This window comes from Caulobacter vibrioides (assembly GCF_002858865.1).
In the GTDB taxonomy this organism is placed as follows: Bacteria; Pseudomonadota; Alphaproteobacteria; order Caulobacterales; family Caulobacteraceae; genus Caulobacter; species Caulobacter vibrioides.
On sequence record NZ_PJRR01000013.1, the window covers coordinates 221,197 to 275,189 of the forward strand.

The window sequence follows — 53,993 nt, forward strand, 5'->3', positions numbered from 1 at the left end:
CATGGCGTCGGCGGTCTGGACCAGTCCCTTTTCCAGCAACGCTGCCCCGCCCGGAACGTGGGTCAGGCACCGCTGCGCGGCGCTGGCGCGGTAACGGGCGCGCACCGAGGCCAGATCGCCTTCGGCCCAGTCGCGCCCGATCGTGGTGGAATGGGCGCCGTCATAGGCCACCTCGTCCAGGGCCACGCGCAGACAATAGAGCTGGTCTTCCGGCGAGAGCTTGCCCGCGATGGCGGTGACCGCGCTCATCCGGTACTGCCCCACCGCCTTGACCTTCAGCTTGCGCGCCTTGGCCATGCGCTCGATCGTGCTGACGGGCTTGGCCTCGGACAGGCCGGCGGCCTGACGGAAATCCGACAGCAGCAGAAACCCGGCCACCGCCGGCTTCCAGTTCTTGTACTCGCCCGCGCCTTTTCGGGCCTGGGTGCGGGACTCGACAAAGCGCGCCTTCAGATCCGGCGGGAGCTGGTCCTCGAGCGCCTTGCCCAGCGGCTGGCGCAGGCCGCCGCCCAGCTTCAGGACGAAACCGGCCACCTGGGTGACCCCCACGGCCGCCTCGGGGGGCACGAGGACAAGGCTCGCCTTGTCCAGCGCCTTGTTGAGGCGCGGGCTTTGCCATTTCAGCTGATGCGGCAGCGGCGGGGCCGAGCCCAGGATGTAGAGCTTGGCCCCGTCCTTCTCGACCAGCCAAACCGCCGGCCCCTGCGGCTTGGCCATGATCGTCAGTTCAGCGACGACGGCGCTTTCGTCCTGCCCCGGCGCAGCGTCGAGCGCGACGGGCGGCGGGGCGGCTTGTCCGGAAAGCGCCAGGGAAAGAGCCAGAGCGGCGGACGCGATCATCAAAACTCCTTCAGCCCCCGAAGCCCCTAACCCTTCCTCCTGCGGGAGGAGGGTTAGGGGATCTGCCTCAGGCCCCCGGCGGAACCGGGAAGCCGCGCTTGCGCATCAGGGCGCCGATCTTGACGTCCCGGCCCCGAAAGGCGCGGAACTGCTCGACCGGATCGATCGTGTTGCCCGCCGACATGATGTCCTCGTAGAGCCGCTTGGCGACGGCCTTGTCATAGAAGCCGCCCGGCGCGTCGGCGAAGGCCTCGGCGGCGTCGGCGGTCAGGGTGTCGGACCACAGATAGCTGTAGTAGCCGGCCGAATAGCCATCGCCCGAGAACACGTGGCCGAACTGCGGCGTGCGGTGCCGCATCACGATCTCCTTGGGCATGTTCAGCTTGGCCAGTTCCTCGCGCTCGAACTTGTCCGGATCGATGTCCACGTCGCCGGCCAGGTGCAGCTTCATGTCGATCAGGGCGCTGGCCAGATACTCGGTCGTGCCGAAGCCCTGACCGAACTTGCCGGCGGCCTCGATCTTCTTGACCAGCTCGGCCGGGATAGGCTTGCCGGTCTGATAGTGCAGAGCGAACTGGTTCAGCACCTGCGGGGTCGACAGCCAGTGCTCGTTCAGCTGGCTGGGGAACTCGACATAGTCACGCGCCACGGCCGTGCCCGACACCGACGGATAGGTCGCATTGGCGTTCAGGCCGTGGATGGCGTGGCCGAACTCGTGGAACAGCGTGACCGCGTCATCCCACGAGATCAGCACCGGCTCGCCGGGCTTGCCCTTGATGAAGTTGGAGTTGTTCGAGACGATCGTGGTGGTCTCGCGCTTGAACCGCTCCTGGGTGCGGTAGGCGTTCATCCACGCGCCCGAACGCTTGCCGGGACGCGCATAGGGGTCGAAGTACCACAGGCCCACATGCTTGCCGCCGCGCGTCACCTCGTAAACCGTGACATCCTCGTGGAAGACAGGGATGCCTTCCAGCTTCTTGAACTCAAAGCCGTAGAGCTGGCCCGAGGCCCAGAACATGCCCTCGCGCAGCTTATCCAGCTGCAGGTACGGCTTCACCTCGTTCATATCGAGGTCGTACTTCGCCTTGCGCACCTTCTCGGCGTAGAAGCGATAGTCCCAGGGCTCCAGTTTGAAGCCGCCGCCCTCCTTGTCGATGATCGCCTGCATGTCGGCGACGTCGATGGCCACCTGGGCGATGGCCGGCTTCCAGACGGCCTCCATCAGCGCCATGGCGTTTTCAGGCGTCTTGGCCATGGCGTTCTCGAGGCGCCAGTGGGCGTGGGTCTTGTAGCCCAAGAGCTTGGCCCGCTCGACGCGCAGCTTCAGGATCTTGCTGATGATGGCGTTGTTGTCGGTCGCCCCGCCGTTGTCGCCGCGATTGACGAAGGCGCGCCAGACCTTCTCGCGCGCCGCGCGCACCGGCGACCCGGTCAGGAACGGATCGACGCTGGAGCGGGTGTTGACGATCACATGCTTGCCCGGAAGCTTGCGCGTCGCGGCGTTCGAGGCGGCGGCGGCCTTGAGGCCCTCGGGCAGGCCGGCCAGATCAGCCTCGGACAGTTCGATCCAGGTGTTCTCGTCGGCCAGCTGGTTCTGGCTGAACTTGGTGTAGAGGCCGGCCAGCTCGGTGTTGATCGCGCCGACCCGGGCCTTGGCCTCGGGCGACAGCTTCGCACCCGACCGCACGAAGTTGGTGTAGTAGATCCACAGCACCCGCTGCTGCTCGGGCGTCAGCTTGGCCTTGTCCGGTGCGTTGTAGACCGCCTCGATACGGGCGAAGAGCGCGGCGTTCTGGTTGATCTTGTCGTAGTGGGCCGAGAGCTTGGGATCCATCTCCTCCTCGACCTTCTGGAACTCCGGCGTGCTCATGTTCGAGCCCCAGATGTAGTAGTAGGTCTGGACGTCATTGAGCATGCGACCGGCGTCTTCCAGCGCCGCGATCGTGTTCTCGAAGGTCGGCGCGGCCTTGCCGGCGGTGATGGCGTCGATCTCGGCCAGGTTCTTGGCCATGGCCGCTTCCAGGGCCGACTTGAAGTCAGCGACCTTGACCTTGTCGAAGGCGGGCACGCCGCCGAAGCGCCCGGCCCACTTCTGGGTCATAGGATTTGGGGTCTCCGCAAGGGCGAGGCCGGGTTGAAGGGCGGCCATGGCGCCGGTGACGGCGGCCGTGGCGAGAAAGGTGCGACGTTGCACGGAGGATCTCCGGTGAAAGTGTTGGCCGTGACCCTAGGATATGGGCGGCCGACCTGTCACATGACAGGGCCGTAACCTTCCCCAGTGCGTGGACGCGCCCCGCTTTGGCGGCTACAGCTTGGCCCATGATCGGCGTCTTTGACTCTGGCGTGGGCGGCCTCTCGGTCCACCGCGCCCTCGTGCAACGTCTGCCCCAGGCGGACTTCACCTATCTGGCTGACCAGGCCAACGCGCCCTATGGCGTGCGGACCGGCGAGGACATCGTCGAGCTGACCAAGGCCGGCTGCATCCGTCTGTTCGAGCGCGGCGCCAGCCTGGTCGTTCTGGCCTGCAACACCGCCTCGGCCATCGCCCTGCGCCGCCTGCAGCAGACCTGGCTGCCGGGCTATCGCAAAGACATCGGCCGCCCGGTCAACATCCTCGGCATCATCGTGCCGACCATCGAAAAGGCCACGGGCCTGCCCTGGGAGCACGAGGCCGAGCGCCGCGGCGAGATGGTCCAGGCCCTGGACATCCTGGGGGTCTTCGCCACCCAGGCCACGGTGCGCTCGCGGGTCTATGAGATCGAGATCGACAAGCGCAAACAGGATCTGGCGGTGTTCTCCGAGGCCTGCCCAGAGCTGGTCCCGCTGATCGAGGGCGACGCCAGCGTCGTCGAGATCGCCAAGGCGGTGGAGGGCCACGTCCAGGCGCTGAAGACCCGCATCGGCCGCTATCCCGACCGGGTCGTGCTGGGCTGCACCCACTATGAGATCATCGCCGACATCTTCCGCGCCGCCCTACCGGCGGGCACCCCGCTGATCCAGCAGCCGGCGGCCACCGCCGAGGGCCTGGCGCTCTATCTGGAGCGTCACCCCGAATATGACGTGGGAACGGGCGGCGGGCGTGTGTTCCTGACCACCGGAACGCCGGGTCCGCAAAACGGCCTGGTCCAGAGCTTCTGGGGCGCCCCGCTGGCGTTCGAGGCGGCTTAGGGCGAAGGCGGCGGGTCGCTTTCGGCGGCTATGGCGGAGACGGGTTTCGACCCGTTGCGGACCTTGGCGCCAAACAGAATCCCTCTTCCAAAGGGAGAGGGAGGGGCCCGCCGCGAAGCGGTGGGAGGGAGAGGGGTTACGAGGTTAGACGGCGTGCCGGCGCTCCGTCGGGCGCCGTAACCCCTCTCCCCAACCCTCTCCCTTTGGGAGAGGGAGCATGGTCCGCCTTCCACCCTCCACCGACATCGCGAACGTCCGCTCATCAGATCGCCCGCTCCGAATATCTTCCCCAAGCGCCCCAGTCCCCGGTGTCGCACGGGCGTATCCGCTCCCCAGGACCAACGTAATCAACGCCTTAGCCCTCAACACAGTGGGCCTATCCAAAATCGACGCATCCCCCGCAAAACCGCCTGCACAATGATCCCACCTCGTCGCGAGGAAAGGGCGCATGGCCAGCGACCATTTGCGGCGGCGGGGGGCGGTCGAGCGGGGCTAGGTTCGAGGGGGATACTCGAACGGTCCGGGGATGAGCTTGCTGGGCTCACCCGCCCGCCGTCGGCGTGGTTGGAGGCAAAGGGATGTGTCTTAGCCTGTAGTGGCTCGTCCTCTTCGACCGTCGAGCGCCTGGGAAACCCGGGGCTCGGGTCCCGGTAAGGCCTGAACAGGGCCACCTGACGGGACGCTGGCGGATAACGGCCGCGCGGAGCGTCGGGCTTCGTCGAAACGGTATCTACAAACTCACATTCCGGACGAACGTCCGGCGCTCCGCAGCCCTTTCCAGACCTTCAGCGATCAGTCGCGTGAAGCCGATGAAACGCGCCCAAAATCCTCCCCCTAGCGGGGGAGGTGTCGGCTCGAAGAGACGACGGAGGGGGAAGGGGCAAGCTCAACAGGACTTCCCCCTCCGTCCGCTACGCGGACACCTCCCCCGCTGGGGGGAGGATTTTTCCCCGGCGGTTCCCCATCAAGCGGAAGGGAGATGCGTCATAACCAGCATCCTAACGGACGTCGTAAACAGCCCTTAACGCTCTTCAGGCACAACATCGCGGTTCGACCCGTCTTGCGCGGGTCCAAAGAGACGACGGTTGAGTTCGGAGACTTTCATGGCGCGAGCCGCGCGGCGATCCACGACGGAGCTCCTTTGGGATGCGATCCGTTATGGCTGGGCCCAGCCCTGGACGGCCCGGTTCCGGGGCGGGATCGTCACCGTCGTCGGGGCGGTGCTGCTGCTCGCTATCGCCACCTACAACGCCACCGATCCCAGCTTCAACGCCGTGACGGGCGAGCCGGCTAGCAATGCGCTGGGCGGCCTGGGCGCGGCGATTTCCGATATTCTGATGCAGTCGCTGGGCCTGTCGGCCTGGGGCATTGCGCTGCTGATGCTGGTGTTCGGCGTCACCCGCGTGGCCCAGGCCGACCCCGACGCCGAGCGCAAGGACCTGCGCCAGCGGGCGCTGGTCGGGGCCCTGGGCCTCTTGGCGCTGTCGGCCGTGCTGGCCGCGCCGCCGCCACCCGCCATCTGGCAGCTAGAAAAGGGTCTGGGCGGCTTCTGGGGCGACTCCCTGCTGCACATGGTCGCCGCTGTCCTCAGCTTCGCCCACATCCCCGGCGCGACCATCATCGCCGCCATCCTGTTCGGGATCGCCGCCATCGCGGCGCTCGGCTTCGCCATCGGCGTGCGTGAGGTCGACCCCGACGCCATCCACGCCGCCGTCAGCAACGCCCTGCAACCCCGCGCGCGCCCCGAGCCGGAACCTGAACCCGCGCCCGTGGCCAAGCCCGTCCGCGCCAGGCGCGAGAAGGCCGAGCCCGCGGCCCCGCGCGCCGGTCGCCTCCCCCCGCTGGAAGCCGACGACGACGAAACCCCGATCGCGGCCTCGCAGCCGGCCGCTGCGCAGCGCGCCTATACCCCGCCGCCGGTCCAGGACGACGAGGACGCGTTCGAGGACAGCCTGGACGCCCGGCCCATGGCCATCGCCAAGCCCAAGACGCCCGTGAAGGAGTCCGGCCGTGAGGCGCGCGAGCAGCAGAAGGCCTTCGACTTCGAGGAAGACGCCGGCTTCCAGCTGCCCGAACTGGCCATGCTGGCCAAGTCCAAGCCGCGTTCGTCCGAGGTGGACGCCGCGGCCCTGCGCCAGAACGCCCGCCTGCTGGAAAGCGTGCTGGCCGAGTTCGGCGTCAAGGGTCAGATCGACCAGATCCGCCCCGGCCCGGTGGTCACCATGTACGAGCTGGTGCCCGCCCCGGGCGTCAAGACCGCGCGCGTCGTTGCGCTCGCCGATGACATCGCCCGCTCGATGAGCGTGATCTCGTGCCGCGTGGCCGTGGCCCAGGGCCGCAACGCCATCGGCATCGAAATGCCGAACCAGCGGCGCGAGACCGTCTATCTGCGCGACCTGCTGTCCAGCGCCGACTATGAGAAGGCCAGCCAGATCCTGCCCATGGCGCTGGGCGAGACCATCGGCGGCGAGCCGTATATCGCCGACCTCGCCAAGATGCCCCACTTGCTGATCGCCGGCACCACCGGCTCGGGCAAGTCGGTCGGCGTCAACGCCATGATCCTGTCGATCCTGTACAAGCTGCCGCCCGAGAAGTGCCGCTTCATCATGGTCGATCCCAAGATGCTGGAACTGAGCGTCTATGACGGCATCCCGCACCTTCTGGCCCCCGTCGTGACCGATCCGAAGAAGGCCGTCGTGGCCCTGAAGTGGACCGTCCGCGAGATGGAGGACCGCTATCGGCGGATGTCCAAGATCGGCGTGCGCAACATCGGCGGCTACAACGAGAAGGCCAACGAGGCGGCCGCCAAGGGCGAGCACTTCGAGCGCACGGTCCAGACGGGCTTCGACGACGCCGGCCGTCCGATCTATGAGACCGAGCAGATCCGCCCCGAGCCCATGCCCTATCTCGTCGTGGTCATCGACGAGGTGGCCGACCTGATGATGGTGGCCGGCAAGGATATCGAAGGCGCCGTGCAGCGCCTGGCCCAGATGGCCCGCGCCGCCGGCATCCACCTGATCATGGCCACCCAGCGCCCGTCGGTCGACGTCATCACCGGCACCATCAAGGCCAACTTCCCGACGCGGATCAGCTTCCAGGTCACCAGCAAGATCGACGCCCGCACCATCCTGGGCGAGCAGGGCGCCGAGCAGCTGCTGGGCCAGGGCGACATGCTCTACATGGCCGGTGGCGGCCGCATCACCCGCCTGCACGGTCCGTTCGTGTCGGACGGTGAAGTCGAGGCCGTGGCCAGGTTCCTGCGCGACCAGGGCATTCCGCAGTACCTCGAGGAGGTCACCGCCGGCGGCGACGAGGAACAGGAAGAGGCGATCGAAGGCGCCTTCTCGGGCGAGGGCGGCGCCAACGACCTCTACGACCACGCCGTGGCCGTGGTCACCCGCGACCGCAAGGCCTCGACCAGCTACATCCAGCGCCGCCTGCAGATCGGCTACAACCGCGCCGCCTCGCTGATGGAACGGATGGAGAAGGAGGGCGTCGTCGGCGCCGCCAATCACGCCGGCAAGCGCGAGATATTGGCCCCGCCGCCGCCACCGCTCTAGGCGGCCTCGAGCGATGCTGCGGCGTTTCGGACGCTCCCAACCTGAACGCGGCTTCATCGCGCCGCCGGAAAATGGCCTTGCGACGGCCTTCGCGGCGGCCAAGGTTGAGGCTAAGGAGTCCAGATGACCACGCGCCGTATCCTTCTGGCGGCCGGCCTCGCCGCCGCCCTCGCCTCGCCCGCCCTGCTCACCCCCGCCTGGGCCCAGGGCTCGACCGCGCCGGTTCCGGCCCAGCTGTCCGCCGAGCAGAAGGCGCTGTTGGACAAGGCCACCACCTATATCCAGGGGCTGTCCTCGGCCAAGGGTCGCTTTGTGCAGACCGATCAGCGCGGAACCCAGACCCAAGGGACCTTCTATCTGCAGCGCCCCGGCAAGGCGCGGTTCGCCTATGATCCGCCGGCGGGCCTGCTGGTCGTCAGCAACGGCAACAACGTCAACATCTTCGACAGCCGCCTGAAGACCTATGAGAGCTATCCGCTCAGCAAGACGCCGCTGAACCTGCTGCTGGCGCGCGAGGTTCGCCTGGATCGCGGCGTGGTCATCACCGATGTCCGGCCGCTGGCCGACGGCTTCACGATCGTGGCGCAAGACGCCAAGCGCCAGGCGCTGGGCCGCATCTCGATGGACTTCTCGAACGGCCCCGTCGGCCTGATGGGCTGGACGGTCACCGACATCAAGGGCGGCCAGATCCGCGTGCGCCTCAGCGACTTCGCCGAGACGGCGGATCTCGACCCCAAGCTGTTTGTCCTGACCGATCCTCGTCGCAAGGTTGGTAAACCGTAGGTCGGCGGATTTGTGACATTCTCACAACAGGCAAGAATCAACATCCGGCTTGCTTGACTAAAAATTAGGACGTGGCATATTTAACACGCATGGCGATGGGCGACCGACCCGCTCCTCGCAAACCGTGCCGGAACCTATCCCCTCCCGGCGGCGGCATGAGAGACTAGACTTTCGCCCAGATGCTCGACGCATCTGGGCGTTTTTCTTTCCGGTCTCCAAAAACCGCGATAGAGCGGGGCCATGCGCCTCCGTATCGCCACCTGGAACGTCAATTCCGTCCGCCTCCGCGCCGAACAGGCCGCACGCTTCGTCGACGAGCAAGCTCCGGACGTCCTCTGCATGCAGGAGATCAAGTGCCAGGAGGGCGAGTTTCCGCGGGAAGCGTTCGAGGCCATGGGCCTGCCGCACCTGAAGATCGCCGGTCAGAAGGGCTGGCATGGGGTGGCCATCGCCTCGCGCCTGCCGATCGAAGACGTTCCCACCCTGATGACCTGCCGCGAGGGCCACGCCCGCTGTGTGGCGGTCAAGGTGGCCGGGGTCGAGATCCAGAACTTCTACATTCCGGCCGGCGGGGACACGCCCGATCGGATCGGCAATCCGAAGTTCGACCACAAGCTCGATTTCTACGAGACCCTGACCGCCGCCCTGAAGAAGCGTGACCCCAAGGCCCCGCTGATCGTCACCGGCGACCTCAATATCGCGCCGGGCGAGAACGACGTCTGGAGCCACCGCCAGATGCTGAAAGTGGTCAGCCATACGCCGCCGGAGCTGGAAGCCTTCGACGCATTGATCAAGTCGATGGACCTCTTGGACCTACCGCGCCTGGCGACGCCGGAGCCGCAGAAGCTGTTTTCCTGGTGGAGCTATCGCGCCGCTGATTTCCGCAAGTCCAACCGCGGCCTGCGCCTGGACCACATCCTGGCCAGCCCTGGCCTGCGCGACGCCGCGATCCTGGACGGCAAGGTCTCCTCGCGAGTCCACGACGACGTGCGCGAATGGGAGCGCCCTAGCGACCACGCGCCGGTCACGGCCGACCTGAAGGTCTGAGGCGATGGACGCTCAGACCTGACAGACCGGACAGAAGAAGGTTGAACGTCCCGCCTGGACCTCCCGGGCGATCACGCCCTTGCACGCCGGCGTCGGGCACGGCTCGCCCTCGCGGTCGTAGACCCGGAAGCGGTGCTGGAAATAGCCCAGCGCGCCGTCGGCGGCCGCGAAATCCTTCAGCGTTGAGCCGCCCACCTCGACCGCCTCGGCTAGGACCTCCTTGATGGCGACGGTCAGCGGACCAAGGCGCTTGCGGGTGATGCCGCCTGACGGCTTGAAAGGCGAGATCCCCGATCTGTGCAGCGCCTCGCAGACATAGATATTGCCCAGGCCCGCGACCGTGCGCTGGTCCAGCAGCAGCGTCTTGGGGCCCTGCTTGCGATTGGCGAAGGCCTTTTCCAACGTGCAGACGTCGAACCCTTCGCCGAGCGGCTCGGGGCCCATGGTGGCGAACCACGGGTGATGACTCACCCTATCGGTCGGGATCAGGTCCATGAAGCCGAACCGGCGCGGGTCGTAATAGGTGATCGTCGCCCCGTCCTCGGTCTCGAAAACGACGTGGGCGTGCTTGTCGTCGGGCGTCACTTCTCGGGCGAAGTCACCGGGGCGAACCGTCCCCGTCGGCGCGGCGATCTCGAAGCGGCCGGTCATGCCCAGGTGCATCACCAAGGTGTCGCCCCGGTCGAGCGGGGCCAGGATGTACTTGGCGCGCCGATCCAGGCGCAGGATCCGCGCGCCGCTCAGCCGCTGAACGAAACCGTCGGGGAGCGGGAAGCGCAGGTCGGGCCGGTTGGCGCGGACGCTGGAAAGACGCGCCCCGGACAAGACGGGCTCCAGGCCCCGGCGGACGGTCTCGACTTCGGGCAATTCGGGCACAGGGAACCTTCGGCGGATGACGGCGGGCGTGTCGCGGGCTAATAGCGGACTTAAGATATAGAAAGCCCGGCCCAAAGACGTCATGAGCAACACCTCCGCCAGCTTCGGTTTCAAGGATGTCGACGCCTCGCTGAAGGCGGGCCTGGTGCGCGGGGTCTTCGACCGCGTCGCCAAGAACTACGACATCATGAACGATCTGATGAGCGGCGGCGTCCACCGGCTGTGGAAAGACGCGGTGGCCGCGCGTCTCAATCCGCAGCCCGGCGAGGTGATCATCGACTGCGCCGGCGGCACCGGCGATATGGCGCGCCGCTTCGCCAAGATGGCGCGAAAGGCCCAGGAACGCCGAGGCGGCCCCGACGCGACGATCAACATCGTCGACTACAACGCCGAAATGATCATGGCCGGAATCGAGCGGGGCGGCGAGCCGGAGATCACCTGGACCGTCGGCGACGCCCAGCGCCTGCCGCTGCCGGACGCCTATGCCGACGCCTATGTGATCTCGTTCGGCATCCGTAACGTGACCGACATCAACGCGGCCCTGCGCGAAGCTCGGCGCGTGCTCAAGCCGGGCGGCCGGTTCCTGTGCCTGGAATTCTCGCGGCCGGTCACCGAGCCTTTGGCCAAGGCCTATGACGCCTACAGCTTCAAGGTCATTCCGCAGGTCGGCGAGTGGGTCGCCAAGGACCGCGAGGCCTACCAGTACCTGGTGGAGAGCATCCGACGCTTCCCCGATCAGCGGACCTTCGCGGGCATGATCGAAACGGCCGGCTTCAAGCGCGTGACCTTCACCAACTTCACCGGCGGCGTCGCGGCCCTGCACCAGGGCTGGGCGATCTAGGACCGTGGCCACGCTCGAAGCCTTCTGGCGCCTGACCGGCGCGGGCTGGGCCTTGGTCCGGGCCGACGCTCTGATCCCGCGTGAACTGGAACCCCTGCTTCCCCCCAGCGCGAAGCTGGCTGGGCGCGTCCTGCGCCTCTTCGCAGGCCCGGCCGCCCGCAAGGGACGGCCGGGGGAACGCCTGGCGGCGGTGCTCGAACGTCAAGGGCCGGCCGCAATCAAGATGGGCCAGTTCCTGTCGACCCGCGCCGATATCTTCGGCGCGGCCTTCGCCGATGACCTGTCGCGCCTGAAGGACCGGCTGCCGGCCTTTCCACTGAGCGTCGCCAGGGCCGAGATCGCCCGCAACCTCGGCAAGCCGCTGGATGAGATCTTCGCCGAGATCGGTGAACCGGTGGCCGCCGCCTCTCTGGCCCAGGCCCACCCCGCAACGCTGGTCGACGGCCAAAAGGTCGCGGTCAAGGTCCTGCGCCCGGGCGTCGAGCGGCAGGTCGCCCGAGACACCGCCGTCCTGCGCCTGGCCGCGCGTCTCGCCGAGACCCTCGTCCCAGCCTCGCGACGTCTGCGTCCGACCGAGTTCGTCGAGGTCGTGATCCGCGCACTCGAGCTTGAGATGGACCTGCGCTTCGAGGCCGCCGGCTGCGCCGAGCTGGGCGAGGCCATGGCCAAAGACCCCTATATGCGCGCGCCCGCCGTCTGCTGGGAGGGCGTCGGCAAACGCGTCCTGACCCTGAGCTGGGCGGAAGGCGCACCCTTATCTGGCCCCGCCGCACTGGATCTGCCAGGCCTGGACCGCAAGGCGCTGGCCGAGAACGTCACGCGCGGTTTCCTCGCCCAAGCGCTGGATCACGGCCTGTTCCACGCCGACCTCCACGAGGGCAATCTGTTCATCGCCGCGCCGGCCGCGATCACGGCGGTGGACTATGGCATTGTCGGTCGCCTGGGGCCCGGCGAGCGCCGCTACCTCGCCGAGATCCTCTACGGCTTTCTCAATCGTGACTATGCGCGCGTGGCCAAGATCCATTTCGACGCCGGTTATGTGCCCGCCCACCAGGATATGGACGCCTTCGCCCAAGCCCTGCGCGCTGTCGGCGAGCCGGTGTTTGGCCGTAAAGCGCGCGAGGTCTCGATGGGCCGACTGCTGGCGCAGCTGTTCGAGATTACCGCCCTGTTCGATATGGCGCTGCGCCCTGAGCTCGTTCTGCTTCAGAAGACCATGGTCACCGTTGAAGGCGTCGCTCGCCGGATTGATCCCACCCACGATCTTTGGGCGGCCGCAGATCCGGTCGTACGGCGGTGGATCGGCCGTGAGCTCTCCCCCGCCGCCAAGGCGCGAGACTTCGCCGAAGAGGCGATACGGGCGATCAAGGCTCTCGCGCGGCTGGCGGAGACCCCCACCGCACCCCCGCCCGTCGCCGCCGAACGCCTTCACACCTGGCCCCTGCTCTGGTTTCTGGTCGGCGCGGCCACGGCGGGAGCGGCCTTTGTGACCGGTGTGCTCCTGGCCCGCTAGGATCAATCATCCAGAGGCAGCCGGCGCACCTCCCGTTCGTTGAGCGGTTGGGCTCGTGGCCTCGACGTTGAAACTCCCGACAATCGCCTCATAAAGCGCCGACCGTGGACCCATGCCCTCGGCGCTGAGGGCATCGGCGACGTGTCCTGCCAGATCGGCCAGGATAATGCCCCAGGCGGTGGTTTCCATGACCACGCTTTCCTCAGCGTAGAGGCCAAATTTCAGCGAGCAATGAAGGCCGCGCTCAGCGATCCAGACGCGCGCCAGCTCAACGGCGCTGGTGTCGCGAAGGGCGGCGGCGGGCACAGTAAGGGCATCCATGACGACTTCCTCCGGCATGCCAGACCGAGCGTGAACACGCCCCCTCATCCTTCCGCCTGATCTCGACCGCGCGCCTTCGCCGCCGACGCTCGGCGTGCTTCGCGAGCCTTCTGTTCATCCCAGTAGGCTCCGCCCTCCTCTGGTCGGAACATCGTGCGCGGCGCGCCCTCGCGCGAAACCACCGCGAAGACGTTGTCCTTGGGATCGTAGATGAGAAGATCGCCATTCGGCCGCTTGAGCGTCTCGGCGCCCCTTGGCGGATCACTGACGAAGGCGTGGACCTTGGAGACATAGTCATCCACTGACTTCGCCGAGAAACTGGCCCCATTTCGCTCGAAGGATCGCTGGGCGTTCTCATCGGCCGAGCGTGTACGATTGGCGGCCCAGTAAGGCTTGCCCGCGATCAGCTTGACGGGCGCATCGCGCGGATCGTCTCGACGGCCCTCACCGCTGGGGGATACGGCGACGCCCTCACTCGCCGCGATCCGGTCGCTCCCCGTCGGAGCCTTCACCGCAGAAGCCCCGCTATCGCAGCCCGCAAGTCCAACCATGATCAAGATCGTCAGGGCGCAGGCGGGCAGACGTTGTACAATCTTCATGATCGTAATAACCCAATTGCTCTACCTAGACGATTGATGAACGAAAGCGGAACGCGAGTCGAGTCCCTTTTTCGCCCTCCGATTGGCTCTGGCGCTTTGGCGCGCGGATGGGCATGTGCTGGGGGAACGACCGGAGCGTGGAGCGGGACGTGGGCGAGAAGCGGGTTCTTCTGATCGTCGGCGGCGGTGTGGCGGCCTACAAGGCGCTGCTGCTGACGCGCCTTCTAAGAAAGGCCGGCGTGGCCGTGCGACCGATCCTGACCAAGGCCGGCGCCGCGTTCGTCACGCCCTTGTCTCTGGCCGCGCTGGCCGAGGACAAGGTCTACGAGGATCTCTTCTCGCTGACCGACGAGCATGAGATGGGCCATATCGAGCTGTCGCGCTCGGCTGATCTCGTGGTGGTGGCGCCGGCGACCGCTGACCTGATCGCCAAGGCGGCCCAGGGTCTGGCCGGAGACCTGGCCTCCACCACGCTGCTGGCCACCGACAAGCCTGTCCTGATGGCCCCAGCCATGAACGTGCGCATGTGGCTGCATCCAGCCACCCAACGCAATATCGCGACTCTCAAGGCCGACGGCGTGCGCTTCGTCGGCCCTGAGGAGGGCGCCATGGCATGCGGTGAATTCGGCCCCGGTCGCCTGGCCGAACCCGAGGCGATCTTCGCCGCGATCATGGCGGCGCTGGAAGGTCCCGCCGCCCGACCGCTGGAGGGCAAGCGGGCGCTGGTCACCGCTGGACCGACGTTCGAACCCATCGATCCCGTGCGCGGCATTACAAACCGGTCCAGCGGCAAACAGGGCTTCGCGATCGCTGAGGCTCTGGCCAAGCTCGGCGCAGAGGTGACCTTGATCGCAGGCCCCGTCGCGCTTCCGACCCCACCCGGCGTCCGCCGGATCGATGTCGAGACCGCCCGACAGATGCTGGCGGCCAGCCAGGCCGCTCTGCCCGCCGACGTCGGCGTCTTTGTCGCGGCTGTGGCCGACTGGCGGGTCGACGAGGCGTTTGGCAGCAAGCTGAAGAAGGAGAAGGGCGGACCGCCGGCCCTGACCTTCGTCGAGAATCCCGACATCCTGGCGACCTTGTCGGCCAGCGGACCCCATCGCCCGCGCCTTGTCGTCGGTTTCGCGGCGGAGACCGACCATGTCGAGGAGCACGCCCGCGCCAAGCTGGCGCGCAAGGGTTGCGACTGGATCATCGCCAACGATGTCACCGAGCCCGGCGTCATGGGCGGCGGCGAGAACGCCGTGCTGCTGGTGACCAAAACCGGAACCGAGCGCTGGGACCGCGCCGCCAAGGATCGGGTCGCCGCTCAGATCGCCCAACGGATCGCAGAGGCCTTGGGTTAGCCTTCAGAGCGCCGGGCAAATCAGCTACAGCCGGAGCCAACGCGTCCGAGGAGCTCCGCATGTCCGCCATCCCCGCTGGTCTCGCCATTCGTTTCAAGCGCTGGGAGGGCAACGCCGACCTGCCGGTCCCCGCCTACGCCACGGCCGGCGCGGCGGGTTTCGACCTGCGGGCCCATGTGCCGGATGAGGCGCCGATCGTCCTGAAGCCGGGCGCCCGTTGCATGGCCCCGACGGGCTTTTCGGTTGCGATCCCCGACGGCTACGAGATGCAGGTGCGTCCGCGCTCGGGACTTGCGCTCAAGAACGGCGTCACGGTCGTCAACGCGCCGGGCACCGTCGACAGCGACTATCGCGGCCAGGTCTGCGTGCTGCTGATCAATCTGGGCGAAGAGGACTTCACGATCCGCCGTGGCGACCGCATCGCCCAGGGCGTCATCGCCGCCGCGCCCCAATGGCCCCTGGTCGAGGTCGAGGACCTGGACGCGACAGAGCGAGGCGCGGGCGGTTTCGGATCGACCGGAGTCTAGTTGGCCACAGGCTGGATGGCCCGCAGGCCCAGGACCAGGTAGCCGCCAAACCCTGCGGCGAAGGCGGCGGCGGCCATCCACAGAACCGGGCGGATCATGTCGAGCGGCGTCTGGCCGGTCGGGGACTGGGACTTCACGGTAACCTCCTGCGGCCAATAGGCGGAACCGACGAACACACGCCGGCGGAGATACGCACTCCCGAAGCCTTGGCTGCGATGGGGAGCGGCTTTTAGGATGGCGCGATTCCAATGCAAGCGGAAATTGCGGCGCGGTGTCGCAGCCCCATGGCCCGCCCCCTCCGTCCTGCTGCGGATAGAGGCGTTGATCGAGCGCCTCTGTTGATTTTTGGACGACTGCGTCCATTTATCCCTTGTATGTTGCGCCGGACCTGACTATCCGGCGCGCTTGTTGTCATTCGACAAGGGCTTGGCCATGGCGGCGTCAGAGAAGAAGAAGCTGGTTCCCCTGATCGTCGGTGGCGTGGCGATCGCTGCGGTTCTGGTCGGCGGAACCCTTTGGTTCCTGGACAAGCAGCACTTCGAGAGCACCGACAACGCCTTCGTCCAGGCCGACACCGTGCAGGTCAGCCCGCAAGTCTCCGGCTATGTCGCCGAGGTGCTTGTCGCGGATAACCAGCGCGTCGAGCCCGGTCAGGTGCTGGCCAAGATCGATCCGTCGACCTTCCAGGCGCGGGTGGACCAGGCGATCGCCAACGCCGCAGCGGCGGACGCCGCCGTTAGGGCGATCGATGACAAGAACAGCCTGGAGCAGGCCGTGATCGCCCAGAGGGCGGCCGGCGTGACCAGCGCCCAGGCCGACGCCAGCCGCGCCAAGGCCGACCTTGACCGCTACAACGCCCTGGCCGACCAGGGCTGGGTGTCGCAGCAGAAGGTGCAGACCACACGCGCGGCCGCGACCCAGTCCGCCGCCGGCGTCGCCAGCGCCCAGGCCGCGCTGGAAGCCGAGAAGCGCGCCGCCCAATCGCTGGGCTCGGCCAAGGCCCAGGCAATCGCCCAGGCCGCCGCCGCCCATGCCGCTGTCGAACAGGCCAAGCTGGACCTTGAACGCACCGTGATCCGCGCGCCGGTCAGCGGCGTGGTCGGCGCCCGCGCTGTCCGCCCGGGCCAACTGGTTCAGCCGGGCGTCGCCCTGATGTCGGTGGTGCCGCTGGGCCAGGCCTATGTCGTCGCCAACTTCAAGGAGACCCAGGTCGCCCGCCTGCGCATCGGCCAGCCCGTCGAAATCAAGGCAGACGCCTTCGGCAAGGAAAAGATCGTCGGCAAGGTCGACAGCTTCGCACCCGCTACGGGCCAAGAGTTCGCGCTGATCCCGGTTGAGAACGCCGTCGGCAACTTCACCAAGATCACCCAGCGCCTCCCGGTGAAGATCGCCGTCGACCGCAGCCAGCTGGGCGCAGCCCTGCGGCCCGGTCTGTCGGTCGAGATCAAGGTGGATGTCCGCGATCGCTCGGGCCCCTCGTTCGCAGAGGCGGCGCAAATGACGCCGCAGGTGGCCCGACAGGGCGCGGCCCGCTAGTCGGCCCGCCCGTCATGGCCGACGCCGCCCTCCCCGCCGATAGCCCCAGCGCGCCCGCAACGCCCGGCGCGACAGCGCAGGTCGATTGGACAAAGCTGTTTCTGGGCTTTGGGGCCATGGTCATCGGCCAGTTCATGGCCATTCTCGACATTCAGATCGTGGCGGCGTCCCTGCCGCAGATCCAGGCCGGGGTCGGCGCCAGCACCGACCAGGTCAGCTGGATCCAGACCGCCTATCTGATCCCCGAAGTCGTGATGATCCCGCTATCGGGATACCTTTCGCGCCTATGGGGCACGCAGAGGCTCTATCTGGCGTCCTGCGCCGGCTTCATCGTCATGAGCATCCTGACGGGGCTGTCGACCTCGATCGACATGATGATCATCACCCGGGCCCTGCAGGGCTTCATCGGCGGGGCGATGATCCCGACGGTGTTCGCCGTCGCCTTCACGGCCTTTCCGCCTGAGCGTCGGGTGACGGCCAGCGTGATCATGGGCCTGATCGTCACCCTGGCCCCGACGGTCGGCCCGACCCTGGGCGGTCACCTGACCGAGTGGCTGAGCTGGCGATGGCTGTTCTTCATCAATGTGCCCACCGGCCTGATCGTGCTGTTCGGCGTGGCGCGCTGGGGCGACTTCGACAAGGGCGATCCCAGCCTGGCCAAGGGCTTCGACTGGTTCGGCCTCGCGGTGATGGCCGTTTTCCTGATGAGCATGCAGTATGTTCTGGAGGAAGGCGCCAAGGAGGACTGGTTATCCGACAGCCTGATCCTGTGGTTGACCGTCGTCGCGGTCTTCGGCGGGGTCGTCTTCGTGTGGCGCCAGCTGACCTATCGCAACCCGATCGTCGAGCTGCGCGCCTTCGCCAATCGCAATTTCACGGTCGGCGTCCTGATGACCGCGGTGTCCGGGGCCAGCCTGTTTGGCGGCACCTTCCTGCTGCCGCAGTTCCTGGGGCGCGTGCGACACTATTCGGCGTCCGAGGTGGGCACGACCATGGTCATATCGGGCCTGTCGATGTTCCTGACCGGTCCGATCGCCGGGCGCCTCGTCCGCAAGACCGATCCACGCCTGCCGATGTGCGTGGGTTTCTTGCTGGCCGGCTTTGGCATGTACATGGCCCACGGCGTGACCAAGGACTGGGGCTTCTGGGAGTTCGCCGGCGTTCAGGCTTGCCGGGGTGTCGGCGTGATGATCGCCATGATCGCCACCCAGCAGATCACGATGAGCACCCTGCCGCCTCACATGGTCAAGAACGCTTCGGGGCTCGTGAACCTGTCGCGTAACACCGGCGGCGCGATCGGCCTCGCCTTGTTGGCCACCTCGATCACACAACAGACGGCGCTCTACTACGACGACCTGACCTCGAAGGTGACCCAGGGCAGCGCTGCGGCCGGCATGATCGCGGGCCTCACCGAGCGCATGATGCAGCTGGGTGTCGCCGATCCGGCCGGCGCGGCGCGCAAGGCCGTCGGCGGCATGATGCAGCAGCAGGCGACCGTGATGGCCTTCGGCGACAGTTTCACCCTGCTGGCGATCGGCTGCTTTATCGCAGCGGCTGTTTCCCTGTTGGCCGCGCCCGTCAAGAACGCGCCGCCCCCGCCGTCTGACGCCCACTGATGTCTGGAGTCTTCTGATGCCCCGCGTCCCAGGACAGATCGATGTCGCCAAGACCGAGGCGATCCTCGACGCGGCCGTCGAGGTCATCGGCGAGCGCGGTCTGGCCGCGCCGATGTCGGCGATCGCCCGCCATGCAGGCGTCTCCAAGCAGACGGTCTATAATCACTACGGCTCCAAGGCCGAACTGATGCGGGCCCTGATGCAGCGCCGCGTCGAGAGCATCACCGCTTCCCTGCGCGAACCCGGCGCGGTCGACAATCCGACAGAAGCGCTGGAGGCCTATGCCCGTTCGGTGCTGGAGACGATGATCACCACTAAGAGCTATTCGATGATGCGGGTGATCATCCTGGGTTCGGGCGAAATGCCCGACATCGCCCAGGAAGTCTTCGAAGCCGGACCACAGAACGCGCGTCGCCAGCTGGCCGCGTTCCTGGAGACCGAAACGCGCCTGGGGCGGATGAAGGTGGAAGACTTCGACCAGGCGGCGGAGTTCTTCTCCGGCATGGTCATGGGCCACAGCCAACTGCGCGCGCTTCTGCGCCTGCCCTCTGAAAAGAGCCAGGAACAGTTCGGCCGCCTCGCACGGGAAGCGGCCGAACGATTCATGCGCGCCTACGCGCCGTAAGCCTGGACAGAGGAGGCTTAAGCCTCCTCGGCGTCAGGCATGCCCATCATGTGGAAGCCGGCGTCGACGTGAACGACTTCGCCAGTGGTCGACTTGCCAAGATCCGAGGCCAGCCACAGGGCGCAGCCGGCGACGCCTTCCATCGAGGTGTCTTCCTTCATCGCCGAGAACGCACGGCCCTGGGCGATCATGCCGCGACCGCCGGCGATGCCCGCCAGGGCCAAAGTGCGCATCGCGCCCGCCGAAATGGCGTTGCAGCGAATGCCCTTGGGACCCAGATCCCGGGCGATGTAGCGGGTCGAGGCTTCCAGGGCGGCCTTGGCCACGCCCATGGTGTTGTAGTTCGGGATGGTCCGCTCCGAACCCAGATAGGTCATGGTGATCAGCGAGCCGCCGTTCGGCATCAGCTTGGAAGCGCGCTTGGCGACGTCCACGAAGCTGAAGGCCGAGATGTTCATGGCCAGCAGGAAGCCTTCCCGCGTGGTGTTGTCGACGAACGAGCCCTTGAGCTCGTTCTTGTTGGCGAAGGCCACCGAGTGCACCACGAAGTCGATCGTCCCGAACGCCTTCTCGATCTCGGCGAAGGCCGCATCCATCGAGGCGTCGTCAGTGACGTCGCAGGGGATCATGGTCTTGACGCCGATGCTTTCGGCCAGCGGGCGCACGCGGCGCTCCAGTTCCTCACCCTGGTAGGTGAAGGCCATCTCGGCGCCCTGGGCGGCCAGCTGGCTGGCGATGCCCCAGGCGATCGAGTTGTGGTTGGCCACGCCCATGACGAGGCCCTTCTTGCCTCGCATCAGCTCGCCCTTGGGGAACGCGTAATCGTCGGCCATGTGTGGGGCCCTCTTTCGCAAATCGTTGACCGCTGGTTAGCAGGCGCCGTCGCCCGGCGGAACCCTCAGCGACGGACAAGGCCGGCGTAGGCAGTTTCCAGCGAGCGGGCGAAGGCGACCGGATCAAACAGGGTCGAGCGCCGGACGGCCTCCGCAACCCGGGGCTTGAGGGCGCCGTCGGCGGCCATCGCCAGGGCCTTGGCGACATAGTCGGCCCTGGAGGTGGCGATCAGTTCGGTCATGCCGATGGCGGTCGCCAGACTGGCCCCGACCCGGCTGGCGAAGCTCTCGCCCGGCAGGGTCAACACCGGAACGCCCATCCGCAAAGCGTCGCTGGCGGTGGTGTGCGCGCCATAGGGCCAGGTGTCGAGAACCAGATCGGCCAGGGCGTGGCGAGCCAGATGCTCGTCGTGCGGCGCCGGTTCGGCGAAAACCAGGCGTTCAGGCGCGACGCCCGCCGCCCGCGCATGGCCACGAAGATTGTCGGCCGCGCCCGGCGCGCCGGCGTACAGCCAGAGGACACTATTGGGCGCGGCGCGCAGGATCGCCATCCAGGTCGCGAACACCTCGGGCGTGATCTTCGCCGGGTTGTTGAAGCAGCAGAACACACGCACACGCTCCGGCAGGCCCATATCGGCCCGGCTCGGGGCGGGTATGACCGAGGTCAGACCGTCGTTTGGCTGGTAGCACGGCAAACGGACCACCGCTTCGGACCAGTTCATCTCCGCGCCCGGCGGAAGAGTGACGGCGTCAGCCAGAACAACGTCGGCGTGCGCCCCCAAGGTGCCGGGATAGCCCAGCCAGCTCACCTGCACGGGCGCGGCGCGATGGACCAGAATCCCGGGACGCCCGTCCTGCGTATAACCCTTGAGATCTACGGCGATATCAACGCCTTGCCGGCGACACTTCAGAGCGATCTCGGCGTCGGAGAGGCGTCGGGCCTCGATCCAGTGTTCGCAGGCGACCCGTAGCCGTTCTTGCATGGCCCCGCCGGTCTCGGGCCCGTAGGAAACCGCGAAGATCTCGAAGCGCGATCGGTCATGAGCCTCGAGAACCCCCGCCAGAAGCCGCGCCGTGGCGTGTTCGTGCAGGTCGGAGGACAGATAGGCCACGCGCAGCCTCTCGCCAGGCGGCCTGACCGGCCATACCGGCGCCGGAACGCTTGGCGGAGCGGAAAGCGTAGCGCAGCGGCGGTGAAGAACGGGGAGGTCGAACAAGGCCAGGGCGGCGAAGGGCGCGACGCCCGCACGGCCCAGCTTCAGGTCCGCCTTGACCAGCATGTCCAGCGCCGCGTCCTCCCGCCAGTCACAGGTCTGACGGCGAGCCCACATCAGGTCTCCAGCGACGCGTGGATGGCTGGGGTTCACCTCCAGCACGGCCTCCAGGTCGCGCGCGGCCTCGGCTGGACGGTTGAGCAAGACCAGCAACGCCGCGCGATGCGCCCGATAGGCCGCTTCGCGCGGGGCGGCCGCGACTGCGTGGTCGATCGCCGCCAGCGCTTCGGAAAATCCACCCAGCCGCTGAAGCGAAACCGCCAGAGCGTTGAAGACTGGCGGATTGTCAGGGTCGACCGCCAAGGCCGCGCGCGCCGCGACCACCGCCTCATCGTCTCTGTGCAGGCTCGTCAGGGCCAGGGTTCTGGCCGACAGCAAGCCTGGACGGACAGGGTCTAACGCCAGGCCCGCGTCCAGGGCCGTCAGCGCCGCTTGCGCCGCACCCAGCTCAAGCCGGGCCACGCCCAGCAGGTGCCAGGCCTCGACGCTCGGCGCAGCGGCGACCAGCCGTTCGCACAAGGCGGCGGCTTCGGCCGTCCGGCCGGCGCGATAGAGGTCGAAGGCCTCGCGGGCGCTGGTCAACGCCCGCCGGCTCTAGACGCGGCTGAAGATCAGCGTGCCGTTGGTGCCGCCAAAGCCGAAGCTGTTGGACATCACCGTCTCAAGCGGCTTGTCGACGCGCTGGCGCAGGATCGGCAGGTCGGCGAACTCGGGGTCGAGCTCCTCGATATTGGCGCTCTCGGCCGCGAAGTCGTTGTTGAGCATCAGGATCGAGTAGATCGCTTCCTGCGCGCCGGCGGCGCCCAGGCTGTGCCCAGTGAGCGACTTGGTCGACGAGATCATCGGCGCCTTGTCGCCGAACACCTCGCGCACCGCGCCCATCTCCTTGCTGTCGCCGACCGGCGTCGAGGTGCCGTGCGGGTTCAGATAGTCGATAGCGCGGTTGCCCGCCTCGGCCATGGCCAGGCGCATGCAGCGCGCCGCGCCTTCGCCCGACGGGGCCACCATGTCGTAGCCGTCGGAATTGGCGGCGTAGCCGACAACTTCCCCATAGATCTTGGCCCCGCGGGCCTTGGCGCGTTCGTACTCTTCCAGAACCACGATGCCGGCGCCGCCGGCGATCACGAAGCCGTCACGGTTCTTGTCATAGGCGCGGCTGGCCACGGCCGGGCGGTCGTTGAAGTTGCTGCTCATGGCGCCCATGGCGTCGAACAGGTTCGACAGGCTCCAGTCCAGCTCCTCGCAGCCGCCCGCGAAGATCACATCCTGCTTGCCCATCTGGATCTGTTCGGCGGCCGCGCCGATGCAGTGGGCGCTGGTCGCGCAGGCCGAGCTGATCGAATAGTTGATCCCGCGGATCTTGAACCAGGTCGACAGCACTGCAGACGGGCCCGAGCTCATGGCCTTAGGCACCGCGAACGGGCCGATCCGCTTGGGGCCCTTTTCCCGGGTGATCGCCGCCGCATCGATGATGACGCGGGTCGAGGGACCGCCCGAACCGACGATCAGGCCGGTGCGCTCGTGGGAGATCTCGGTCTCCGAGAGGCCGGAATCGGCGATCGCCTGTTCCATGGCGATGTGGGCGTAGGCCGTGCCGGGCGCCAAGAAACGCGCGGCGCGGCGGTCGACCATCGCCTCCCAGTCGATCTGGGGCGCGGCGTGGACCTGGCAGCGGAAGCCGAGCTCGGCGTACTCCGGCGCGGCGATCACGCCGGATTTGGCTTCCCGCAGCGAGGCCAATACCTCATGGGCGTTGTTGCCGATGGACGAGACGATCCCCAGTCCTGTGACGACGACGCGACGCATATTCTAAATCCTCTTCTCCCCCTACGATCCGTCAGGGGCCAGCTCTCTAGGGCCGGTCTCGTCTAACGGATCAAGCCATTTGTTCGGGCGTGAACAGGCCAACCTTCAGGTCACTGGTTTCGTAGATCACCTTGCCGTCGGCTTCCAGGACGCCGTCAGCGATGCCCATGACCAGCTTGCGCATGATCACACGCTTCAGATCGATCTTGTAGACGACCTTCTTGATATCAGGCGTGACCTGACCCGTGAATTTCACTTCGCCGACGCCCAGGGCGCGGCCGCGGCCGGGACCGCCCGACCAGCCCAGGAAGAAGCCGACCAGTTGCCACATGGCGTCCAGACCCAGGCAGCCGGGCATGACGGGGTCGCCGATGAAGTGGCAGTCGAAAAACCAGAGGTCGGGACGGATGTCGAACTCAGCCTCGACATAGCCCTTGCCGTACTTGCCGCCCTCGGCCTCGATCCGGACGATCCGGTCAAACATCAGCATCGGCGGCGCCGGCAGTTGGGCGTTGCCAGGACCGAACATCTCGCCGCGACCGCAGGCCAGGAGTTCTTCGAAGGTGTAGGCGTTCTTCTGCATGGCGCACGCCCTAGCACGACGGTGGGTGAGGCCTCAACGTTTCCCTACGCGAACCCGATCCCAAGCCGACCTATCGTTTGCGACACTGAACGGCCGGATCCGCGCCCCAGATCTCGCCCTCGCGCGCCCAACCCGACGATCCGTCGGCGCGAAGCCTGCACCAGCCGTTCTCGCACTTGTCCAGCGAGGCCACCGCCCGCGCCTTCAGATAGGCGTTGACCTTGGCGCCGTCCTTGGGCGCGCTGAGCAGAGCCAGATTGGTCGGCTGGACGCGCATCGCCGAACGCCGGCCGTCGGTGGTGCGCTTATGGACCCAGGCCAGACCGCCCTCCGGGTCGCAGATCCGGCGCCACTCGCGGGTTTCGGCCACCACTTGCACCGGCAGGCCCTTGGCGTGATAGACCCAGAGCAGTTGGTGGGCTTCATCCGGACCGTTTCGCGCGTTGACCTCGGCGTACTTCAGCGAAACGTAGCGCGGCACCTCCAGGCCGGAGGGCGTGACCCTGGGCCCCTGGGCGGCCACCGGCCCCGCCAGCAAAGCCGCTCCCGCCGCAATTCCGACCATGACACGCGTCAAACCCATTCGAGACGAACCTTGTTCTGTTTTTGACCGCATGTTGCTTGGCCCCCACCGGCCCCTTTGCTACAGCTTTCAAACGCCTGTCAGAGAGAGCTTTTCAAACCGCCCATGGCCGCCCGCAAGCTCAAAGTCATCGTCACCCGCAAACTCCCCGATCCGGTGGAGACGCGGATGTGCGAACTGTTCGACACCGAACTGAACGTCTCCGACAAGCCCATGACGGCGGACGAGTTGGTTGACGCGATGAGCCGCGCCGACGTGCTGGTGCCGACGATCACGGATCGTATCGATTCCCGCCTTTTGTCGCGATCCGGCGACCGCCTCAAGCTGATCGCCAATTTTGGCGCCGGCGTGGACAATATCGACGTCGCGACGGCCAATGCCCGCGGCATCATCGTCACCAACACCCCCGGCGTGCTGACCGAAGACACCGCCGACCTGACCATGACCCTGATCATGGCCGCTTCGCGTCGGATCGTAGAGGGCGCGGAAGTCGTCAAGGCCGGCGGTTTCCACGGCTGGTCGCCGACCTGGATGATGGGCCGCCGTCTTTGGGGCAAGCGCCTGGGCATCATCGGCATGGGTCGCATTGGCCAAGCCGTGGCCCGCCGCGCCAAGGCGTTCGGCATGCAGGTCCACTACCATAACCGCAAGCCGGTCAGCCCGCGCATCGCCGAGGAACTGGGCTGCACCTACTGGGAAAGCCTCGACCAGATGCTGGCCCGGATGGACTTCGTGTCGGTCAACTGCCCGCACACCCCGGCCACCTACCACCTGCTGTCGGCCCGCCGCCTGAAGCTGCTGCGCCCGCACGCCGTGGTGGTCAACACCGCGCGGGGCGAGGTGATCGACGAAGGCGCCCTGGCCAACATGCTGGCCAAGGGCGAGATCGCCGGGGCCGGTCTCGACGTCTACGAGCACGAACCGGCTATCAATCCCAAGCTCCTGAAGCTGCCCAATGTCGTGCTGCTGCCCCACATGGGCTCGGCCACGGTCGAGGGCCGCATCGACATGGGCGAGAAGGTCATCGTCAACGTGAAGACCTTCATGGACGGGCACAGGCCGCCGGATCGGGTCATCCCGGCGATGCTGTAGACGCGGCCTTAGCGCCTTCGCGCCGCCGACGATCGAGACACTTGCTTGTGGCGACTTCCCTCAATACGCTCGCCTGAGTTGAGGGGGACAGAGCCATGCTTAGCCGTCGCGCCATTGTCGCGTCGGGCGTTTTCGCGCCCGCGCTGGCCAGCTTTTCGATCGCTAGGGCTCAGGCCTCACCTCACACCATCGAGGAACTCAGCGCGCCGCCGGTCGACCGCGATGCGGCGCTGTCTCCGAACGGCAAGTTCATCGCCTTGGCGTCAACGCGTCGGATCGACGAGAACAAGGATGACTCCAGCATCACGATCATCCCGGCCGACAATCCCGAGAAGACCCTGACGGTGCTGCCGCTCGGCGATCGAGATATCGCAAACGTCACCTGGGCCAGTGACCGCCGCCTGCTCATCACCCTGGTGATCCCCCTGCGACGCGGCGGGCCGTCCATCGGGACTCGCCTCGCCTCGACATCAGATCCGGACGAGCGGCCGAAGGCGCGCCGGGTTCTGGCCATCGACATGGACGGCAAGAACAGTGTCATGCTCTTCGGTAACGATCAGATGCTGCGCGAGGTGCCGGACCTGGGGGACATCGTTGACCTTTTGCCCGATGATCCCGACCACATCCTGGTCAAGGCCGCCAACTTCAGCGCTGGGATCTATTGCCTCTACAAGGTCAACATCCTGACCGGTGAACCGGAGCTCTTCGAGCGCGGCACGCTAAAGACCCGGCGCTGGTTGACCCAAGCCGGCGTTCCGGTTGTCCGCTATGACTACAATGATCGCGGCACCGTTCAGACGATTTATGTCCGGGCGCCGGGAGAGGCGGCGTGGCGGTTCTTCCGCAAGCTACGCGGCGATCAGCAATCGAAGGCCGAGTTCGAGTTCATAGGCGCAGCGCCGCAGCCCGGCGTGATGCTGGCGCTCGCGCCCCAGGGCGACGATGGGGCGCTGGCGCTACGCGAGTTTGATCTGCGCACCCTGGCCCTGGGCAAGACCCTGGCCAGCAAACCCAATCGCGACGCCGAATGGGTTTTGCGAAGCCGCAAGGGCGAGCTTATGGGCGTGGCCTTCATCGAGGATCGCCTGACCTACAAATTCACCGATCCGCGCATGGAGTCGGTCTATCGCGGCCTCAACCGTTACCTCGGCGATGTCTGCAACATTCGCATTTTCGATATCAGCGACGACGGCATGCGCTTCCTGGCGCGCGTCACCGGTCCCCGTGAACCTGGAACGCTCTATTTCTATGACCGTGTGACAAAGCGCTTCGACGGGATCGGCCAAGCCTATCCGACGCTGACGCCCGAGCGCCTGGCGCCCATGGAGACCCTCAGCGTCCGCACCCGCGACGGTGCGACGATCACCGCCTATCTGACCATTCCGCTGGCGCCTGGCCCCCGGCCCCTGGTCGTGTTTCCGCACGGTGGACCGGAACTGCGCGACCACTACGATTATCAGACCTTTGTCCAGGTTCTGGCCGCGCAGGGCTGGTTGGTGTTGCAGCCCAATTTCAGGGGCTCAGGCGGCTACGGGAAGGCGTTCGCCGACGCCGGTCGCAAGCGCTGGGGCGACCGGATGCAGGAAGACCTCGAGGACGCCGTGGCGCATGTCCTAGCCAGCGGACGCGCTGATCCAAAGCGTGTGGCCATCGCCGGCGCGAGTTACGGCGGCTATGCGGCGCTGCAGGGCGCCGTCCGCAATCCAGATCTCTACAAGGCCGTGGTGTCCATCGCGGGTGACTGCGATCTGGTGGAGTCGATCGCCTTTTCCAGGATGCAGGACGGGCCCGATTCACCCTCCTATCTCTATTGGTTGGAGACAATCGGAGACCCCGCCAAGGATCGCGACATGCTGAGAGCCGCTTCGCCGGCCTTGCACGCCGAAAAGGTGCGAGCGCCGGTGCTGTTGATCCACGGTCTGGAGGACGTGATCGTTGCGCCCAAACAATCACGAATCATGCAGAGCGCTCTGAAATCGGCGGGAAAGTCGGTCGAACTGATCGAGTTGAAGGACGTGGGCCACCGCGATTTGCGTGAGGAGCATTGGAATCTCGTCTACTCGCGAACCGTCAAACACATCGCCAAGGCCTTAGCCTGACGCCTCACCCCCGCATGTCCCCCGTCTCGATAAACCGCTGGTGCCAGGCGAAGGCCTCCATCAGCAGGGTCGGCGACTGCTGACCGTAAGAGTCGCGCCGGGCGCGGGTCAGATAGTCCTTCAAGGCCGGTCGATAGTCTGGATGGGCGCAGTTCTCGATGATCACCTCGGCCCGCTGCCGGGGCGACAGGGCCCGCAGATCGGCCAGGCCCTGCTCGGTGACCAGGACCTGGACGTCCTGGTTGATGTGATCGACGTGCGGGGTCTTGGGGACAATGGTCGAGATCTTGCCGCCCTTGGCCGTCGAGGGGGCCATGAAAATCGAGACATAGGCGTTGCGGGCGAAGTCGCCGCTGCCGCCGATGCCGTTCTGGATGCGCGAGCCCATCAGGTGGGTCGAGTTCACCGCCCCGTGGATGTCGGCCTCGATCATGCCGTTCATGGCGAGGCAGCCCAGGCGTCGGATCAGCTCGGGGTGATTGCTGATCTCCTGCGGTCGCAGGACCAGGCGGTCGCGGAGTCTGTCGAGGTCGGCGTTCAGCGTATGGGCGGCCTCGGGGCTGAGAGAGAAGGCCGTGGCCGAGGCGCTGAGCAGCCTGCCCGACTCCAGCAGCGCCAGCATCCCGTCCTGCAGGACCTCGGTATAGGCGGTCATACCCTCGAACGGCCCATCGACCAGGCCGAACATCACCGCATTGGCGATGTTGCCGACGCCCGACTGCAGCGGCAGCAGGTTGGCCGGCAGGCGACCCCGCGCCACCTCGTGGCGGAAGAACTCCAGAAGGTGGCCGGCGATGGCGCGGTGATCCTCGCCCGGCGCATCGAACGGCAGATTGCGATCGGGGGTGTCGGTTTCGACCACCGCCACGACCTTCGCCGGGTCGCACCGGAAATAGGCCTCGCCGATCCGCTGGTCCGGTCGCGTCAACGGAATAGGCCGCCGGTCTGGCGGCAAGGCCGTGCCGTAGTAGATGTCGTGCATCCCCTCCAGAGCGGGGTTCTGCCAACGGTTCACCTCGAGGATCACTTTCGAGGCCCGGTCGATCCAGGTCTTGTTGTTGCCCACGGACGAGGACGGGATCAGCGAACCGTCCGGCCGGATCCCGGTGACCTCGATCAGGGCGGTGTCGAGCGGTCCGAGGAACCCCTGCCAGGCCATCGGGGCGACCTGCGACAGGTGCATGTCGAAATAGTCCATTTCGCCGCGATTGATCATTTCCCGGGCGATAGGGTCGGAATTGTAGGGTAGGCGGAACTCGATGCCGTTGGCCTTGGCCAGGGCCCCGTCCAGCTCGGGTCCCGTCGAGGCGCCGGTCCAGACGCGCAGCTTGAAGGGACGCCCAGCGGCGTGCTCGGCCTCGATGCGGCGCGCCAGCGCCGTGGGAACGGCCTTGGGATAGCCCGATCCGGTGAAGCCGCTCATGCCGACGGTCTCGCCTGGACCGATCAGCGCCGCCGCGTCCTCGGGCGACATCACCTTGGCCTTCAGCGCGTCCAGCCCGATCCGTGATCCGCTCATGCTCGCCCCACGCGCTTGCTTCACCCGCATATGGCGGGTCTGGCGCTGCGCTGTCAGGTCCGTACGAACCCGCAGGCGGCGCTAGTTGACGGGGTGGGCCGCCAGCCAGGCCTCAAGATCCGCCGCCGAGCGGTCGGGGATCTGCTCCATCGGCACGTGGCCCACGCCCGGATAGAGGATCAGGGTCGCCCCCGGTATGGCCTTGTGGAACTTCTCGCCGTCGGCGGCGGGAATGATCCTGTCTTCCTGGCCGAACATGATCAGGGTCGGGGCATGGATCGTCGAAAGCTCGGCGACGGTGGCGTCACGGCGGGGCCCGCTCTGCAGAGACAGCAGAATGTCGCGATGACCCGGCCCGCGGGACAGTTCGACATAGCGATCGATCAAGGCTGGTGTGACCAGGCTCTGATCCCAGTAGCCCGAGCGTAGCCCCTGCGCGACCAGAGGCCGGGTGTCGACGTCCTTCAGCACAGCGCGGCCGATCGGATGGCGAAGTATGGTGAAGATCAAAGCTCCGCCCGAATTCTCGGACGGCCATCCCGCCGCATCGACCAGCACAAGCCGCTGAACCTTGTCGGGATGATCGACCGCATAGGTCCAGGCCACCGCGCCGCCCATCGAATTGCCGGCCAGGGTGAAGCGGGTCAGGCCCAGCCGCGCCGTCAGAGCATCGACCACCGCGACGAACCCTTGGCGCCCCGCGACATAGGGGCCCGACGTCCGCGTCAGGCCATGACCCGGTAGATCCAGAACGATCACACGATAGGTCTTGGACAGCCGCGCGGCCCAGGCGTCCCAGGCGTGGGTCGAGGCCGAGTAGCCGTGCACCAGCACGATCGCCGGGGCGTCACGCGGTCCAAGGTCGCGATAATGCGCCCGCACGCCGCCCGGAAGCGCCATGTAGCGGGAGTCCGCATAGCCATACTTGGCTTCCAGCGTCGCATAGGGAATGTCTGGCCTCTGCAACAGAAACCAGGCTCCCACGGCGACAGCGATCAACACACCCAGCGCGATCGCCAGGCCCCGCGCCCAGGTTTTCATCCCAAAACTCCCGCAGACAGTCAGCCTATAGCGAACGGCGTTACGCTAGGGAGGTCAAGCGCCGCAGGACGGGCACTGCGGGTCGCGCCCGATCCGGACCGTGCGCGTTTCGCCGGCCAAACCGTCATAGATCAGCAAGCGCCCCGAAAGGGGCTCACCCGCGCCGGTGATCAGCTTCACCGCCTCCAAGGCCATCATGGAGCCGATCACGCCGGCGAGCGCCCCGACCACGCCCACCAGGGCGCAGGTCTCCGCGTCGGGCGGGATGTCCGGCACCAGACATCGATAGCAGGGCTGGCCGTGGAACACGCCGACCTGGCCCGTCCAGCGCCCCAACGCGCCGCTGACGAGGGCTTTGCCCTGCACAACGCAAGCATCGCTCACAGCAAAGCGGGTCGCGAAATCGTCTGTGCCGTCCAGAACCAGGTCATACCCGGAAACCACCGCCTGGGCGTTGGAGGCGTCCAGCCATACCGGGTGGGTTTCGACGCTTGTGTTCGGATTGAGCGTGCGCAGATGCTCGCTCGCCGCCTCCACCTTGGGCCGGCCCACATCGCCAGTGGCGTACAGCACCTGGCGCTGCAGGTTCGAGAGCGAGACGATGTCCGGGTCGACCAGCCCGATCGTCCCGACCCCGGCGGCGGCCAGATATAGCGCGGCCGGCGCGCCAAGACCGCCCGCCCCCACCACCAGAACCCGCGCGGCCTTGAGCTTTTGCTGGCCCGGGCCGCCCACTTCGCGCAGCACCAGATGGCGGGCGTACCGCTCGACCTCGCCGTCGGAAAAACTCATGGCGCTTGACCCTCCGCCCCGGCCTCGCCACATGCGAAGCCATGCAAAGCAACAGCTCTTCCTTCCCCGACTGGCACGGCACGACCATTCTGGCGGTGCGCAAGAACGGCTCGACCGTGATCGCCGGCGACGGACAGGTCTCCATGGGCCCAACCGTCGTCAAGGGCAACGCCCGCAAGGTGCGTCGCCTGGCCGGCGGCAAGGTGGTCGCGGGCTTCGCCGGCGCCACGGCCGACGCCTTCACCCTGATTGAACGGCTGGAAGCCAAGCTGGAGCAGTATCCCGACCAACTGGCCCGCGCCTGCGTCGATCTGGCCAAGGACTGGCGGACCGACCGCTACCTGCGCCGGCTGGAAGCCATGCTGCTGGTGGCCGACAAGACCGCCATCTACACGGTCACCGGCGTCGGCGATGTTCTGGAGCCCGGCGAGAGCCTCGGCGGCGGCGCGGTCGCGGCGATCGGCTCGGGCGGCAACTACGCCCTGGCAGCCGGCAAGGCCCTGATCGATCTGGACCTCTCGGCCGAGGACATCGCCCGCAAGGCCATGGGCATCGCCGCCGAGATCTGCGTCTACACCAACGGCAACCTGACCGTCGAAAGCCTGTAATGACCGAGTTTTCGCCCCGCGAGATCGTTTCCGAACTGGACCGCTACATCGTCGGTCACGCCGAGGCCAAGAAGGCCGTCGCCGTGGCGCTGCGCAACCGCTGGCGCCGTCGCCGGGTCCCCGCCGACCTGCGCGATGAGGTCACCCCGAAGAACATCCTCCTGATCGGCCCCACCGGCGTCGGCAAGACCGAGATCGCCCGCCGTCTGGCCAAGCTGGCCCAGGCGCCGTTCCTGAAGGTGGAAGCCACCAAGTTCACCGAGGTCGGCTATGTCGGCCGCGACGTCGACCAGATCGTGCGTGACCTCGTCGAAAGCGCCCTGGCCATGGTGCGGGAAAAGCGCCGCGCCGCCGTGAAGGCCAAGGCCGAGGGCGCCGCCGAGGAGCGGATCCTCGACGCACTCACCGGTCCGGGCTCGACCGCCGCCCGAGAGTCGTTCCGCAAGAAGCTGCGCGCCGGCGAGCTGGACGACAAGGAGGTCGAACTGCAACTGGCCGACACCGGCGGTCCCAGCTTCGACATCCCCGGCCAGCCCGGCGCGGCGGTGTTCAACCTGTCGGACATGATGAAGTCTCTGGGCGGTGGCCGCACCAAGACCCACAAGACCACCGTCTCGGGCGCCTGGGCGCCCCTGATCGCCGAGGAAAGCGACAAGCTGCTGGACCAGGAGGCCCTGACCCAGGAGGCGCTGGAACTGGCCGAGAACCACGGCATCGTGTTCCTGGACGAAATCGACAAGGTCGCCAGCTCCTCGCAGCGTTCGGGGGCCGATGTCAGCCGCGAGGGCGTGCAGCGGGATCTCTTGCCGCTGATCGAGGGCACGACGGTCTCGACCAAGTACGGGCCGGTCAAGACCGACCACATCCTGTTCATCGCCTCGGGCGCCTTCCACGTCGCCAAGCCCTCGGACCTTTTGCCGGAACTGCAGGGCCGCCTGCCGATCCGCGTGGAGCTGAAGGGCCTGTCGCGCGATGACATGCGCCGCATCCTCACCGAGCCGGAAGCCAACCTCATCCGCCAGCACCAGGCGCTGATGGCGACCGAAGAGGTCACGCTGGTCTTCACTGACGAGGCGATCGACGCCCTGGCCGACGCGGCGGTGGCCGTGAACGGCTCGGTCGAGAACATCGGCGCCCGCCGGCTGCAGACGGTCATGGAAAAGGTGGTCGAGGAGATCAGCTTCACCGCCGCCGATCGTGGCGGCGAGACCGTGACGATCGATGCGGCCTATGTTCAGGAGCGGGTGGGCGCGCTGGCGGCTAATGCGGATCTGAGCCGGTTTATTTTGTAGCTCTGACTCACCCCCTCCGCGCTGCGCGCTCCTCCCCCAGAGGGGGAAGAAGGAATGGCGCGCACCTTCCGCCCCCTTCCGTGGGCGGACGACCTGCGCAGCAGGTCAGGTGGGGGCAAGTATCACCCCGCCGCCGCGACCGCCTCCATGCCCAGCATCGCCGCCTTGCGGGCCAGACCCCAGTGATAGCCCGTCAGCCGCCCGTCCTTGGCGATGGCGCGGTGACAGGGGATCAGCAGCGAGATGGGGTTGGCCCCAATGGCGCCGCCGGTCGCTTGGAAGGCCTTGGGCTTGCCCGCCCAGGCGGCGACCTGTCCGTAGGTGGCCGTCTCGCCGGTCGGGATCCGTAACAGCGCCTTCCAGACCTGGACGTGAAACGGTGAGCCGATCAGGACGACCGGCAAGGGCCCCTCCCCGCCGGCGAAGGCGTGCAGGGCGGTGGCCTGGGCCGCAAGGTCGTCGCGGCTCCAGTCGGCGGCCGGGAAGCGCCGATGCATGTCAGCGAAACTCGCCTCGTCGTCGCCGTCCGAAAAGGCCAGGCCCGCCAAGCCGCGATCAGCCATCACGAACAGGCCCTTACCGAACGGCGTCGGCGCCCAGCCCCAGCGCAGGCGCATGCCCGCACCGCGTCGGCGCACCTCTCCCGGCGTGGCGGCTTCTTGCGCGATGAACAGATCATGCAGGCGCGAGGGTCCCGAAAGCCCAGCGTCGAAGGCCGCGTCCAGCACCGTGCCGCCGGCCTCCAGCGAGCGTCGCGCCTCGGCGTGGGCGATGGCCAAGACAAAGGTCTTCGGGCTCACGCCCGCCCAGCGGGTGAAGATGCGCTGGAAATGGAACGGCGAAAGGCCCACCGCCTGGGCGGCGTCGTCCAGCGACGGATGATCTGACCACCGCTCGGCCAGCCAGTCGAGCGCCTTGGCCATGCGGTGGTAGTCGACCGAGCGCTCGGCCAAGCGGGCCAACTCCTGGCGCGCGGCCTCAGAAATGGCGTCGGAAAGGGGGGATGCGTCGTAAGCCATGGTCATAGGCTAGGCCCCCGGGCCAGCGCCGTCCGCCCGGTTCTTGCGCTGATCACGACCAGCGCTCGTTGCGAGCCGCGCGGATCGCATCCTTCAGGGCGTCGGCGAGCTCCACGCGCTGGTCCGGTCCCAGGGCGCGCGCCAGGGTCAGGCGTTTTCGATGGATCATCAGCCGAACCCGAACCTCGTGCTCGCCCGGCTGCTCCACGCCGACCCGCGTGAAGGCCGTCGGCGAGGTCCAGACCGTGCGCGCGCCCTTTTCGTCCTCGCGGCTGACCGTCACCGCCTCGGCCGTGACCTGGATGCGCTCGACCCGGCGGGCCGCTCGCGCGCTGGCGCGCAAGGCGATCCACAGCGCCAGGACGTCGAGACCGAGAAAAGGCAGAACCGGTGGGGCGCGGATCACGATCAGAAAGATCGCCACCAGCACGTTGAACGCCATGACCACGGCCAGCAACACCGCGGCGCCCTGCGGGCTCAGCGAGCGGTGGGGGGCGATCACCCGGTCCATGTAGATCGGCTTGGCCATGGCGCGAATTTAGGTGTCAGCCGCGCTCTTGGCGAGCGGAGTCCCCCACGGCATGGTCGCCCCATGGTCAAGACTCCCCGTAAAGCCGCTTTGGTCAGCAAGACGCCGGTCCGCAAGGCCGCCAGGAAGCCCGTCAAACGCCTCTCGCCGGCCCAGCGCGAGCGCGTCGCCGTCCTGTTCGACCGGTTCGAGGGCCTGGACCTGCATCCCAAGACCGAGCTCAACTATTCCAACCCCTATGAGCTGGTCACGGCCGTCGCCCTGTCGGCCCAGGCCACCGACGTCCAGGTCAACAAGGCCACCGGCCCGCTGTTCCAGGTCGCCAACAGCGCCGAGGCGATGCTGGCGCTCGGGGAAGAGGGGCTGACCAAGTACATCGCCTCGATCGGCCTGTTCCGCAGCAAGGCCAAGAATGTCATCGCCGCCGCCCACATCATCATGAACCAGCATGGGGGCGAGGTTCCGCTCAACCGCGAAGACCTGGAAGCCCTGCCCGGCGTTGGCCGCAAGACCGCCAGCGTGGTGTTGAACGAGCTGGATATCGAGCCGGCCATCGCCGTCGACACCCACGTGTTCCGGGTCTCGCATCGCCTGAAGCTGTCGAGCGGCAAGACACCGGACGCGGTCGAGCAGGACCTGATGCGGGTGGTCCCGCCGCCCTACCAGACGCGCGCCCACCACTGGCTGATCCTGCACGGCCGCTATGTCTGCGTGGCGCGAAAGCCCAAATGCGAGATCTGCAAGATCAGCGACCTGTGTCCGTCGCGGGAGCTCTTCTTGGGGGCGTGAGCCCAAAAATCCTCTCCCTGTGGGAGAGGTGTCGGCGCAGCCGACGGAGAGGGGAGAGGCCGCGCCAAGCGACTTCCCCCTCCGGCGCTTCGCGCCACCTCCTCCGCTGGGGGGAGGATTTTGGCGCTAGCCCATCGCCCGCATCACAGCCGCCGCGAAGGCGGCGCCCTTGTCATGGGCGTGCTCCAGGAAGAGGTCGGGTTCAATGACCTCCAGCTCCATCAGCTGGGGCGTGTGGTCGAGGCCCCGGATCAAATCAACGCGCGCATAGGTCAGGGGTGGCCCGGCGGCTTCCAGCACCATGGCGGCCGCGCGCAGGGCTTCAGGTTCGGGCGCGATCTCGCTGACACGGCCACCGAACTGCGGCTGAACGCGGAAATCGCCGTCGACCGCGACCTTGGCGACGGCGTGGCTGAACTGGCCGTCGAAGAAAAACAGAGAAAGCTCGCCCTCCTCGCCCACCGCCGGCAGGAAAGGCTGGATCAGGGCCGGACCCGTCGGGCCACCGTCCAACGCGGCACGCCGCTTGACCCGGATCGTCTCGTGCGAACCCGCCGAGACCTGCGGCTTGACCACCACCTCGTCGACTCCGAAGGCCTCAAACGCGGCCTCGACCGCGTCAGCGGTCAAGCGATCGTGCGCGTGGGTCGGCACGACGGGCGCGCCCTTTCCCGCCAGCTCGACCAGGTAGGTCTTGGTCGAATTCCAGCGCAGCACGGAGGGCGCGTTCACCATGCGCACCCCGCTCGCCTCGAAGGCGTCGAGCTGGGCGAACCAGTCCGCCTGCCTTCCATGGTAGCCCCAGGCCAGGGACGGCATGACCAAGCGCGCCTGGCTTGGTGCGACAGGATCGGTCCACGGCTGAGCCTCGACGGTCAGGCCGTGAGCGCGCAGTGGCGCCGCCAGGCGCTCGAACAGGGTCAACCAGCTGTCGCCATAGCGATGCTCGTCACGAGCCGGGACCAGGAGCAGAACGTCGACCATCGGTTTACCCATGCTTGCTAGAACAGCGCAGCTAGGATGTCGCAGGTCGATGGGCAACCCTCGCGTTGCCATGGCCGGTCACATCCTTTAATCGCAACGCTGCTTGGACCTTCGGTCCTGTTCTTTCAAAGGTTTTTCCGTCTCATGACCGCGCTCTACGACGTCGCCGCCATCGGCAACGCCATCGTCGACGTCATCGCCCAGTGCGACGACGCCTTCCTCGAGCGCGAGGGCCTGGTCAAGGGCTCGATGGCCCTGATCGATCCGGCGCGCGCCGCCAGCCTGTACGACGTGATGTCTGCCGCGATCGAAGCCTCGGGCGGCAGCGCCGCCAACACGGTGGCGGGCGTCGCCAGCTTCGGCGGCAAGGCGGCGTTTCTGGGCAAGGTCGCGGACGACCAGCTGGGCCGCGTCTTCCGCCACGACATGAACGCGATCGGCTGCGTGTTCACGACCCCGCCGCTGGCCGAAGGCCCGGCGACGGCCCAGAGCCTGATCAACGTCACGCCCGACGCTCAGCGCACCATGTCGACCTATCTGGGCGCCTGCGTCGAACTGAACCCCGCCGACGTCGACCCCGACATCATCGAGGCCGCGCAGATCTCGTATCTGGAAGGCTATCTGTTCGACCCGCCCGAAGCGCGCCGCGCCTTCGCCAAGGCCGCCGCCCTGGCCCACGGCTCGGGCCGCAAGATCGCCCTGACCCTGTCCGACAGCTTCGTCGTCGATCGCCACCGCGGCGCCCTGCTGGGCTTCGTCGAGACCCAGTGCGACATCGTCTTCGCCAACGCCGCCGAGGTCTGCGCCCTGTTCGAGACCGACGATTTCGACGCGGCGGTGAAGGCCCTGGCCGAACGCTGCGAGATCGCCGCCGTGACCCGCAGCGAAAAGGGCTCGGTGGTCGCAGCAAACGGGCAGTTGCACGAAATCTCGGCCTACCCCGTGGAAAAAGTCGTGGACACGACCGGCGCGGGCGACCAATACGCGGCGGGTTTCCTCTTTGGCCTTTCCCAGGGCCGCCCGCTGCCTATCTGTGGCCAGCTGGGCAGCCTGGCGGCCGCCGAGGTGATCGACCACTACGGTCCGCGTCCGCAGGTTTCCCTGCGTGAGCTGGCTGAAAAGAACGGACTTTAGAGCTCAAATGGCCCGCACCGCTGAAGTGGTCCGCGAGACGAAAGAGACCCAGATCCGGGTCTGGATCGATCTCGACGGGACCGGCGTCTCGACGATCTCCACCGGCATTGGTTTCTACGACCACATGCTGGAGAGCTTCGCGCGCCATGGCGGCTTCGACCTGAAGGTCGAGACCAAGGGCGATCTGCACATCGACATGCACCATACGGTCGAGGACACCGGCATCGTGCTGGGCCAGGCGATCCACAAAGCGCTGGACGGCTTCAAGGGCATCCGACGCTTCGGCTCGGCCTATATCCCGATGGACGAGACCCTGACGCGCTGCGCCATCGACCTGTCGAACCGGCCGTATCTGATCTGGAAGGTCGAGTTCAAGCGGCCCAAGGTCGGCGAGATGGACACCGAGCTCTTCAAGGAGTTCCACCACGCGTTCGCGATGAACAGCGGGGCGTGCATCCATCTGGAAACGCTCTACGGCGACAACACCCACCACGTCGCCGAAAGCGGCTTCAAGGCCCTGGCCCGGGCGCTGCGTCAGGCGGTCGAGATCGACCCCAAGACCGGCGGCCAGGCTCCGTCCACCAAGGGCGTGCTGTAGGAACCTGATTTCATGCAGACCGTCGCCCTGATCGATTACGGGTCGGGCAACCTGCGTTCGGCCGAGAAGGCCCTGCGTGAGGCGGCCCGACGCCGCGCGCTGGACGCCGACATCGTTGTCACCGCCGACCCTGACCTTGTCGCCAAGGCCGATCGTGTCTTCCTGCCCGGCGTCGGGGCCTTCGCCTCGTGCCGCGCCGGGCTTGACGCCACCGGCGTCTATGAGGCGATGAACCAGGCCGTACACGGACGCGGCGTGCCCTTCATGGGGATCTGCGTCGGCCACCAGCTCCTTGCCACCGAAGGGCTGGAGTTCGGCGTCACCCCCGGCCTGAACTGGATTCAGGGCCAGGTGAAGAAGCTCGAGCCCAACGATCCGACGCTGACCATCCCGCACATGGGCTGGAACGCGATCAGCCTCGTGCGTCTTCATGCCCTGTTCGCGGGCATCGACGACGGCGCCCATATGTATTTCGCCAACTCGTTCGCCCTGACCCCTTCCCATATGGAAGATGTCGTCGCGACCGCCGACCACGGCGGACCGTTCACGGCCGCTGTGGCCAAGGACAATGTCGCGGGCGTACAGTTCCACCCTGAAAAATCACAAGCATCAGGGCTCGCCCTGCTCGCCAACTTCCTGGAATGGCGCCCATGATCCTCTATCCCGCCATCGACCTGAAGGACGGCCAGTGCGTGCGCCTGCTGCATGGCGACATGGACAAGGCCACGGTCTTCAACAACTCGCCCGCCGACCAGGCGCAGCGCTTCGTCCAGGACGGCTTCTCGTGGCTGCACGTCGTTGACCTGAACGGCGCCATCGAGGGCAAGTCGGTCAATACTGCCGCTGTCGAACAGATCCTGGAGTCGATCTCGATCCCGGTGCAGCTGGGCGGCGGCATCCGCACCCTGGAAGGCGTCGAGGCCTGGATCGAGGCGGGCGTGTCGCGCGTGATCCTCGGCACCGTGGCCGTGCACGATCCCGAACTGGTCAAGAAGGCCGCGCGCCTGTGGCCCGAGCAGATCGCCGTGGCGGTCGACGTGCGCGACGGCAAGGTCGCGGTCGACGGCTGGACAGGCCTGTCGGACCTGTCGGCGATCGACCTTTCGCGCCGCTTCGAGGACGCCGGCGTCGCAGCCCTGATTATCACCGACATCAGCCGCGACGGCGCCCTGACGGGCGTCAATGTCGAGGGCGTGGGCGAGCTGGCCGACGCCGTCTCGATCCCCGTCATCGCCTCGGGCGGTGTGGCCGCCGTGGCCGATATCGAGCGCCTGAAGGCCCGTCAGGGCGTCGAGATCGCCGGCGCGATCCTCGGCCGTTCGCTCTACGCGGGCACCATCAAGCCCTCCGAAGCCCTGATCGCGGCGGCCGCCTGATGCTGAAGACCCGGATCATTCCCTGCCTCGACGTGAAGGACGGGCGGGTGGTCAAGGGGGTCAATTTCGTCTCCCTGCGCGACGCCGGCGATCCGGTGGAGCAGGCCCGCGCCTATGACGCCGCCGGCGCCGACGAGCTGATGTTCCTGGACATCACCGCCTCCAGCGAGGGGCGGGGGCTGATCCTGGACGTCATCTCGCGCACCGCCGAGGTCTGCTTCATGCCCGTCTCGGTGGGCGGCGGCGTGCGGCAGGTCGCCGACATGCGCCGCCTGTTGCTGGCCGGCGCCGACAAGGTCTCGGTCAACACCGCCGCCGTCGAGAACCCCGACCTGATCACCGGCGGCGCCGACGCCTTCGGGTCCCAGTGCGTGGTCGTGGCCATCGACGCTAAGGCGCGCGAGGACGGCTCGGGCTGGAACGTCTGGACCTATGGCGGCCGCAAGGACACCGGGATCGACGTGGTCGAATGGGCCGCCAAGGTCGTGGAACGCGGCGCGGGCGAGATCCTGCTGACCTCGATGGACCGCGACGGCGCCAAGATCGGCTACGATATCCCGCTGCTGAAGGCGGTGACGGGCGCGGTAAACGTGCCGGTGATCGCCTCGGGCGGGGCCGGCAAGAGCGAACACCTGGTGGAAGCCGCCCGCGAAGGCCACGCCGCCGCCGTGCTGGCCGCCTCGATCTTCCACTTCGGCGAGATCAGCATCGGCGAAGCAAAACAGGCCATGGCCGACGCCGGCATCCCGGTACGCCTAGACGCGCTGAAGGGAGCCGCATGAGCCAGCGCCTGACCGATGTCCTGCAGCGGCTGGCCGCGACCATCGAAGCCCGCAAGGGCGGCGACCCGTCGGTGTCGTATACGGCGAAGCTCCTGAACGATCCGGCTTTGGCGGCCAAGAAGCTCGGCGAAGAAGCTATCGAGACGGTGATCGCCGCCGTGGCGCAGGGTCCGGATGCGTTGGCCGCCGAAAGCGCCGACCTGCTCTACCACTGGCTGGCCCTGATGGCCGCTTCCGGCGTCTCGCTGGACGCCGTGGCCGAGAAGCTGGAAGCCCGCGAGGGGACTTCGGGGATCGCCGAGAAGGCTTCGCGGAAGGGGTAGTCTTTGCGATGAGGACAACCGTGGCTGAAGAGCTGATCTCCGAAATTGGCATCAGCAGCCAGGGCGAGCTTTTCATTAGGCCCGCCAACAAGACATTTCCGTACATCTATCGAGAAGCAATGCAGGTCAGCTGGGATCCTGCCTTAGGGTATCTTTATAGCCCCCCACCTCGAGAATGGTCCCATCTGGACTGGTTCCAGCAAATTTGCTCAGCGGCGCTGGAGCAGGGAGCCGATTTGGTTATTGGCCCGCGGACCAAGTGGCGAGATGTGCCAGAGAACATCCGAGTCGAAATCATAAAGGTAGCGAAAGCGCGCTCGTAGTCCGCCGACGCCTAAACCCGCCGCTTCAGCGCCACATACAGCGCCCCCTCGCCGCCGTGGCGGCGGTCGGCGGTGGAGACGCCGGCGACCATCTCGCGCAGGGACGGGTCGGTCAGCCACTCGGGCGTGCGAGACCTCAAAACCCCCTGCCCCACCTTGCCCTTGCCGGTGATGACCAGCACCGCCCGGTGGCCCTGGCTGAACGAGCGGCGGATGAAGGCCTCCAGCGTGGCCCTGGCCTGGTCCTGATCCAGGCCGTGCATGTCCAGCCGCGCGCCGATCGGATCGCGCTCCTTGACGATCCGCAGCTTGCGATTGGGCTCGATGTGGCCCGCGGGGCCCTTGAGCGGCTTGGGCGCGGCGGGCTTCAGGTCCTCGGGATGCAGCCGCAGCGGCGCGATCGAGGCCAGGCGCGTCGGCGGCTCGGCCGGCAGGGCCGCGTCCGACTTCAGCGACGGCCGGATCCGCGCCTTGCTGCGCATCTTTTCAGGCTTCACCGGCGCGCGCGGCGTCACGGTTGAGGCGACCAGCCGCCAGAGGCGCTTGTCATCTTCGGGTCCGGGCGGCGGCTTCTTGGCCACGTCAGGGGTTCGGCGTCAGCCGATAAAGACGCAGGGTGTGGCGCACCCGGCCGGCCTCGACGCCGGCCACCGCGCCCGAGCCCATATAGAGATCGGCCCGCACCTCGCCCTTGATCGCGCCGCCGGTATCGAGCGCCGTGACCGCGCGACGATAGACCGGGAAGGCCCCGACCAGCTTCGGCGCCGCCGCGTCCAGCCAATAGAAGCCGCCATAGGCGTGATAGCCAGGATCAACCGCGATCGCCCGGCCCGGCGGCAGGGCCACGCCCGCTGCGCCAGCGGGCTCCTTGCCGTCGTCAGGAACCGTGCGGAAGAACACATAGCGCGGGTTCAGCCGCATGATCGCATCGGCCTCGGGCCCACGATGCTCGGCCAGCCAGGTCCGGATCGCCTCGGCCGAAGTGTTGTTGTCGGGCAGCAGCCCCTTGTCCCGCATGGCGATGGCGATGCCGACGAACGGTTTGCCGTTCGTGCCGGCGAAGACCGCGCGCACCCTACGGCCGTCCGGCAGCACCAGGACACCCGAGCCCTGGATCTGCAGGAAAAACAGCTCCTCTGGCCGCATCCAGGCCAGGGGCTTGTCAGACGGGGTCGCCTCGATCTCGGCGCGGTCCGGATAGGGGACGAAGGTCGAGCCCTCGACATGGCCGGTGATCTTCTTGCCGACCAGGGCCGGCTCGAAGGGGCCAAGGTCCAGGACCACCAGATCGGCGGGCAGGCCGCGCAGCGGCGCGCTGAATTCGGCGTTGCGCGACATGCGCGCCTCATACTGGGGCGCGAAATAGGCCGTCAGCAGTCCATCCCCACCGCCGTCGACAGCCTCGACCCTGAAATTCGCCTCGATGAAGGCCTTGGCGCCGGAGACGTCCAGATCCTTGGTCGCCTTGGCCAGACCGCAAACCCGCGCTGCGGCCGGGTCCTTGGAGACCCCGCAGCCCGCCCGGAACGCGTTCAGCGCCGCCAGATGGTCTTCTTCAGCCCACCCCGCCAGACCCGCAAAGGACAACGCCGCAGGCATCGCGCTTTGCGGCGCGCTTGCGACGGGCGCTTGAACGGAAGGCGGCGCAGGCGCGGGCGTAGGCGCGGATACGGCCGCCGGCGGTGGTGTGGTGGCCGGAGTGCTGGCGCACGCGCTCAGGACCGCCGCCAAGGCCAGCGGCGCCAGCGAGGTGTAGGCCAGGCGGGTCATCAGGCCTCGGCGGCGGCCACGAACGTCAGATGCCAGTTGGGATCGGTGCTCTTGACCTCCCGCTCGAAGGTCCAGAGTTCGGCGGTGCGACGATCGTCGACGCCCTCGCCCCGCTCGTCCTTGGTGCGCGTGCGCACCTCGGCCAGGATCCGGACCACCGCCTTGGCGGTGTCGCCGACGACATCGACACGCTCGAGATCAACGCGCGGCGGCGTCAGGAACTCGACCTTCTCGGTGCGACCGGCGGTCTCTCGGGCGACCATGGCGCGCTCGAAGTTGTCCATCACATCGGGCGCCAGAAGCGGCGTCAGCGTCTCGCGATCGCCCTCGGCATAGGCCTTGACGATCTGTTCGTAGGCCGCGCGGGCACCCATCAGGAACCGAGCCGGGTCGAAGTCCGGCTGGCGCGCCCTCAGCGTGGCGACGCCCTCGGCTTGCAAGACAGGATCAACAGGCGCGGGCGCGGCGCCTGGCATAGCGGTGACGGCGGCGTCCTCCGGTTGGCGGCCGACACGGCGCCCAAGGGTCGAGTACAGCTGGTAGAGGACCAGGGCGGCCACGGCGGCGAGGAATAGGATCTGGAACACGTCGGGGTCCGGCAGCGGGCTTTGGGCCCAGGGTTTGACTCTTATATAGGTGAGACAGGTTCGCCCGTCAGGCGCCTGGCGTTGCGCCAGATCAGCCCTCATGGTAGCAGCGCCCACCTTTCTTTTGGCGTTCTAGCCGCCGATTACGGATTTTATCCTAATGACCGACACCATCGCCCCCGAGGCGACCCCGGAAGGCGCCGAGGCCGGCCAAGCGGGCATCCGCATCCTGGCCCAGTTCGTCCGCGATTTCTCGTTCGAGAATCCGCTGGCTCCCGACGCGCTGCGCGCGGGCGCCGCCCAACCCGCCATCGACATGGGCGTGGAAATGAACGCCCGGGGCCGCGCTGACGGTCTGTTCGAAGTGGACCTGAAGCTGTCGGCGCGCGCCGAGCGCGAAGGCCAGGCCGTGTTCCACGTCGAAGTGGTCTATGGCGGCCTCTTCCACATCGCCGGCATTGCCGAAGAGGATCTGGAGCCCGTTCTGCTGATCGAGTGCCCGCGCTTCCTGTTCCCCTACGCTCGTCGCCTGATCTCGGACGTGACGGCCGAAGGTGGTTTCCCGCCGTTCCTGATCGATCCGATCGACTTCGCGGGCGTCTACGCCGCGCGCAAGGCCCAGGCCGAAGGCCAGCAGGTCGGCAACGCGTAAGTGACGCGGAGACGCTGAAACGAAAGAGGCCCGGTCAGCGATGACCGGGCCTTTTTGTTGATCAGGGCTGCAGCCGATAGCCGCCCATCTCGGTGATCAAGATCCGCGCAACGGTGGGATCAGGCTCAATCTTCTGACGTAGGCGATAGACGTGGGTTTCCAGCGTGTGGGTGGTGACGCCGGCGTTGTAGCCCCAGACCTCGGTCAGCAGTTCCTCGCGCGACACAGGCTTGGAGCCGGCGCGGTAGAGGTACTTGAGGATATTGGTTTCCTTTTCGGTCAACCGCACCTTCTTCTGCTTCTCATCGACCAGGAGCTTGGCCGACGGGCGGAATTCGTAGGGGCCGATCCGGAATAGCGCATCTTCCGACGCCTCGTAGCTGCGCAGCTGGGCGCGGATGCGGGCCAGCAGCACGCCGAAGCGGAACGGCTTGGTTACATAGTCGTTGGCGCCGGATTCCAGGCCCAGGATCGTATCGCTGTCGCTGGCGGCCGCCGTCAGCATGATCACCGGCGCGGTGACGCCGTTCTTGCGCATCAGGCGGCAGGCCTCGCGGCCGTCCATGTCGGGCAGATCTACGTCCAGCAAGATCAGGTCGGGCTTGAGCTCGCGCGACAGCTTCACGCCCTCACCCGCGCTCGAGGCCTCGTTGACCGCGAACTCTTCATGCAGGGCCAACTGCTCCGCCAGCGCGCCGCGCAGGTCGTCATCGTCGTCGATCAGAAGAAGCGTCTTGCGTTGCGCCATAAGCCGGAACATGCACCGCTGCGCCCCCCGGGGACAACCCCGCGCGCGGCCTTAAGTCGAGGAGTCGCCGCTTATGCTGTTTCGAGCCCATGCTGACGGCCGCTTCGAGCTTGCGGGACGGATTGTGCGCTGCGCTGTCGGCAAGGCCGGCGCGATCCCCGCCCCGGACAAGCGGGAGGGCGACAACAAAAGTCCGCTCGGCGTCTGGGTGATGCGCGAGGTCTGGTATCGACCGGATGTCTATCCCCAAGGCCCGAGGACCGCCCTGCCCCTGCGCGTCACGCGACCGGAAGACGGCTGGTGCGATGCGCCCAACGATCCGAACTACAACCGGCCGGTCACCCTCCCCTATCCGGCCAGCGCCGAGCGGATGTGGCGCGACGACGCCGTGTACGACCTCGTGGTGATCCTCGGCCATAATGACGATCCCCCGACGCCGGGCATGGGATCGGCCATTTTCATGCATCTGGCGCGCGACGGTTATCCGGGCACCGAGGGCTGCGTGGCGCTGGCCCGCGCGGATCTCGAAGCGGTGCTGGCGACGGCCGGGCCCGGCGACGCGGTCCAGATTCTCGCGGACTAGCCGTAGATGCGACTGCCGAACAGCGCCGATCCCACCCGCACCGAGGTCGCCCCTTGTGCGATGGCGATCTCGAAATCATCGCTCATGCCCATGGAGAGCTTGTCGAGACCATTGCGCTCGGCGATGGACGCCAGTTGCGCAAAGTGCGGCGCCGGCTCCTGGTCGAACGGCGGAATGCACATCAGGCCCTCGATCGTCAGGCCGTAGATCGTCCGGCAGGCGCCGATAAAGCTGTCGGCGTCGCCCGGCGCGACGCCGGCCTTCTGCGTTTCTTGGCCGACATTGACCTGGACATAGAGGCGAGGCGCCTTGCCCGCCCGCTGAACTTCTTCCGCCAACACGCGCGCCAGCTTTTCCCGGTCCAGGGTTTCGATCACATCGAAAAAGCCGACCGCCTCACGCGCCTTGTTGGTTTGCAAGGGTCCGATCAGCCTGAGTTCCAGCCCCTGACGATGCGGGCCCCAGCGTTCCATCGCCTCCTGGACCCTGTTTTCCCCGAATACTTTCTGTCCCGCGTCGAGCACGGGCGCGATATGGTCCCAGGGCTGGGTCTTGGACACCGCCACCAAGGTCACGCTCCCCGCCGGTCGTTCGGCGCGGGCCTCGGCGGCGGCGATGCGGGCGCGGATCTCGACGAGCGCTTGCGACATGGAGGGCCTGCCTTGGACGGTGAGAACGAACTGGAAGTCCTCTCTAGAGCGGCCTCGGCCTTCCCGCCAAGAACCGTGCGCGGAATGGCGCTGCCCCGCTTGCTGTTCTTTACGGATCCCGCCCGCATTACAGACCCCGAGGCTGTCGCTGAGCGTCTGCCCCCCGGTTCGGCGATCGTGTTTCGCGCTTTCGGCGCGACGGACGCTGTCGAGCAGGGTCGACGCCTGCGGGCGATCGCCACGGCGCGGGACCTGATGCTGCTCGTCGGCGCACATGCCGGCCTCGCCGAGGGCGTCGGGGCGGACGGCGTCCACCTACCCGAGCGAATGGCGGCAAACCTGCCGCGCCTGCGGGCTGAACATCCGCGCTATCTGGTCACCGTCGCCGCCCACGATCTGGCCGCCGTCCAGGCAGCCGAACGTTCGGGCGCCGATGCCGTTGTGGTCTCTCCGGTCTTTCCCAGCAACAGCCCGTCAGCCGGGGAGCCCTTGGGCCTGGAGGGCTTGATGCGGCTGGTCGAGGCGACGGCGCTGCCCGTCTATGCCTTGGGCGGCGTCAGAGCGCACACCGTCGACCAGCTTTTTGACAGCGGCGTGGCCGGAATCGCGGCGGTGGAGGCCTTGGCGCGCTAAAACCGCTTAGAACTTGAAGGCGGTTTCCAGGCGCACGCGCGGCGCGGGATCAGCCTGCTGAGCCTTGCGAGCGGCCAGAGCGGGGTTTGTTTCGCCCAGGCTGATGGCGCCGCCAACGCGGATCGAAGGCGTAACCTTGAAATAGGCGCCCGCCTTGACGTCCTGCAGTTCCATTTCGCGGCTGGAGGGCTGGTCGAGGTCCAGCTTCAGGCCCCAACGGCCCTTCTTGGCGTCCCAGCGCAGGGTGCGCTTGTCATCGCGCGGATACTGAACGCCCGCGGCGGCGCTGGTGAAGTCGTTCTTGACGGTGAAATCGGGAGCAACCGCGTGGGGCTTGGCCTGAGCGAACGCCGTCGCGGCCGATCCCGTCAGGATCAGTGCGGCAGTCCCCGCCAAGATGAAACGCGTCGCGACCATCGCTACTCGCCGCCTATACTCGGTTGTCCCCACCCGTCCCATATAGGAACGAGCCCCTTGAGAAGCGATTAAAGGCTTGCCCGGAACGCGGTCAACCGGCGTTTGGTCGCACGGGCCCGCTCAATCGGCGATTCAATCGACTCCTGTGGCGGTGAGGTCACGCGATTCCTGTTTTGAGGCGACGCAGCCATGCTATAGACCGGCTCCCGGCCGCGGGGGCGCGCCTGGACGCGCGACACGCGTCGGCGAGACATTGGAGCGAGGTACTATGGCGTTTGAGCGTGGGTCTGTGATGCGCGGCGTCGCCGCGGGCGTCCTGGCTCTGTCGATGCTGGGCGTGACGGCGTGCGCCAGCAACAAGGCCCCCAAAACCTTCTCCGCACAGGACGAGAAAGCGGGCTTCAATCCGTTTAAGCGTCTGGGCGGCGGCGAAAAGGCGCCGGCCACCGAAGGCTCGATCGGCGTGAACGGCTATCTGTGGCGCGCCAGCCTGGACACCCTGGCGTTCATGCCTCTGGCCTCGGCTGATCCCTATGGCGGCGTGATCGTCACCGACTGGTATGTGAATCCGGAGACCCCGGCCGAGCGGTTCAAGGCCACGGTCTATATCCTGGACACCCGCCTGCGCGCCGATGGCCTGAATGTCGCCGTGTTCAAGCAGTCCAAGGATATCAACGGCGCCTGGGTCGACGCCCCGGTGTCTGACCAGACCGCCGCCGATATCGAGAACGCGATCCTGACGCGCGCGCGCCAGCTTCGACTTTCGAACATCAAGGGCTAAACGCCCGGTCGGGCCCCCGTCACGGGCGGGGGCCTGTTCCAAATTCCGCTTTTTACCCGCGCCTGGGCCGCGAAACCGCTTATGACATCGCGGACGCTCTTCCCGGGAGCGCTCTCCGCCGATCAAGATCTGGTTTCCGATGGCCCGCTACAATCCCAAAGACACCGAACCCAAGTGGCGTGAAGCCTGGGCGAAGGCCGACGTCTTCAAGACCGGCGAGATCAACGACGGCCGGCCGAAATACTACGTCCTCGAGATGTTCCCGTATCCGTCGGGCCGCATCCACATGGGCCACGTCCGCAACTACGCCATGGGCGACGTCGTGGCCCGCTACAAGCGCGCGCAAGGCTTCAACGTCCTGCACCCGATGGGCTGGGACGCCTTTGGCATGCCCGCCGAGAACGCGGCCATGGAGCGCGGCGTCCACCCCAAGGGTTGGACCTACGACAACATCGCCGCCATGCGCGAGCAGCTGAAGTCGCTGGGCATTTCGGTCGACTGGTCGCGCGAGTTCGCCACCTGCGACCCGGAATACTACGGCAAGCAGCAGGCCTGGTTCCTGCGCCTGCTGAAGCGCGGTCTGGTCTATCGCAAGGAAGCCTCGGTCAACTGGGACCCGGTCGACATGACCGTCCTGGCCAATGAGCAGGTCATCGACGGTAAGGGCTGGCGCTCGGGCGCGGTCGTCGAGAAGCGCAAGCTGACCCAGTGGTTCCTGCGGATTACGGACTACGCCGACGCCCTGATCGACGGTCTGAAGACCCTGGACCGCTGGCCCGACAAGGTTCGCCTGATGCAGGAGAACTGGATCGGCCGTTCCAAGGGCCTGCGCTTCAAGTTCCAGTTCGACGGCGAAGCGCCTGACGGCATGGCCGAGGGGCTGGAAGTCTACACCACCCGTCCCGACACCCTGTTCGGCGCCAGCTTCGTCGGCATCGCGCCCGAGCACCCGCTGGCTGAACAGCTGGCGGCCGCGAACCCGCAGATCCAGACGTTCATCGCCGACTGCCGCAAGGGCGGAACCTCGGAAGCCGAGATCGAGAGCGCCGAGAAGCTGGGCTACGACACCGGCCTGCGGGTTAAACACCCTCTCGACCCGTCGATCACCCTGCCCGTCTGGATCGCCAACTTCATCCTGATGGACTACGGCACCGGCGCGATCTTCGCCTGCCCGGCCCACGACCAGCGCGACCTGGATTTCGCCCGCAAGTACGATCTGCCGGTGCTGCCGGTGGTGCTGCCCAATGGTGAGGATCCGGCGACCTTCACGGTCGGCAAGGAGGCCTATGTCGGCCCCGGCAAGATCTTCAATTCGAAGTTCCTGGACGGGCTGGATGTCGAGGCGGCCAAGGCCGAGGCCATCGCTCGCATCGAGGCCGCTAATCAGGGCCAGGGCGCGACGGTCTATCGCCTGCGCGACTGGGGCGTCTCGCGCCAGCGCTATTGGGGCTGCCCGATCCCGGTGATCCACTGCGAGGCTTGCGGCGTCGTACCGGTGCCGGAAGACCAGCTGCCGGTCGCCCTGCCCGACGACGTCACCTTCGACAAGCCGGGCAACCCGCTGCTGCGTCACCCGACCTGGCGTCACACGACCTGCCCCTCCTGCGGCGGCGCGGCCGAGCGCGAAACCGACACGCTGGACACCTTCATTGACTCCAGCTGGTACTTCGCCCGCTTCGCTGACACCCAGGCCGCCGAGCCGGTGGGGAAGGACGCCGCCGATCACTGGCTGCCCGTCGACCAGTATATCGGCGGTGTCGAGCACGCGATCCTGCACCTGCTGTATGCGCGCTTCATCACCCGCGCCCTGAAGGATGAGGGCCTGCTGTCGGTCGAGGAGCCGTTCGCGGGCCTGTTCACCCAGGGCATGGTCACCCACGAGGCCTACAAGAACGAGGCCGGCGAGTGGGTCGAGCCCTCGGACGTGGTGATCACCACCGAGGGCAGCACCCGCACCGCCAAGCACGCCAAGACCGGCGCGCCGATCATCATCGGCGACATCGAAAAGATGTCGAAGTCCAAGAAGAACGTCGTCGCGCCCGAGGACATCTTCGAGGCCTACGGCGTCGACAGCGCCCGTCTGTTCGTGATGAGCGACAGCCCGCCCGAACGCGACGTCCAATGGACGAACTCTGGCGTCGAGGGCAGCTGGCGCTTTACGCACCGTCTGTGGAACGAGTTCGACAGCCAGCCGGCCGGCGACTTCGCCCACGACGACAGCGACGAGGCCGCCCTGGCCCTGCGCAAGGCCGCCCACAAGCTGATCGGCTTCGTCACCGACAGCATCGAGGGCTTCCGCTTCAACAGCGGCGTGGCGCGCCTGTACGAGTTCCTGAACGCCCTGAAGGCCGCGCCGGCCGAAGGCGCGTCGCAAGCCGTGCTGGCCGCCCGCGCCGAAGCCCTGAACATCCTGGCCCGCCTGGTCGCCCCGTTCACGCCGCACCTGGCCGAGGAAGCCTGGGCGCGCATGGGCGGGGAAGGCATGGTCGTCGACGCCCCCTGGCCCAAGGCCGCCCCTGCCCTGGCCGCCGACGACGAGCGCGTCCTGCCGATCCAGATCAACGGCAAGCGCCGCGGCGAGATCAAGGTCAAGGCGGGCGCACCGGATGACGAGGTCACCAAAATCGCTCTGGCGGATCCGAACGTGATGGCTCACCTTGAGGGCCTGACGGTCCGCAAGGTGATCGTGGTCAAGGACCGTATCGTCAACATCGTGGCCAACTGAGACCCCAAGCGATGAAGCGCACCCTGGCGGCCGCCGTCCTGGCCTTTTCGACGATCACGCTCACGGCATGCGCGGGTTTCACGCCCCTGTACGGCCGTGCGGGGGTGGAGAGCGGCCTCTCGAGCATCGAGACCGTCGCCGCCGAGGGGCGTGGCGGCTACCTGCTTCGCGAGCAGCTCGACGACGCCTTGGCGCATCGCCAAGGCTCGCCCGCCGCCTACAAGCTCTATCTGTCGGTCAACGAACAGCGCTTCGCCCGGGGCGTCCGCCTCGACAACGTCGCCAACCGCTTTGAACTGCGGATGAGCGTCGACTGGCGGCTTCTGGGCGCCAAGAACGGGGCCGAGGTCCACAAGGGGCGGACCGACGTCTCGGTGACCTACGACTCCGCCGACCAGCCCTACGCCGCCATCGCCGCGCAGCAGGATGGTCAAGAACGCGCCGCCGCAGAGGCCGCGCGCAAGATTCAGCTGGACCTCGCCACCTGGCTGGCGGGCAAGAAGCCGGCCTGACCTAGATGATCCTGTCCAAGCGTCCGGACGTCGAACGCTTCCTCAAGGAGCCGACCCCGGACATCCGGGCCGTAGTGATCTACGGCAAGGACCGGGGCGTCGTGCGGGACCGGGCCAATGCGCTGGCCCGGCGCGTGGTCGAGCGCCCGGATGATCCCTTCGATACGGCGCAACTGACCGACGGCGATCTCGACGCCGACCCGGCCAAGCTTGAGGACGAACTGTCGGCGATGTCGCTGATGGGGGGGCGGCGCCTGGTGCGCCTGCGACTGTCCAGCGACAAGGCTGGCCCCGACAAGCAGGCCGCCGAAGCCCTGACCCGCCATGTCGAGGGTCAACTCAATCCGGACGCCTTCTTTCTGGTCGAGGCCGGCGCGCTGGGCAGAGACTCACAGCTTCGCAAGGTCGGCGAGAAGGCCAACGGCTGCGCCGTCATCCCCTGTTACGAGGACGAGGCCGGGGACCTAGCCCGCCTGACGCGCGACACCCTGGCCAACGACAAGGTCAGCCTGAACAGCGAGGCGCTGGAACTCTTCGTTTCACGCCTACCCAAGGAACGGGGCGTGGCCCGCGCCGAGATCGAACGGCTGGCCCTCTACCTCGGCCCGGGCAGTGGTATCAACGCCACCGCCGCAGACCTGACCGACTTCCTGGGCGTCGAACCCGAGGCCTCCCTCAGTGACGCCGCCGCCGATGCGTTCGGCGGAAAGGTGGGCGCGGCCCAGCAGGCGCTTCGCCGCGCCGCCGCCGAGGGGGAAGGCGGACCGGCCGCCGTCAGGGCGATGGGCTACTATCTGGGTCGCCTGCGTCGCGTCCTGACCCTGCACAAGAACGGCGTCGACCTGCAAGCCGCCGCCAAGGCCGCCGGCGTGTTCTGGAAGCAGGAGCGAGAATTCCTCCGTCAGGCGCGAGCCTGGAACCTGGAGGCCATTCTCGAGATCCAGGGCGAGATCCTGACCGCCGACCGAGCCTGCAAGACGTCAGGCTCCCCCGATCAACTGATCGCCGAGCGTCTGGCCCTGATGATCGCCGGCCGCGCCCGCCGACTGGGCCTGTAGTCGCCGCTCGCCCTCCAGACGGGGGAAATCAGGGGCTTTGCGGCGCTGTGGATGCTTTTCAGGAAAGCCTTATTCCACAATCGCTTGCGGCGGATATCTCGAGAACGCGCCCTCGCCTCACGAAAACGGCGCCTCCCCGAGTACGGAAAGGCGCCGCTTCGTGCGCGACAGAGGCGATTTTCAAAGGGTGATTTTGCACCCGAAACCGGGCGATCGCACCCTTTTACGTGCGCCTGATCAGATCCCGCGCGTCAGTCGGTTGCAGAGGTCGTCGAGCTGCTCGAGCGTGGCGTAGGTGATGGTCAGCGTGCCGGTAGACCCGCGATGGTCGATCGAGACATCCAGACCCAGAACCGAGGACAGGTCAGACTCCAGCGCCTGGGTGTCGGTGTCCTTCACGCGTGGGGGGCGGCCCCCCTTGCTCTTGCCCGCAGACAGGTTGGGCGCCTTACGGGCCAGGGCCTCGGTCTCGCGCACCGACAAGCCGCCCTCGATGATTTGCTTGGCGAGGGCCACCGGGTCAGCCGCTGCAGCGATGGCGCGGGCGTGGCCGGCCGTCAGCTCACCACTGACCAGGTACGACTGAACCTCGTCCGGTAGGGCCAGCAAGCGCATCGTGTTGGCCACGTGGCTGCGGCTTTTGCCGATGGTCTGGGCGATGTTCTCCTGGGTGCGCTCGAACTTCTCCATCAGCACCTTGTAGGAGAGCGCTTCTTCCAGGACGTTCAGATCAGCCCGCTGGACGTTCTCGATGATGCCGATCTCCAGCACCGCCAGGTCGTCGAGCTCGCGCACCATGATCGGCACGGTCTTGAGACCCGCCCGCTGGGCTGCGCGCCAACGGCGCTCGCCGGCGACGATCTGGTACTCGCCAGCCGTATCCGGCGATGGCCGCACCAGGATCGGCTGCAGAACGCCCTTCTCACGGATCGAGTTTGACAGATCCTCGAGGTCTTCTTCGCGGAAGGTCCGACGGGGCTGGTCGGGATTGCGCTGCAGGATTTCGATCGGCGCTTCACGGGAACCGCCAAGCTGCTCGCCCGGCGCCTGAGCCGGCGCGGCGTCGACCTCGCCCAGCAGGGCCGAAAGCCCTCGACCCAGACCACGACGCCCTTCGGACATACCGGGCTCTCCCACCACGACGGACTCCATCACAATCTCAGTCAAGCTACGGTTCTTGTTCTTTGGACTTAGGCGGCGGACTTAGGCGGCCTTGGCTTGGCGATCGCGTTCGCGGCTGATCACCTCGCGCGCCAGCTTAAGATAGGCCTGGCTACCCGCGCATTTCAGGTCGTAGAGCAGCACGGGCTTGCCGAACGACGGCGCTTCGGAGACCCGGACGTTCCGCGGGATCACCGCGTCATAGACCTTGTCACCGAAGTGGGCGCGGACGTCCTTGGCCACCTGTTCTGACAAGCTGTTGCGGCGATCGTACATGGTCAGCACAACCCCTTGGATCTCGAGGCGCGGATTGAGGCTGCCGCGCACCCGCTCGATCGTCCGCATCAGCTGCGTCAGACCCTCCAGAGCGAAGAACTCGCACTGCAGGGGCACGAACACCGCATCGGCGGCCGTCATGGCGTTGACCGTCAGCACGTTCAGCGACGGCGGGCAGTCGATCAACACATAGGTATAGGGGCCGTTGGCGCGGATCGCCTCCAGGGCGTCGCGCAGGCGGTAGGACCGGCGGGCGGTCTGACCCAGTTCGATCTCCACACCCGAGAGATCCGCATCGGCCGGTATGACGTCCAGGCCCGGCAACTCGGTCTTCACGGCTGCGTCGACCACGGGGGCCTCGCCCATCAGCACGTCATAGAGCGTGGTCCGGCGCTGGGTGCGGCCAATGCCAAGCCCCGTGGAACAGTTGCCCTGAGGATCGGCGTCGATCAGCAGCACGCGTTCGCCGCAAGCGGCCAGGGCCGTGCCCAGATTGATCGCGGTCGTGGTCTTCCCCACCCCACCCTTTTGATTGGCGATGGCCAGTACGCGGAGAGGATTAGCGGACACGGGAAAGCCTCTTCACTTGAACGATGCGGCCCCGAGGGTCGCTTTGACTGGTGCGCAGTTCACTCTCGAACGTCCAGGCCTTTCGGGCCTCGGAGAGCTCGGTCTCGACATCCTGCCCCTTGAGGAACAGTCCGACCGCCCCATTGCGCAGATAGGGTTCGGCGAAGCCGAGAAGCTTGGTCATCGGCGCGCAGGCCCGCGCGGTGACGATGTCGACCTTCAGCTTCAGATCTTCGGCCCGGGCATTGTGGATCTGGACGGGAAGGTCGAGATCCTTGGCCACCACCTCCAGG

The 53,993-nt window shown here is 67.1% G+C and carries 58 protein-coding genes and 1 pseudogene (2 of these 59 only partly in view); 31 read left to right on the forward strand and 28 right to left on the reverse strand.

Translation table 11 applies throughout. The features are described 5' to 3' along the window. Positions 1–843: the 5' portion of a TraB/GumN family protein gene (locus CVUC_RS09310; protein WP_096034657.1), read on the reverse strand. It extends 126 nt beyond the left edge of the window; the window shows 843 of its 969 coding nt (coding positions 1–843); its start codon is at positions 841–843; its stop codon lies beyond the left edge, outside the window. Positions 844–907: 64 nt separating this feature from the next. Continuing rightward, positions 908–3,034, reverse strand: coding sequence for a M3 family metallopeptidase (locus CVUC_RS09315; RefSeq protein ID WP_096034658.1), 2,127 nt, complete (start codon positions 3,032–3,034; stop codon positions 908–910). Positions 3,035–3,159: 125 nt separating this feature from the next. Here CVUC_RS09315 and CVUC_RS09320 point away from each other — a divergent pair, with 125 nt between their 5' ends. Further along, positions 3,160–4,008: a glutamate racemase gene (locus tag CVUC_RS09320; RefSeq protein ID WP_096034659.1), complete on the forward strand. Its 849-nt coding sequence runs from the start codon at positions 3,160–3,162 to the stop codon at positions 4,006–4,008. Here CVUC_RS09320 and CVUC_RS09325 read toward each other — a convergent pair. Continuing rightward, positions 4,005–4,271, reverse strand: coding sequence for a hypothetical protein (locus CVUC_RS09325; RefSeq protein WP_423748630.1), 267 nt, complete (start codon positions 4,269–4,271; stop codon positions 4,005–4,007). The genes CVUC_RS09320 and CVUC_RS09325 overlap by 4 nt on opposite strands. Positions 4,272–4,425: 154 nt before the next feature. Here CVUC_RS09325 and CVUC_RS20370 point away from each other — a divergent pair, with 154 nt between their 5' ends. Continuing rightward, a complete protein-coding gene (locus tag CVUC_RS20370; protein WP_233279799.1) occupies positions 4,426–4,662 on the forward strand; it encodes a hypothetical protein in 237 nt (78 codons plus the stop codon). Here CVUC_RS20370 and CVUC_RS20815 read toward each other — a convergent pair. Further along, a pseudogene (locus tag CVUC_RS20815) lies at positions 4,594–4,842 on the reverse strand (hypothetical protein); the annotation flags it as partial. The gene CVUC_RS20370 and the pseudogene CVUC_RS20815 sit on opposite strands and share 69 nt — an antisense overlap. A gap of 251 nt (positions 4,843–5,093) precedes the next feature. On the opposite strand from CVUC_RS20815, the gene CVUC_RS09340 reads away from it, so the two are divergent. The 3 genes from CVUC_RS09340 to CVUC_RS09350 all read left to right on the forward strand — a co-directional run bounded on the left by CVUC_RS09340 (position 5,094) and on the right by CVUC_RS09350 (position 9,398). Continuing rightward, the gene (locus CVUC_RS09340) at positions 5,094–7,568 is read left to right on the forward strand and encodes an FtsK/SpoIIIE family DNA translocase (RefSeq protein ID WP_164512753.1); all 2,475 of its coding nucleotides are present in this window, start codon (positions 5,094–5,096) and stop codon (positions 7,566–7,568) included. Positions 7,569–7,691: 123 nt separating this feature from the next. After that, positions 7,692–8,351 carry an outer membrane lipoprotein carrier protein LolA gene (locus tag CVUC_RS09345; RefSeq protein ID WP_096034663.1) on the forward strand — a complete coding sequence of 220 codons (660 nt, stop codon included), beginning with the start codon at positions 7,692–7,694 and terminating at the stop codon, positions 8,349–8,351. Between the two features lie 240 nt (positions 8,352–8,591). Further along, positions 8,592–9,398, forward strand: coding sequence for an exodeoxyribonuclease III (locus CVUC_RS09350; protein WP_096034664.1), 807 nt, complete (start codon positions 8,592–8,594; stop codon positions 9,396–9,398). 12 nt (positions 9,399–9,410) lie between these two features. Here CVUC_RS09350 and mutM read toward each other — a convergent pair whose 3' ends face one another. Further along, positions 9,411–10,274, reverse strand: a complete 864-nt coding sequence (gene mutM, locus CVUC_RS09355) for a bifunctional DNA-formamidopyrimidine glycosylase/DNA-(apurinic or apyrimidinic site) lyase (RefSeq protein ID WP_096034665.1) — start codon at positions 10,272–10,274, stop codon at positions 9,411–9,413. A gap of 82 nt (positions 10,275–10,356) precedes the next feature. On the opposite strand from mutM, the gene CVUC_RS09360 reads away from it, so the two are divergent. After that, a complete protein-coding gene (locus tag CVUC_RS09360; RefSeq protein WP_096034666.1) occupies positions 10,357–11,115 on the forward strand; it encodes a class I SAM-dependent methyltransferase in 759 nt (252 codons plus the stop codon). Between the two features lie 4 nt (positions 11,116–11,119). After that, a complete protein-coding gene (ubiB, locus tag CVUC_RS09365) occupies positions 11,120–12,628 on the forward strand; it encodes a 2-polyprenylphenol 6-hydroxylase (protein ID WP_096034667.1) in 1,509 nt (502 codons plus the stop codon). A 6-nt stretch (positions 12,629–12,634) separates the two neighbouring features. Here ubiB and CVUC_RS09370 read toward each other — a convergent pair whose 3' ends face one another. Together CVUC_RS09370 and CVUC_RS09375 are read right to left on the reverse strand one after the other, a co-directional pair. Next, positions 12,635–12,997 (reverse strand): DUF5076 domain-containing protein, encoded by a 363-nt coding sequence (locus tag CVUC_RS09370; RefSeq protein WP_096034668.1) that lies wholly within the window; start codon positions 12,995–12,997, stop codon positions 12,635–12,637. Next, complete coding sequence (locus CVUC_RS09375; protein ID WP_015923347.1) at positions 12,994–13,548, reverse strand: hypothetical protein; 555 nt, start codon at positions 13,546–13,548, stop codon at positions 12,994–12,996. The genes CVUC_RS09370 and CVUC_RS09375 overlap by 4 nt, the downstream gene beginning before the upstream one ends. Before the next feature lie 149 nt (positions 13,549–13,697). Here CVUC_RS09375 and coaBC point away from each other — a divergent pair, with 149 nt between their 5' ends. Together coaBC and dut are read left to right on the forward strand one after the other, a co-directional pair. Next, on the forward strand, positions 13,698–14,894 hold the full coding sequence (gene coaBC, locus CVUC_RS09380) for a bifunctional phosphopantothenoylcysteine decarboxylase/phosphopantothenate--cysteine ligase CoaBC (protein ID WP_164468253.1): 1,197 nt from the start codon (positions 13,698–13,700) through the stop codon (positions 14,892–14,894). Positions 14,895–14,953: 59 nt separating this feature from the next. Next, the gene (gene dut, locus CVUC_RS09385) at positions 14,954–15,421 is read left to right on the forward strand and encodes a dUTP diphosphatase (RefSeq protein WP_096034670.1); all 468 of its coding nucleotides are present in this window, start codon (positions 14,954–14,956) and stop codon (positions 15,419–15,421) included. Here the strand turns inward: dut and CVUC_RS09390 are convergent. After that, complete coding sequence (locus CVUC_RS09390) at positions 15,418–15,558, reverse strand: hypothetical protein (RefSeq protein WP_024265995.1); 141 nt, start codon at positions 15,556–15,558, stop codon at positions 15,418–15,420. The two genes, dut and CVUC_RS09390, sit on opposite strands and share 4 nt — an antisense overlap. A gap of 289 nt (positions 15,559–15,847) precedes the next feature. On the opposite strand from CVUC_RS09390, the gene CVUC_RS09395 reads away from it, so the two are divergent. The 3 genes from CVUC_RS09395 to CVUC_RS09405 are packed head-to-tail and all read left to right on the forward strand — an operon-like array spanning position 15,848 to position 19,198. Beyond that, on the forward strand, positions 15,848–16,957 hold the full coding sequence (locus tag CVUC_RS09395; RefSeq protein WP_164468290.1) for an HlyD family secretion protein: 1,110 nt from the start codon (positions 15,848–15,850) through the stop codon (positions 16,955–16,957). 14 nt (positions 16,958–16,971) lie between these two features. After that, a complete protein-coding gene (locus CVUC_RS09400; protein ID WP_096034673.1) occupies positions 16,972–18,573 on the forward strand; it encodes a DHA2 family efflux MFS transporter permease subunit in 1,602 nt (533 codons plus the stop codon). A gap of 16 nt (positions 18,574–18,589) precedes the next feature. Further along, the gene (locus CVUC_RS09405) at positions 18,590–19,198 is read left to right on the forward strand and encodes a TetR/AcrR family transcriptional regulator (RefSeq protein WP_010921543.1); all 609 of its coding nucleotides are present in this window, start codon (positions 18,590–18,592) and stop codon (positions 19,196–19,198) included. A 17-nt stretch (positions 19,199–19,215) separates the two neighbouring features. On the opposite strand, the gene CVUC_RS09410 is transcribed toward CVUC_RS09405, so the two are convergent. The 5 genes from CVUC_RS09410 to CVUC_RS09430 form a co-directional block, all read right to left on the reverse strand. Beyond that, positions 19,216–20,031: an enoyl-ACP reductase FabI gene (locus CVUC_RS09410; protein ID WP_024265997.1), complete on the reverse strand. Its 816-nt coding sequence runs from the start codon at positions 20,029–20,031 to the stop codon at positions 19,216–19,218. Between the two features lie 65 nt (positions 20,032–20,096). Continuing rightward, the gene (locus tag CVUC_RS09415; protein WP_096034674.1) at positions 20,097–21,887 is read right to left on the reverse strand and encodes a hypothetical protein; all 1,791 of its coding nucleotides are present in this window, start codon (positions 21,885–21,887) and stop codon (positions 20,097–20,099) included. Positions 21,888–21,899: 12 nt separating this feature from the next. Next, entirely contained in the window at positions 21,900–23,111 is a 1,212-nt protein-coding gene (gene fabB, locus CVUC_RS09420) for a beta-ketoacyl-ACP synthase I (RefSeq protein ID WP_096034675.1), read from the reverse strand. Positions 23,112–23,181: 70 nt separating this feature from the next. Beyond that, positions 23,182–23,694 (reverse strand): 3-hydroxyacyl-[acyl-carrier-protein] dehydratase FabA, encoded by a 513-nt coding sequence (gene fabA / locus CVUC_RS09425; RefSeq protein ID WP_010921547.1) that lies wholly within the window; start codon positions 23,692–23,694, stop codon positions 23,182–23,184. 70 nt (positions 23,695–23,764) lie between these two features. Continuing rightward, positions 23,765–24,310, reverse strand: a complete 546-nt coding sequence (locus CVUC_RS09430) for an SH3 domain-containing protein (RefSeq protein WP_010921548.1) — start codon at positions 24,308–24,310, stop codon at positions 23,765–23,767. Between the two features lie 72 nt (positions 24,311–24,382). Here CVUC_RS09430 and CVUC_RS09435 point away from each other — a divergent pair, with 72 nt between their 5' ends. Together CVUC_RS09435 and CVUC_RS09440 are read left to right on the forward strand one after the other, a co-directional pair. Next, positions 24,383–25,369 (forward strand): 2-hydroxyacid dehydrogenase, encoded by a 987-nt coding sequence (locus CVUC_RS09435; RefSeq protein ID WP_024265998.1) that lies wholly within the window; start codon positions 24,383–24,385, stop codon positions 25,367–25,369. A 95-nt stretch (positions 25,370–25,464) separates the two neighbouring features. Next, positions 25,465–27,468, forward strand: coding sequence for an alpha/beta hydrolase family protein (locus CVUC_RS09440; protein ID WP_096034676.1), 2,004 nt, complete (start codon positions 25,465–25,467; stop codon positions 27,466–27,468). A 4-nt stretch (positions 27,469–27,472) separates the two neighbouring features. On the opposite strand, the gene CVUC_RS09445 is transcribed toward CVUC_RS09440, so the two are convergent. From CVUC_RS09445 to CVUC_RS09455, 3 genes are read right to left on the reverse strand one after another with little or no spacing between them, the layout of a single operon-like run. Next, entirely contained in the window at positions 27,473–29,017 is a 1,545-nt protein-coding gene (locus CVUC_RS09445) for an acetyl-CoA hydrolase/transferase family protein (RefSeq protein WP_096034677.1), read from the reverse strand. A 51-nt stretch (positions 29,018–29,068) separates the two neighbouring features. After that, positions 29,069–30,028 (reverse strand): alpha/beta fold hydrolase, encoded by a 960-nt coding sequence (locus CVUC_RS09450; protein WP_096034678.1) that lies wholly within the window; start codon positions 30,026–30,028, stop codon positions 29,069–29,071. 54 nt (positions 30,029–30,082) lie between these two features. Then, complete coding sequence (locus tag CVUC_RS09455; protein ID WP_015923352.1) at positions 30,083–30,820, reverse strand: HesA/MoeB/ThiF family protein; 738 nt, start codon at positions 30,818–30,820, stop codon at positions 30,083–30,085. A 5-nt stretch (positions 30,821–30,825) separates the two neighbouring features. On the opposite strand from CVUC_RS09455, the gene hslV reads away from it, so the two are divergent. Both hslV and hslU read left to right on the forward strand, forming a co-directional pair. Beyond that, positions 30,826–31,428, forward strand: a complete 603-nt coding sequence (gene hslV, locus CVUC_RS09460) for an ATP-dependent protease subunit HslV (protein WP_015923353.1) — start codon at positions 30,826–30,828, stop codon at positions 31,426–31,428. After that, positions 31,428–32,720 (forward strand): ATP-dependent protease ATPase subunit HslU, encoded by a 1,293-nt coding sequence (hslU, locus tag CVUC_RS09465; protein WP_096034679.1) that lies wholly within the window; start codon positions 31,428–31,430, stop codon positions 32,718–32,720. The genes hslV and hslU overlap by 1 nt, the downstream gene beginning before the upstream one ends. Positions 32,721–32,842: 122 nt before the next feature. On the opposite strand, the gene CVUC_RS09470 is transcribed toward hslU, so the two are convergent. Both CVUC_RS09470 and CVUC_RS09475 read right to left on the reverse strand, forming a co-directional pair. Further along, positions 32,843–33,745: a methylated-DNA--[protein]-cysteine S-methyltransferase gene (locus CVUC_RS09470; protein ID WP_096034680.1), complete on the reverse strand. Its 903-nt coding sequence runs from the start codon at positions 33,743–33,745 to the stop codon at positions 32,843–32,845. A gap of 46 nt (positions 33,746–33,791) precedes the next feature. After that, positions 33,792–34,268 (reverse strand): DUF2244 domain-containing protein, encoded by a 477-nt coding sequence (locus tag CVUC_RS09475; protein ID WP_096034681.1) that lies wholly within the window; start codon positions 34,266–34,268, stop codon positions 33,792–33,794. Between the two features lie 63 nt (positions 34,269–34,331). Here CVUC_RS09475 and nth point away from each other — a divergent pair, with 63 nt between their 5' ends. Next, positions 34,332–35,057 carry an endonuclease III gene (gene nth / locus CVUC_RS09480; RefSeq protein ID WP_096034682.1) on the forward strand — a complete coding sequence of 242 codons (726 nt, stop codon included), beginning with the start codon at positions 34,332–34,334 and terminating at the stop codon, positions 35,055–35,057. A gap of 126 nt (positions 35,058–35,183) precedes the next feature. On the opposite strand, the gene CVUC_RS09485 is transcribed toward nth, so the two are convergent. Further along, on the reverse strand, positions 35,184–36,041 hold the full coding sequence (locus tag CVUC_RS09485) for an ATP-grasp domain-containing protein (protein WP_164468254.1): 858 nt from the start codon (positions 36,039–36,041) through the stop codon (positions 35,184–35,186). A gap of 144 nt (positions 36,042–36,185) precedes the next feature. Between CVUC_RS09485 and CVUC_RS09490 the strand changes: the two genes are divergently transcribed. Genes CVUC_RS09490 through CVUC_RS09520 form a run of 7 tightly spaced genes read left to right on the forward strand, consistent with a single transcriptional unit; the run spans position 36,186 to position 40,577 of the window. Then, positions 36,186–37,175, forward strand: coding sequence for an adenosine kinase (locus CVUC_RS09490; RefSeq protein ID WP_096034684.1), 990 nt, complete (start codon positions 36,186–36,188; stop codon positions 37,173–37,175). A 7-nt stretch (positions 37,176–37,182) separates the two neighbouring features. Continuing rightward, on the forward strand, positions 37,183–37,773 hold the full coding sequence (gene hisB, locus CVUC_RS09495; RefSeq protein WP_010921561.1) for an imidazoleglycerol-phosphate dehydratase HisB: 591 nt from the start codon (positions 37,183–37,185) through the stop codon (positions 37,771–37,773). Between the two features lie 12 nt (positions 37,774–37,785). Beyond that, the gene (gene hisH, locus CVUC_RS09500; protein WP_096034685.1) at positions 37,786–38,427 is read left to right on the forward strand and encodes an imidazole glycerol phosphate synthase subunit HisH; all 642 of its coding nucleotides are present in this window, start codon (positions 37,786–37,788) and stop codon (positions 38,425–38,427) included. Further along, entirely contained in the window at positions 38,415–39,149 is a 735-nt protein-coding gene (hisA, locus tag CVUC_RS09505) for a 1-(5-phosphoribosyl)-5-[(5-phosphoribosylamino)methylideneamino]imidazole-4-carboxamide isomerase (protein WP_164468255.1), read from the forward strand. Before hisH ends, hisA begins: the two co-directional genes overlap by 13 nt. Then, on the forward strand, positions 39,149–39,931 hold the full coding sequence (gene hisF / locus CVUC_RS09510) for an imidazole glycerol phosphate synthase subunit HisF (protein ID WP_096034686.1): 783 nt from the start codon (positions 39,149–39,151) through the stop codon (positions 39,929–39,931). Before hisA ends, hisF begins: the two co-directional genes overlap by 1 nt. Continuing rightward, complete coding sequence (locus tag CVUC_RS09515) at positions 39,928–40,254, forward strand: phosphoribosyl-ATP diphosphatase (RefSeq protein ID WP_096034687.1); 327 nt, start codon at positions 39,928–39,930, stop codon at positions 40,252–40,254. Before hisF ends, CVUC_RS09515 begins: the two co-directional genes overlap by 4 nt. Before the next feature lie 20 nt (positions 40,255–40,274). Then, positions 40,275–40,577, forward strand: coding sequence for a hypothetical protein (locus tag CVUC_RS09520; RefSeq protein ID WP_124743106.1), 303 nt, complete (start codon positions 40,275–40,277; stop codon positions 40,575–40,577). Between the two features lie 11 nt (positions 40,578–40,588). Here the strand turns inward: CVUC_RS09520 and CVUC_RS09525 are convergent, their stop codons facing one another. Genes CVUC_RS09525 through timA form a run of 3 tightly spaced genes read right to left on the reverse strand, consistent with a single transcriptional unit; the run spans position 40,589 to position 42,949 of the window. Continuing rightward, entirely contained in the window at positions 40,589–41,158 is a 570-nt protein-coding gene (locus tag CVUC_RS09525) for a Smr/MutS family protein (protein ID WP_096034688.1), read from the reverse strand. A 1-nt stretch (position 41,159) separates the two neighbouring features. Further along, on the reverse strand, positions 41,160–42,347 hold the full coding sequence (locus CVUC_RS09530; protein WP_096034689.1) for a murein transglycosylase A: 1,188 nt from the start codon (positions 42,345–42,347) through the stop codon (positions 41,160–41,162). Beyond that, complete coding sequence (gene timA / locus CVUC_RS09535; RefSeq protein ID WP_145991837.1) at positions 42,347–42,949, reverse strand: TIM44-related membrane protein TimA; 603 nt, start codon at positions 42,947–42,949, stop codon at positions 42,347–42,349. Before timA ends, CVUC_RS09530 begins: the two co-directional genes overlap by 1 nt. Before the next feature lie 145 nt (positions 42,950–43,094). Between timA and secB the strand changes: the two genes are divergently transcribed. Beyond that, positions 43,095–43,586 carry a protein-export chaperone SecB gene (secB, locus tag CVUC_RS09540; RefSeq protein ID WP_010921569.1) on the forward strand — a complete coding sequence of 164 codons (492 nt, stop codon included), beginning with the start codon at positions 43,095–43,097 and terminating at the stop codon, positions 43,584–43,586. A gap of 61 nt (positions 43,587–43,647) precedes the next feature. Here the strand turns inward: secB and CVUC_RS09545 are convergent, their stop codons facing one another. Next, on the reverse strand, positions 43,648–44,334 hold the full coding sequence (locus CVUC_RS09545; protein ID WP_024266002.1) for a response regulator transcription factor: 687 nt from the start codon (positions 44,332–44,334) through the stop codon (positions 43,648–43,650). A 73-nt stretch (positions 44,335–44,407) separates the two neighbouring features. On the opposite strand from CVUC_RS09545, the gene CVUC_RS09550 reads away from it, so the two are divergent. Next, a complete protein-coding gene (locus CVUC_RS09550; protein WP_096034691.1) occupies positions 44,408–44,917 on the forward strand; it encodes a L,D-transpeptidase family protein in 510 nt (169 codons plus the stop codon). Here CVUC_RS09550 and CVUC_RS09555 read toward each other — a convergent pair. Then, complete coding sequence (locus CVUC_RS09555; RefSeq protein WP_096034692.1) at positions 44,914–45,567, reverse strand: YggS family pyridoxal phosphate-dependent enzyme; 654 nt, start codon at positions 45,565–45,567, stop codon at positions 44,914–44,916. The genes CVUC_RS09550 and CVUC_RS09555 overlap by 4 nt on opposite strands. Positions 45,568–45,579: 12 nt before the next feature. On the opposite strand from CVUC_RS09555, the gene CVUC_RS09560 reads away from it, so the two are divergent. Continuing rightward, the gene (locus tag CVUC_RS09560; protein WP_164468256.1) at positions 45,580–46,200 is read left to right on the forward strand and encodes a thiamine phosphate synthase; all 621 of its coding nucleotides are present in this window, start codon (positions 45,580–45,582) and stop codon (positions 46,198–46,200) included. 6 nt (positions 46,201–46,206) lie between these two features. Here CVUC_RS09560 and CVUC_RS09565 read toward each other — a convergent pair whose 3' ends face one another. Beyond that, positions 46,207–46,617 (reverse strand): NtrZ family periplasmic regulatory protein, encoded by a 411-nt coding sequence (locus CVUC_RS09565; protein ID WP_164468257.1) that lies wholly within the window; start codon positions 46,615–46,617, stop codon positions 46,207–46,209. 253 nt (positions 46,618–46,870) lie between these two features. On the opposite strand from CVUC_RS09565, the gene CVUC_RS09570 reads away from it, so the two are divergent. From CVUC_RS09570 to holA, 4 genes are all read left to right on the forward strand, one after another. Further along, positions 46,871–47,398 (forward strand): DUF3576 domain-containing protein, encoded by a 528-nt coding sequence (locus CVUC_RS09570; RefSeq protein WP_024266005.1) that lies wholly within the window; start codon positions 46,871–46,873, stop codon positions 47,396–47,398. 139 nt (positions 47,399–47,537) lie between these two features. Beyond that, a complete protein-coding gene (gene leuS, locus CVUC_RS09575; RefSeq protein WP_096034695.1) occupies positions 47,538–50,123 on the forward strand; it encodes a leucine--tRNA ligase in 2,586 nt (861 codons plus the stop codon). 11 nt (positions 50,124–50,134) lie between these two features. Beyond that, the gene (gene lptE / locus CVUC_RS09580) at positions 50,135–50,635 is read left to right on the forward strand and encodes an LPS assembly lipoprotein LptE (protein ID WP_096034696.1); all 501 of its coding nucleotides are present in this window, start codon (positions 50,135–50,137) and stop codon (positions 50,633–50,635) included. Positions 50,636–50,640: 5 nt separating this feature from the next. Further along, positions 50,641–51,693, forward strand: coding sequence for a DNA polymerase III subunit delta (gene holA / locus CVUC_RS09585; protein WP_015923357.1), 1,053 nt, complete (start codon positions 50,641–50,643; stop codon positions 51,691–51,693). Between the two features lie 237 nt (positions 51,694–51,930). On the opposite strand, the gene CVUC_RS09590 is transcribed toward holA, so the two are convergent. The 3 genes in view from CVUC_RS09590 to rsmG are tightly spaced (at most 51 nt apart) and all read right to left on the reverse strand, a layout consistent with a single transcriptional unit that may run on beyond the window. Continuing rightward, positions 51,931–52,845 carry a ParB/RepB/Spo0J family partition protein gene (locus CVUC_RS09590; RefSeq protein ID WP_024266006.1) on the reverse strand — a complete coding sequence of 305 codons (915 nt, stop codon included), beginning with the start codon at positions 52,843–52,845 and terminating at the stop codon, positions 51,931–51,933. 51 nt (positions 52,846–52,896) lie between these two features. After that, entirely contained in the window at positions 52,897–53,700 is an 804-nt protein-coding gene (locus CVUC_RS09595) for a ParA family protein (protein WP_010921580.1), read from the reverse strand. After that, positions 53,690–53,993, reverse strand: the 3' portion of a protein-coding gene (gene rsmG / locus CVUC_RS09600; RefSeq protein ID WP_096034697.1) for a 16S rRNA (guanine(527)-N(7))-methyltransferase RsmG. 347 nt of this gene lie beyond the right edge of the window; the window shows 304 of its 651 coding nt (coding positions 348–651); the start codon falls outside the window, past its right edge; it ends in the stop codon at positions 53,690–53,692. Before rsmG ends, CVUC_RS09595 begins: the two co-directional genes overlap by 11 nt.

What these genes read in the sequence shown, in the direction of transcription:
- CVUC_RS09565 (WP_164468257.1), bottom strand. Translation starts at nt 46,617, where the DNA reads ATGGTCGCGACGCGTTTCATCTTGGCGGGGACTGCCGCACTGATCCTG.
- CVUC_RS09555 (WP_096034692.1), bottom strand. Translation starts at nt 45,567, where the DNA reads ATGTCGCAAGCGCTCGTCGAGATCCGCGCCCGCATCGCCGCCGCCGAG.
- CVUC_RS09470 (WP_096034680.1), bottom strand. Translation starts at nt 33,745, where the DNA reads ATGACCATGGCTTACGACGCATCCCCCCTTTCCGACGCCATTTCTGAG.
- hslU (WP_096034679.1), top strand. Translation starts at nt 31,428, where the DNA reads ATGACCGAGTTTTCGCCCCGCGAGATCGTTTCCGAACTGGACCGCTAC.
- CVUC_RS09360 (WP_096034666.1), top strand. Translation starts at nt 10,357, where the DNA reads ATGAGCAACACCTCCGCCAGCTTCGGTTTCAAGGATGTCGACGCCTCG.
- CVUC_RS09550 (WP_096034691.1), top strand. Translation starts at nt 44,408, where the DNA reads ATGCTGTTTCGAGCCCATGCTGACGGCCGCTTCGAGCTTGCGGGACGG.
- CVUC_RS09325 (WP_423748630.1), bottom strand. Translation starts at nt 4,271, where the DNA reads ATGAGCGGACGTTCGCGATGTCGGTGGAGGGTGGAAGGCGGACCATGC.
- holA (WP_015923357.1), top strand. Translation starts at nt 50,641, where the DNA reads ATGATCCTGTCCAAGCGTCCGGACGTCGAACGCTTCCTCAAGGAGCCG.
- dut (WP_096034670.1), top strand. Translation starts at nt 14,954, where the DNA reads ATGTCCGCCATCCCCGCTGGTCTCGCCATTCGTTTCAAGCGCTGGGAG.
- leuS (WP_096034695.1), top strand. Translation starts at nt 47,538, where the DNA reads ATGGCCCGCTACAATCCCAAAGACACCGAACCCAAGTGGCGTGAAGCC.
- CVUC_RS09400 (WP_096034673.1), top strand. Translation starts at nt 16,972, where the DNA reads ATGGCCGACGCCGCCCTCCCCGCCGATAGCCCCAGCGCGCCCGCAACG.
- CVUC_RS09345 (WP_096034663.1), top strand. Translation starts at nt 7,692, where the DNA reads ATGACCACGCGCCGTATCCTTCTGGCGGCCGGCCTCGCCGCCGCCCTC.
- CVUC_RS09590 (WP_024266006.1), bottom strand. Translation starts at nt 52,845, where the DNA reads ATGGAGTCCGTCGTGGTGGGAGAGCCCGGTATGTCCGAAGGGCGTCGT.
- hisB (WP_010921561.1), top strand. Translation starts at nt 37,183, where the DNA reads ATGGCCCGCACCGCTGAAGTGGTCCGCGAGACGAAAGAGACCCAGATC.
- fabB (WP_096034675.1), bottom strand. Translation starts at nt 23,111, where the DNA reads ATGCGTCGCGTCGTCGTCACAGGACTGGGGATCGTCTCGTCCATCGGC.
- CVUC_RS09490 (WP_096034684.1), top strand. Translation starts at nt 36,186, where the DNA reads ATGACCGCGCTCTACGACGTCGCCGCCATCGGCAACGCCATCGTCGAC.
- hisA (WP_164468255.1), top strand. Translation starts at nt 38,415, where the DNA reads ATGGCGCCCATGATCCTCTATCCCGCCATCGACCTGAAGGACGGCCAG.
- secB (WP_010921569.1), top strand. Translation starts at nt 43,095, where the DNA reads ATGACCGACACCATCGCCCCCGAGGCGACCCCGGAAGGCGCCGAGGCC.
- CVUC_RS09405 (WP_010921543.1), top strand. Translation starts at nt 18,590, where the DNA reads ATGCCCCGCGTCCCAGGACAGATCGATGTCGCCAAGACCGAGGCGATC.
- fabA (WP_010921547.1), bottom strand. Translation starts at nt 23,694, where the DNA reads ATGCAGAAGAACGCCTACACCTTCGAAGAACTCCTGGCCTGCGGTCGC.
- CVUC_RS09515 (WP_096034687.1), top strand. Translation starts at nt 39,928, where the DNA reads ATGAGCCAGCGCCTGACCGATGTCCTGCAGCGGCTGGCCGCGACCATC.
- CVUC_RS09320 (WP_096034659.1), top strand. Translation starts at nt 3,160, where the DNA reads ATGATCGGCGTCTTTGACTCTGGCGTGGGCGGCCTCTCGGTCCACCGC.
- CVUC_RS09485 (WP_164468254.1), bottom strand. Translation starts at nt 36,041, where the DNA reads ATGGTCGACGTTCTGCTCCTGGTCCCGGCTCGTGACGAGCATCGCTAT.
- CVUC_RS09435 (WP_024265998.1), top strand. Translation starts at nt 24,383, where the DNA reads ATGGCCGCCCGCAAGCTCAAAGTCATCGTCACCCGCAAACTCCCCGAT.
- CVUC_RS09440 (WP_096034676.1), top strand. Translation starts at nt 25,465, where the DNA reads ATGCTTAGCCGTCGCGCCATTGTCGCGTCGGGCGTTTTCGCGCCCGCG.
- CVUC_RS09375 (WP_015923347.1), bottom strand. Translation starts at nt 13,548, where the DNA reads ATGAAGATTGTACAACGTCTGCCCGCCTGCGCCCTGACGATCTTGATC.
- CVUC_RS09475 (WP_096034681.1), bottom strand. Translation starts at nt 34,268, where the DNA reads ATGGCCAAGCCGATCTACATGGACCGGGTGATCGCCCCCCACCGCTCG.
- hisH (WP_096034685.1), top strand. Translation starts at nt 37,786, where the DNA reads ATGCAGACCGTCGCCCTGATCGATTACGGGTCGGGCAACCTGCGTTCG.
- CVUC_RS09445 (WP_096034677.1), bottom strand. Translation starts at nt 29,017, where the DNA reads ATGCGGGTGAAGCAAGCGCGTGGGGCGAGCATGAGCGGATCACGGATC.
- CVUC_RS09545 (WP_024266002.1), bottom strand. Translation starts at nt 44,334, where the DNA reads ATGGCGCAACGCAAGACGCTTCTTCTGATCGACGACGATGACGACCTG.
- CVUC_RS09350 (WP_096034664.1), top strand. Translation starts at nt 8,592, where the DNA reads ATGCGCCTCCGTATCGCCACCTGGAACGTCAATTCCGTCCGCCTCCGC.
- CVUC_RS09430 (WP_010921548.1), bottom strand. Translation starts at nt 24,310, where the DNA reads ATGCGGTCAAAAACAGAACAAGGTTCGTCTCGAATGGGTTTGACGCGT.
- CVUC_RS09530 (WP_096034689.1), bottom strand. Translation starts at nt 42,347, where the DNA reads ATGACCCGCCTGGCCTACACCTCGCTGGCGCCGCTGGCCTTGGCGGCG.
- CVUC_RS09410 (WP_024265997.1), bottom strand. Translation starts at nt 20,031, where the DNA reads ATGGCCGACGATTACGCGTTCCCCAAGGGCGAGCTGATGCGAGGCAAG.
- CVUC_RS20370 (WP_233279799.1), top strand. Translation starts at nt 4,426, where the DNA reads ATGATCCCACCTCGTCGCGAGGAAAGGGCGCATGGCCAGCGACCATTT.
- nth (WP_096034682.1), top strand. Translation starts at nt 34,332, where the DNA reads ATGGTCAAGACTCCCCGTAAAGCCGCTTTGGTCAGCAAGACGCCGGTC.
- lptE (WP_096034696.1), top strand. Translation starts at nt 50,135, where the DNA reads ATGAAGCGCACCCTGGCGGCCGCCGTCCTGGCCTTTTCGACGATCACG.
- CVUC_RS09455 (WP_015923352.1), bottom strand. Translation starts at nt 30,820, where the DNA reads ATGAGTTTTTCCGACGGCGAGGTCGAGCGGTACGCCCGCCATCTGGTG.
- hisF (WP_096034686.1), top strand. Translation starts at nt 39,149, where the DNA reads ATGCTGAAGACCCGGATCATTCCCTGCCTCGACGTGAAGGACGGGCGG.
- CVUC_RS09370 (WP_096034668.1), bottom strand. Translation starts at nt 12,997, where the DNA reads ATGAGGGGGCGTGTTCACGCTCGGTCTGGCATGCCGGAGGAAGTCGTC.
- CVUC_RS09450 (WP_096034678.1), bottom strand. Translation starts at nt 30,028, where the DNA reads ATGAAAACCTGGGCGCGGGGCCTGGCGATCGCGCTGGGTGTGTTGATC.